Source organism: Clostridioides sp. ZZV14-6153, assembly GCF_020657855.1.
Taxonomy (GTDB): Bacteria; Bacillota; Clostridia; order Peptostreptococcales; family Peptostreptococcaceae; genus Clostridioides.
This window is the reverse complement of the sequence record NZ_JAGWCZ010000018.1, coordinates 1-57,671: the sequence shown is the minus strand read 5'-3', so window position 1 is coordinate 57,671 and position 57,671 is coordinate 1. Positions and strand designations below refer to the sequence as shown.

Here is a 57,671-nt window from a genome sequence, read left to right as displayed (position 1 = left end):
TGGCTAATCTTGATTATATAGAGAAAAGTGAAGAAGAATATATTTTAATAGCTCCAAGTTATATGTTATGCAATTTAGATTATTCTCAGGCTTTGGAATACCATAAAAAATCTCATAATGATATAACTATGATATATAAAAATGTAAACAATGCAAATAAAGATTTTGAAGGTAATCTAACTTTAAACTTAGATAGTAATAACAGAGTAATAAATGTCGGAAATAATTTAGGAAAATTCCCTAGAGCAAATATATGTATGGAAATATATATTATGAAGCGTGAAGATTTTGTAGAATGTATATATAATATTGTAAATAAAGGAAACTATTGTTATCTAGAAGAATTTATTGTTGAAGAAGCAGAAAATATGAAAATAGGAGCTTATGAGTATACAGGATATTTGAAATGTGTAAATTCTGTTGAATCATATTTTCAAATGAGTAAAGATTTATTAGAAATAGAAGTGGCTGATGAATTATTGTACTCTGAAAGAAAAATATTTACTAAAGAAAAGAATGAGTCACCTACAATTTACACAGATAGTGCAAAGGTAGAAAATAGTTTTATAGCATCAGGTTGCTTAATAGAAGGTACTGTAAAAGATAGTATTATATTTAGAAAAGTTAATGTTGAAAAAGGAACAGTTATAGAAAACTCAATAGTAATGCAAAATTGTGTAATAAAGTCAAATGCAAAACTATATAATGCAATACTAGATAAAAATACAAGTGTATCAAAAGGAAAAGAGTTAAAAGGAGATGAAAAATATCCTATTGTAGTAGAAAAAAATACGAATATATAAAAATATTTTTTAGAAGGGGGAATAGCTAGTGAAAGTTTTTTATGTAACAGCAGAGTGTTGGCCCTTTGCTAAAACTGGAGGATTAGGAGATGTATCTTATGCATTGCCTAAAGAATTAAAAAAAGAAGGTGTAGATGTAAGGGTAATAATGCCTAAATATTCAACTATACCAAGTTATTTAAAAGATCAATTAAAAGAAATAGCTGTTTTTAGTGTACGTGTTGGATGGAGAAATCAATATTGTGGTCTTTTAGAAATGGAGCTAGATGGTGTTAAATTTTATTTTATAGACAATGAATTTTATTTTAGAAGAGAAGACGAGAGAAAGAGTATTTATGGATATGGAGATGATGCAGAAAGATATACATTCTTTACAGATGCTGTCTTAGAAGCTATAAGTAGAATTGACTTTTATCCAGATGTAATACATATAAATGATTGGCACACAGGAATGTTACCATTAATTTTAAAAGAGAGATATGCAACCCTTGAGGGGTATAAAAATATAAAAACTATGTATACTATACATAATCTACAATATCAAGGTGTATTTGATAAGTATGTCTTAGATGATATATTAGATTTACCTGAAAAATATTTTGATAATGGAGATATAGAGTATTATGGTTCAATAAATTTTATGAAAGCTGGAATAAACTTTGCAGATAAAGTTATAACTGTTAGTCCTACTTATGCAAATGAGATACAAACATCTTTTTATGGAGAACAATTAGATGGTTTGCTTAGAAAGGAATCAGGAAAATTAAAAGGTATATTAAATGGTATAGATTATGACTTGAATAATCCTGAGAAAGATAAGGATATATTTGTTAATTACGATGTAAATTCTATTGAGAAAAAATTGGAAAATAAATTGAGATTACAAGATATATTAGGATTAAAAAAAGATTCTTCTATTCCATTAATAGGAATAGTTTCAAGACTAGTTTCTCAAAAAGGATTTGATTTAATAGCCTATATGATGCCGGAGCTTATGAGGGAAGATTTACAAATTGTCATTTTAGGAACTGGGGAACATCAATATCAATCAATGTTTAATTATTACGATTCTAATTTTTCAGGTAAAGTATCAGCTAGAATCACATTTAATGCATCGTTGGCTCAACAAATCTATGCTGCAAGTGATATATTCTTGATGCCATCACTATTTGAACCTTGTGGTATAGGTCAAATGCTAGCTATGAGATATGGTTCTTTGCCAGTAGTTAGAGAAACTGGAGGACTTAAAGATACTGTAATACCTTATAATCAATTTACTGGAGAAGGGAATGGATTTAGTTTTAAAAATTACAATGCTCATGAGATGTTTTTCTGTTTGAAAAATGCAATTAAGGTTTTTAGAGATAAAGAAAAATGGATGAAACTAGTTGAAAATGCAATGAATACCGATAATAGTTGGAAAAAATCAGCTAAGGAGTATATAGAAACATATAGAGACATATGTGATTAAAGGAGTGGTTTTTTTGGTAACAATAAGCAAAAAGAAATTCAAGCAAAAATTTGAAGTGAAAATGTATAGCTTATATGCACAGTCTATCAAGGAAGCTACTGATGAACAATTGTTAAATGTACTATGTAGTCTACTGAAAGATGAAATAGCAAAAAAATGGGTTGCTACGAAGTTAGATAAGAAAAAAGAAGTTTATTATTTTAGTCTAGAGTTTTTAATAGGAAGACAATTAAAATCTAATTTATTAAATTTAAATATTGAAGAAGAAGTTAGAGAAGGATTACTAGAATTAGGAATTAACTTAGATGATTTAATCAAAGCTGAGGTAGACCCAGCCATAGGGAATGGTGGTCTTGGAAGATTAGCAGCATGTTTTTTAGATTCTATGGCATCTTTGAATATAAGTGGTCAAGGATATGGAATTAGATATAAATACGGTTTGTTTGAACAAAAATTTGTAAATGGTTATCAGGTCGAAGTACCTGATAACTGGCTTACAGAAGGACGTTATGCATGGGAAACTGTAAGACCAAATGAAGCAACAATGGTGAAGTTTGGTGGAGAAGTAGAGTTGATTAAGGAAGGAATTCATTTAAAAGTAGTCCATAAAAACTATCTTCCTGTAATGGCAATGCCTTATGATATACCAATAATTGGATACCAAAATCAATGTATCAATACTTTAAGATTATTTAAAAGTGAGATACCAAAAAGAGACTTTGGAGAACTTACCTCAAATGCTCTAAATTATTCAGGAAGTTATGAAGAAGCTTTAAAACACAAGTATTATACTGAAGAAATTTCACAAGTGTTGTATCCTGATGATTCAAATTATGCAGGAAAATTATTGAGACTTAAGCAAGAGTATTTCTTTGTAAGTGCAGGTGTACAAGATATCATAAGGAAGTGTAAAAAGAATAAGCTAAATATCAGGAATTTATTTGATAAGGTGGCAATTCATATAAATGATACACATCCTACCTTATGTATACCAGAACTTATGAGAATTCTACTTGATGAAGAGGGATTATCTTGGGATGAAGCATGGCAGATAACTAAAAAAACAGTATCTTATACTAATCATACTATAATGTCAGAAGCAATGGAAAAGTGGCCTGTAAGCATGATAAAAGAGCTATTACCAAGAATTTATATGATAATAGAAGAAATAAATAGAAGATATGTAGAAGAGTTAAATAATAAAGGATATGACCAAGATAAAATAAGAAGAATGAGTATAATAGATTGGGACAACATAAATATGGCAAATTTATGTATTGTAACAAGTCACAGTGTAAATGGAGTTGCTAAGCTTCATACTCAAATTCTTGAAACAGAAGTTTTAAAAGATTTTTATCAAGACGAACCAAATAAATTTAACAATAAAACTAATGGAATTGCACATAGACGATGGCTTATAAGTTCAAATCCTCAACTTAGCAATTTAATAACAGATTTAATTGGTGACTCATGGAAAACAGATACTTTACAGCTAAAGAATATTGAAAAATTTAAAAATGATTCTTCTGTTTTAAAAAGACTTGATGATATAAAATACAATAATAAAGTAAATTTAGCAAATTTTATAAATGATAAATACGATTTAAATATCGACCCTAATTCTATATTTGATGTTCAGGTTAAGAGGTTGCATGCTTACAAAAGGCAACTATTGAATATTTTTAATGTACTCCATATGTATCATGAATTACTTGACAATCCTAATTTAAATATTGACCCAAGAACTTTTATATTTGGGGCAAAAGCCGCACCAGGATATTATTTAGCCAAGTGTATAATTAAATTTATAAATTCAGTTGCAAGTACTATAAATAATGATGTTAGAGTAAAGGACAAGTTAAAAGTAGTATTTATAGAGAATTATGGTGTATCATTAGCAGAGATAATAATACCAGCAGCAAATGTGAGTGAACAAATTTCAACGACAACAAAAGAAGCATCAGGAACAAGTAATATGAAATTTATGATGAATGGTGCTATAACTTTAGCCACATTAGATGGTGCAAATGTAGAAATATGTGAACAAGTAGGAAAAGAAAATATGTTTTTATTTGGACTTAGTGCAGAGCAAGTACTGAATTATAATAAGTTTGGTGGATATTCTTCACTTGATTTGTATCATTCTAACATGAATATAAAAAGGGTAGTAGATGATTTAATAAATGGATTTATTCCTAACCTAGGTGAAGAAGGTAGAAGTATTTATAATTCACTTACCACTTACAATGATGAGTACTTTGTATTGAGGGATTTTGAAAATTATGGTCAAGCTCAGGCAAATATAAACAAACTATATCGTGATAAAGAAAAATGGAATACAATGTCTTTGGTTAATATAGCTAATTCAGGATTTTTTTCTTCTGATAGAACAATTTCTGAATATGCAAAAGACATTTGGTTTAAAAGGGTGTGATTATAAATGCAAAACATAATAGAATATAATTCTTGGGATAAAAATTTTAAGGCTCCGTTTGGAGCTTTAAAATTTAATGAAGAATTGATAATTAAAGTTAAAGTAAATGAAGGATATAATGTTGAGTCTATTTCCCTAGAAATAAACAAAGAAGATGAAACAAAGACAATAATTTTAAATGAAGAATTAAACAATAATACACTTGGAAAGTATTTTTATTGTAAGGTTGAAAAATTTGATATAACAGGTGTTTATTTCTATTATTTTAAAGTAATTGTTGAAATAGATGGTGAGAAAAAGACTGTATTCTATGGAAAGAATAGAGAAAATGGATACGCTTGTGAATATAATTATAATGATATCAATAAATATCAAATTACTGTTTATAAAGACTTTAAAGTGCCAACCTGGTATAAAGAAGGAGTACTTTATCATATATTTGTAGATAGATTTAACAATGGAAATCGTAATGGGAAGGTTGATAATCCTAAAAAAAACAGCTTTATATATGGTAATTGGGAAGATATACCTATGTACATAAAGGACAGTAGAGGGGATATTATAAGGTGGGATTTTCATGGTGGAAATTTAAGAGGAATAATTAATAAACTTGGGTATCTAAAAAAATTAGGAGTGAGTATATTATATCTAAGTCCTATATTTGAAGCCTCTAGTAATCATAAGTATGATACAGGAAATTATAAAAATATTGACCCTATGTTTGGAGATGAAGATACATTTAAAGAATTAATTGATAAAGCAAAAGAAAAAGATATATCAATAGTACTTGATGGTGTTTTTAGTCATACTGGAGCTGATAGTAAGTATTTTAATATGTATGGAAATTATGATAGTTTAGGTGCATATCAATCAGAGGAATCACCATATTATTCATGGTATATGTTTGAAGAATTTCCTCATAAATATAAAAGTTGGTGGGATATAAAGACCTTGCCAAATACAAATGAATTAGAAAAAAGCTATATGGATTATATAATATATGACAAGGATAGTGTCGTAAACAAATGGATGAATATGGGGATTAAAGGGTGGCGATTGGATGTTGCAGATGAACTTCCAACTGAGTTTATAAGAGAGCTGAAAAAGGAATTAAAAGAAGCTGATAATGACTCGATACTTATAGGGGAAGTATGGGAAGACGCCTCAAATAAGATTAGTTATGGTCAAAGAAGAAGCTATTTATTAGGTGAAGAATTAGATTCTGTTATGGGGTATCCATTTAGAAATAATATGTTTTCTTTTTTAAAAGGAGAAATTAATTCATATGAACTTAGCAATAGATATATACAAATTAAAGAAAATTATCCAAAAGAATCATTTAAGTCTAATTTAAATTTAATTGGAACACATGATGTTACAAGAGCTAAAACTGAATTAAATAATGATATAGATTTGATGAAACTTGCTGTAGCTATACAAATGACATTTGAAGGAGTACCATATATATACTATGGAGATGAGGCAGGTCTTTGCGGAGATGTAGACCCAGACAATAGAAGAACATATCCATGGAAAAATGAAGATGAAGATATGTTAAATTTTTATAAAAATATTATAAAAATCAGAAATAAAAATAAAATTTTAAGTTCAGGAGAAACAGAATTTATATATACTAGAAATGATAATGTGTTTGCATTTATAAGATTTAATGAAGATAATGATAGGATACTAATTTTAATAAACAGAAGTAACAATCCTGAAAATATGTCATTAAATATAGAGGGTAGCTTTATAGAGGAAATACCTATAAAGTATAATTCTAAAAATGTAAATAAAAATATACCGATAGAAAATAACGAATTAAAAATCCATATGGATTCTAAATCATTTATTATTTTTAGTGTATTTTAAGTACAATAATTTAAATTAAAAGTAAAAATGTAGCAAAAGTTTTGATTTATCAAAGGTTTTGCTACATTTTTGTTTTAAATTATCATAAAAATTTTAGTATTTCAAAATATTACAAAGAAGTGTAAAAAATATAGAAGTTATGATATTATATAGATAAGTAAGATAAAACAAAACCTCTCTACTGAAGTTGTAGGGAGATTTAACTTTTATAATCTTAATATGGAGGAGTGTCTTATGAAAGTAGATCCACTTACAACTCAAGTCTATGACTATATATCAAAAAAAATCCAAAATGGAGAGTATGAAGCTAATCAGAGAATTACTGAATCTGAAATTTGCAACTCTATTGGAGTTAGTAGAACACCAGCAAGGGAAGCACTAACGAGGTTGGCAGGTGAAAATTTACTAGAAAAGATACCTAATAAAGGATTTGTGGTAAAAGAGTTTCAGGAAAAGGAAAAACTAGACACATATTCTGTAATTGGTGTGTTAGATGCGTTAGCAGGTTCTTCATCTTTAGAAAATTTAACTGAATCAGATTTAATAAAAATGGACGAGCTAACAGAAATGATGGCTATCTCTATAAAGTATAAAAATTACAATAACTACTTAAAACTAAGCAATGAATTTCACGATATATACATAGCAAAATCAGATAATCAAGTATTAATAAATATGTTGAATTCTCTTAGATATAATTTTATGTCAAAGTCATATACTAGCGACAATGAAGAAGAATTGTATAAAATGTTAACTTACAGCAATAATCAACATATTGAGGCAGTGAAGTTTATGAGAGCGAAAGATTCAGAAAATGTTGAAGCAATTTTAAGAAAACATTGGAAAACGATACCTATAGCAGAGATGGAATAAGAGAAGCTTTTAAAAGCTTCTCTTATTTTTTATATAATTCTATCATTATTTTATTATTTCTAATCTATAAATATCAATATAAAATTAATTAAAAATACAACTAATTTTATATTGATATTTATAGATTAATGTAGTACCATTTTAATGCAAAATATAAAGGAGGGGATAATATAAAAACATATTTTTCGATAGGAGAAGTATCTAGACTTTTTGATTTGTCAATAAAAACTCTAAGATACTACGATAAAGTAGGGATATTAAAACCAGCATATGTAAACCAAGAAAATAAATATAGGTATTATTCAAGAGAGCAGTTTATGAGTATAGATGTAATTAAGTACTGTAAGATTATGGGTATGGCTCTTGAAGATATAAAAAAATTAATTGATTCAGATAGCTCAATTGAGTCTATGATGAATACAATTGATAGGCAAAATAAAATGATAGAAAGTAAAATAAAAGAACTATCAGATGTGAAAAATTATCTAAATGATATAGAATTTAAAGTAAATGAATTGTTAAAATATGATTTAAATAATGTATTTATAAAATACAATAAAGAAAGAAAAGTAAATGTCTATAAATGTAATTCAAAGGATGAAGTTGAACTTGAGATGTATCTGAGACATATTATTTTACACATTCAAGATAAGTATAATGATGTATATCCTATAATTTCAGGTAGTATTTCATATGAGAAAGTAATTAAAGAAGGTAAAGCACTATTATATGATTATATAGTAGATTTTACAGAAAGAGAAGAATATGAAAATCAGCACATTTTACCAGCAGGTGAATATTTAACAATTATATATGATGATAATTGGAATAATGCCTATGATTATTATAAAAAAATAATCGATTATGCAAATGATAATAATATAGAACTTGTTGGAAACTTTAATGAAATATGGATGCTTTCTAGAGTGGATTCAGACACAAAAGAAAAGACATTGGTTCAATTAGAAATAAGAAAAAAATAGTATACAAAAAAACTTGACTCTACCCTCAGAGGATAGATTAGTATTTTATATAGTGAAATAATATTTATTATAATAATCTATGGGAGGGAGATTTTTAATGTCAAAAAAATTTTTAGAGTATGCTATACCATCAGCTCTTGCTATGTTTGTATCATCCTTTAATACAATATTAGATGGAATATTTTTGGGAAAAGGACTAGGCGATTCAGCACTTACAGCTGTTAGTATAGTGATGCCTCTTGTAATGGTATTTTTAGGATTATCCAGTTTAATGGCAGTTGGAGGAGGAGCACTAGTTTCGAAAAAATTTGGTTCTAGAGATGATGAAAGGGCTGTAAATATATTTAGGCAAGTAATAAAAGTTTTAATAATAGGTAGTTTATCTCTTACAATAATTTGTATACTTTTTTCAGAGCATATAGTTAGAATTATGGGAGCAACAGAAAGTTTAGTCGGATTATCTTCTGAATACTTAACATTTTATGCTGCTTTCTGTTTTCCAAATTTGCTAGGTCTTGTTTTTTGTAGTTTTTTAAGAAATGATGGAAGACCAAAACTTGCCATGATAGCTACTGTGTCAGGAACAATATTTCATATAACTTTAAATTATATATTTATATTTAAGCTTGGATTTGGTGTAAAAAGTGCAGCAATTGCAAGTGGCCTAGGTCAACTATCTACACTTATAATAATGTTACCTCATTTTATGTTTAAAAAAGGTAAGTTATCCTTTGGGCCAGCAAAGATAGAAAAGGATGTTTTAAAAGAATTATTTAATATAGGATTTCCTTCATTTTTTGCAGAGAGTGCTTTTTCAATAATTATACTTGCACATAATATAGTTTTGACAAGAGTTGTTGGAGATGTAGGTCTTTCTGCTTATGCTGTAGTAAACTATGTAACTACTAATATTTATAATCTCTTAATGGGGATAACTTTAGGTGTTCAACCACTTATAAGTTATAATTTTGGCTCTAAAGAAATTAAAAAAATGTTAGGCTATTATAATATGGCAACAAAAATGAGTTTTTGTGTATCTATAATATTCACAGTAATATGTTTTTTATTTGGAAAAGAAATTATAAAAATATTTACGAGTGATAAAGAAATTATTTTAATGGCTTATGTTGCACTTAACATGGCTAATTTAGCCTATCTTATGATTGGAAAAAATTTAACAACTATGATGTATTATCAAGCGATAGAAATGCCAGTACATTCTAATATTATAGGAGTTTTACGTTCAATCTTACTATTGCCGATTATACTATTTGTTTTTTCTAAGTTATTTGGAATAAATGGAATATGGGTAAGTATGGCTGTTTCAGAACTCTTGACAGTTCTAATTATGAGTAAAGTAGTAAATGTAAAGGAATGTACAAAAAATGCTATAAGTTTATAATGTTATGATACCATAAATTATTTATATAGAGTAGTGAATTTATTCACTACTCTATTTTTGTTTGTACAAATAGAATTTATTCTATAGTACTAGATTAAATTTTAATAATTTTTATAAAAAATTTAAATGTGTAAATATGAAAATTATTTAGTTACACTAAACTATAGATTTTAATATATAAAATAAAAATAGTATGAAAGTTTAGTAATAGAATACATACAAATTAAAAATATTAAACTTAAAGCGTTAGTAAAACTTGAAAAAAATAAAAATATGAAATTGACTAAAAGTGATAAAGTTTACAAATACTAATTTATAAAAAAATTAATATAAACAATAAAAAATATGAAAGTTTATAAATATTGATAATACTAAGGTATAGGTTTTTGGTGTGGAATAAAAAAATACTTGTAAAAAGACTTGTTTGTTAATATAATAAATATCATGAGTTTAATAAAAGTAAAAATAAAAAATAGAAATAATAAATAAAAACAATAAAAATATTAAAATAGAGAGGAGATGAATTTAAAGTCATGGACAGTGAATTCGCAAATGCAGTTGAATTGAGCTATGAATGTGCTCCCTTATTGGAATCATTAAAAGAATATTCAAAAAGAGATATAGCTTGTTTTGATGTACCTGGACATGTGAAAAATAGAGGTGTAGATATATTAAATAAATATCTAGGTGAAAATCTCATGAAAATGGATATAAACTCATCACCCACTATGGATAATGTATCTAATCCAACTGGAGTCATAAAAAATGCACAAGATTTATTAGCGCAGGCATATATGGCTGATGAAGCATTCTTTATAACTAATGGTACTACACAAGCAATACATGCAATGATTCTAAGTGTAATAAATCCAGGAGAAAAAGTATTGCTCCCAAGAAATATTCATAAGTCAGTAATAAATGCTTTAATACTTTGTGGAGGAATACCAGTATTTATACAACCAGAATTTGATGAGCAACTAGGTATAAGTTTAAATATTACTATTGAGAAAGTTAAAGAGGAAATAGAAAAAAGTTGCGATATAAAAGCTTTATTTTTACTTAATCCAACTTATTATGGTGCTTGTGCAGACCTTGAGAACATCATAGAATTATGCCATAAAAATAATCTTTTAGTGTTAGTAGATGAAGCTCATGGTGCTCATTTTCCATTTCATTTAGATTTACCTCCTTCTGCAATAAGTTTAGGAGCAGATATGGTGGCTGTAAGTATACATAAAACTGGAGGAGCATTGACACAATCTTCAGCACTTTTATTGAATAGAGAAAATGTAAGAGTTGAAAAAGTACTTCAGTCAATCAATATGTTACAGTCTACATCTGCATCTTATTTGCTTATGGCAAGTATAGATGGAGCGAGAGTTAACCTAGTTGAAAATGGAGAAGAACAATTATCAAAAGCATTAAATTTATCGAGATACGCAAAAGCTAGATTAAATAAAATAGATGGAATAGATGTTTTGTCTACCGAAATATTAAAAAGAAAAGGTGTTAAATTTATAGATGAAACTAAATTATGTATAAATATAAAAGGGTTAAATTTAACTGGCTTTGAAGTGTATGATTTGTTGTATAAAAAGTTTTCAATTCAAGTAGAACTAGGAGATTTGTACAATATCTTAGCACTTGTGTCTATTGGAACTAATAAATCAGATATTGATAGATTGGTTAAGGCTCTTTCTATAATTGAAAAAACTTATAGAAAAGAAGCCAAGTTAAATGAGTTTAATATGATTCAAATAAATCCAACTATTGAGCTTAATCCTCGAGAAGCTTTTTATGCATCTAAAGAAAGTGTAGAAATCAAGTCATGTATAGGTAGAATTTGTGGAGAATCAATAATGGCATACCCACCAGGTATACCAATTGTTACTCCAGGAGAGTTAATAACAAAAGAAATTATGGAGTACCTTGTTTTTTTAAAAGAGAGTAATGCGTATTTGACTGATATGCAAGATAAAAACTTAGATACAATACTCGTTATAAAATAAATTGTGTTATTGGATAAATAGAATAGTATATATAAATATGTAAAAGGAGTTGAGATTGAAATGAAATTTGAAACACTAGGAAGACATATACTAGTAGAATACTATAACTGTGATGAGAGCATACTTAAAGACCCACATCTTATAGAAAATTTTATGAATGATTCAGCATTAAATGCAAAGGCTACAATTGTTGATTCTGTATTTCACCATTTTAATCCTTGGGGGGTTTCGGGTGCTGTCATAATTGCTGAATCTCATTTGACAATACATACTTGGCCTGAATATGGTTATGCAGCGGCGGATTTTTTTACTTGTGGTGATATAGACCCATGGAAAAGTTTCGAATTATTGGAACAACTTCTAAAATCAGAAAGAAGTGAGTCCACAGAAATTCCAAGAGGATTGACAACAAAAATAAAAAAATATTCAAAGAAAGATTTAGGTAAAATCACTCATAAACCTGAAGCAGTATAAACATAAAATAGATAAATGAAAGTGAGGATTATTATATGGAACTTTGGTATACAGAGGAATGGACAGAAAATGTAAGGTTTTCTATAAAAGTAGATAGACATTTATTTGAAGGGAAGTCTGAGTTTCAAAGAATAGATGTGTTTGATAGTGAGGAGTTTGGAAAGTTTCTGACAATAGATGGTTTAATGATGGTGACATATAAAGATGAGTTTATATATCATGACATGATAACTCATGTTCCTATGGCTACAAATTTAAATATCAAAAAAGTCTTAGTTATAGGTGGTGGAGATGGTGGTACAGTAAGAGAGTTAAGTCGTTATCCTAAAATAGAAAAAATTGATATGGTTGAAATAGATAAAATGGTTGTGGATGTGTCTAAAGAGTATATAGATATATGTTCATGTAAATTAGACGATAAAAGAGTAAATTTATATTTTGAAGATGGAGTTAAGTTTGTTAAAGAGGCTTATGACAAATCTTATGACTTAATAATAGTAGATTCAACTGACCCAATAGGACCAGGAGAAGGACTTTTTTCAAATGATTTTTATAGAGATTGTTATAGAATACTAACTGATGATGGAATTTTAGTAAATCAAAGTGAAAGTCCTTATTTTGAGTTTAATGCTAAAGAAATGAAAAGAGCCAACGATAAGTTAAAAGGTATATTTCCAATATCTAAAGTTTATCAAGCACATATACCAACATATCCATCTGGACACTGGCTATTTGGTTTTGCTTCAAAAAAACTAGACCCAATAAAAAATCAAGATAGAGATGGTTGGGAAAAATTAAATTTAAAAACGAAGTATTATAATAGTGATATCCATTTAGGTTCATTTATGCTACCTCAATATGTAAAGGAGATGTTAAATGAAGAGTAATTTCTATCATATAAATACATTTATGGGTATGGATAAAAGTTATGAAGAATCAAATTTGATAGTGTTTGGAGTAGGGTTTGATGGAACTACTTCAAATAGACCTGGAGCTAGATTTGCAAGTAGCTCGATGAGAAAAGAATTTTATGGTCTTGAGACATATAGTCCTTTTTTAGACTTGGATTTAGAAGATTATAATATATGTGATTATGGAGATTTGGAAATTAGTGTTGGAGATACAGAACAAGTTTTGAAAGAAATATATGATGAAACTGCTAGTATAGTTGAAGATTTAAAGGTTCCATTTATGATTGGTGGAGAACATCTAGTTACTTTACCAGCTTTTAAAGCAGTCTATGAGAAGTATAATGATGTGTATGTAATTCATTTTGATGCACACACAGATTTAAGAGAAGAATATAATAATAATAAAAATTCTCATGCAACAGTAATTAAAAGAGTATGGGATATTGTTGGAGATGATAAAATATTTCAATTTGGAATAAGGTCTGGAACAAGAGAAGAATTTAAATTTGCAATAGAACAAAAACATACTTATATGGAAGTTGGTGGAATAAATACATTTGAAAAGATAATTAATAAATTGAATGGGAAAAATGTTTATTTAACTGTAGATTTAGATGTGTTGGATGCATCTGTATTTCCAGGAACAGGTACACCAGAACCTGGTGGTATAAATTATAGAGAATTTCAAGATATTTTTAAGATTATAAAAAAATCTAATATAAATATAGTTGGTTGTGATATTGTAGAGCTAAGCCCTGATTATGATACGACAGGAGTATCAACAGTTATAGCATGTAAAGTATTGAGAGAATTGTGCTTAATAATATCAAGTAAATTTAGGTAGTGTAGTCTATATGAATAATATACTATAATAGAAAGAAGTTACTTTAAATAAGTTGTTTTAAGTTTAGCACTTTTTTAAGGTAACTTATTTATTTTTTTTAGACAACAAAAAAGAGCCTTATGTAGCTCCTTTTCTAAAATATATATATTTAAATTAAATAATTATATTCTATTTACGTTTTCAGCTTGAGGTCCTCTATTACCTTGAGTTATATCAAAGCTAACCTTTTCGCCTTCTTCTAAAGTTTTGTATCCATCAGTTTGTATAGCTGAGAAATGTACGAAAACATCGTCTTCTCCTTCTACTGATATGAATCCAAATCCTTTTTCACTATTAAACCATTTTACTATTCCGTTTTTCATTATAAAAAAACCTCCGCTTTATTAAAAAATACAAACTAAATAAATTAAGTCTGTTCTATTAATATAGCATAAATTTTAAAAAAAAGCAATTAAAATTTTAAAAAAAGTTAATCAATTTTAGAATTTAAAAAATTTTGCTAAAAAATATATTAACAATGAAAGAAAATAAAATAGAAATCTGATGAGGTTTAGCAAATTTAATATCAAAAAATGTAATATATAAATTGAAAAATAAAGAGTAAAATATAAAAAAATAATAAAAAATATTATAAAATAGACTGAAAATAAAATTTAAAAATAGTGAAATTTCAGAAATATCACTATTATTATATAATAAAACAAAAAAACAGTATATAAATTCGATAAAATAAAAATTAAATATATAATGTTTTACATATATATTAATAAAAGGAAATATTATGCTATAATAGTACCGTATAAAATTATTTACGGGGGTGGTATTAACATGTTTCAATTTGAAACACAAATACACAAATTAAGACATGATGTTTTAACTGCAATAGCTAGGCTTGGAAAAGAAGATAACCTTACAAGAGAAGCAATGGATAATATTCAATATGAAATAATAAAAGGCGAGAAACCTACATACAGATGTTGTGTTTATAAAGAAAGAGCTATAATATCTGAAAGAGTAAATGTAAGTATGGGACTATTGCCAGGTCAAGATAAAATAGATTTAGATACAATGGATGTAGGAGAAGATGAACAAATAATATATATTTTAGAAGCAGCATGTGATAGTTGCCCAATAAACGAATTTACAGTAACTGATATATGTAGAGGTTGTTTAGCACATAGATGTAAAGAAGCTTGTAAATTTGGTGCTATTACACATGTTGGGGGAATGGCTTATATAAATCATGAATTATGTAAGGCTTGTGGAATGTGTAAAAAAGCTTGCCAATATGATGCCATCTCAGAGGTTGTAAGACCATGTAAGAGCGTATGCCCAACTAATGCTTTAGGGTTTGATAGAGAAAATATGAAAGCTATGATACATGAAGATAAATGTTTAAACTGTGGTGCGTGTATGTCAGCATGCCCATTTGGAGCGATATCTGATAAGAGTTTGATAGCTCCAGTAGCTAGAAAATTAGTACAAAAAGAAAAAATGTACGCAGTAGTAGCTCCAGCTATAACAGGTCAAGTTGAAGCAAATGTTACATATGGTCAAATAAAAAATGCTATAAAATCATTAGGTTTTGTCGATGTACTAGAGGCTGCTTGTGGAGCAGATGCAGTTACAGTTCATGAAAGTTTAGAGTTTGCTGAAAGAATGGAAGAAGGAGACTCTTTTATGACAAACTCTTGTTGTCCAGGATTTGTTGGTTACATAGAAAAGACATTCCCAGACCTTGTAGGAAAAATATCTTCTACTGTATCTCCTATGATAGCTAGTGGAAGATTTATAAAAAATTATGAACCTGATGCAAAAGTAGTATTTATAGGTCCTTGTACAGCTAAAAAGAATGAAGCGGCTAAAAAGGAATTAAAAGGAGCTGTTGATTATGTACTAACTTTTGAAGAAATAATGGCACTATTTGAAGCATTTGATATAGACTTAGCTAAGTGTTCAAATGAAGATATAGATGATGCATCAATATTTGGAAGAGGCTTTGGTGCTGCTGGTGGACTTACAAAAGCTATAGAAAATTATCTTGCTGAAAAAGGTATTGGAGTTAATTTCGAACCTGTAAAAATTTCTGGTTCAAGAGAGATTAAGAAGACAATGACTATGGCTAATTTAGGAAAATTAGAAGGAAACTTTATAGAAGGTATGATGTGCGAAGGTGGATGTATAAATGGTTCTGGTAAGTTCTTATCAGGTGCAAAGGTTAAAACCACTTTTGATAGAAAAAATTCTCAATCAACTAAGAAAAGTATTTTAGCAAATACAAAAATAAAAGATTTTAGTGATATAAATCTAGAAAAATAGATTTATAGATAATCATAAAAAATATAGATGAAGAATAGAGTTGTTCTAAGTTGTAATTTAACATTAGGATAACTCTATTTTTATTTAGACTTATATTAATATATTTAAGTACTTAAAATAAAAATTAGATATATAATATTTTGTATATAACTTAACAAAGACCATGCCTATGTTATAATAATTTATGGAAATAAATAAAAAATACAATATACATAAGAGTATAAATATAGGTGAAATAGGTGGTTTATAGGGAGGAGTACTTATGTTTGAGTTTGAAACACAGCTAAAAAGATTGAAACATGAGATTTTAACAGTTGTAGCAAAACTATCAATTGAGGAAAATTTAACAAAAGAGAACATAGAAAAAATTCCATATGAAATAATTAAAGGAGAGAAAGCAAGATATAGATGCTGCGTTTATAAAGAGAGAGAGGTAGTTCTTGAACGAGCACAACTTGCACTGAGTTTGACACCAAATACTAAATATGAAAATATAAATCCAGATTCAGTAAATTTAGGCTCCAATGAGCAAATTATGTATATAGTGGAAGCTGCATGTGATAGATGTCCAATAAATGAATTTACAGTAACAGAACTTTGTAGAGGGTGTTTGGCACATAGATGTAAAGAAGCTTGTAAGTTTGGAGCAATTTCTTATATAAATGGAAGAGCTTATATAAACCATGATTTATGCAAAGCTTGTGGAATGTGTAAAAGTTCATGTCAATATGATGCTATCTCAGAGGTTATAAGACCATGTAAAAGTGTATGCCCAACTGGTGCGTTAGATTTTAATAGAGATACTATGAAAGCTATGATACATGAAGATAATTGTATAAATTGTGGCGCATGCATGTCAGCTTGTCCATTTGGAGCAATATCTGACAAGAGTTTGATAGTACCAGTTGCAAAAAAACTTGCAAGAAAAGAAAATATGTATGCGATAGTAGCTCCAGCAATAACAGGTCAAATTGATAGTAACATTACATATGGACAATTAAAAAATGCTGTAAAATCACTAGGATTTATAGATATGATAGAAGCTTCTTGTGGAGCAGATGCAGTTACAGTTCGTGAAAGTAATGAATTCATTGAAAGAATAAAATCTGGAGATAAGTATATGACAAATTCATGCTGTCCTGGGTTCTTTAAATATATAGAGAAAATGTTCCCAGATGAAGTTGATAAAATATCTTCTACAGTATCACCTATGGTAGCCACAGGAAGATTCGTAAAAAAATTTGATTCTGATGCTAAGGTAGTATTTATAGGTCCATGTACTGCAAAAAAGAGTGAGGCAACTGAGGAATGTTTAAAAGATGCAGTGGATTATGTACTAACTTTTGAAGAACTAATGGCATTATTTGAAGCTTTTAATGTAGATTTGTCAAAATGCTCAAATGATGATATAAATGATGGTTCAATTTTTGGAAGGGGATTTGGAGCGTCTGGTGGGCTCACAAAATCAATACAGAATTATATTGCTGAAAAAGGTATCAGTTTTGATTTTGAGCCTATAAAAGTTTCTGGACCAAGACAAATTAAGAAAACAATGACAATGGCTAAATTAGGTAGATTAGAAGGTAATTTTATAGAAGGAATGATGTGCGAAGAAGGCTGTATTAATGGAGCTGGTAAATTCTTATCAGGTGTAAAAGCTAAAAATACTTTTGATAGAAAAAATGGACAATCAACTAAGAAGAGTGTTTTATCTAATGATAAAATAAAAGAGTTTGAAGATTTAAATTTAGAAAGATAGTATTAATTGATATTTTAAAAAATACTTAGTTACAATTATAAAACTAAACTATTTGTTATATTTAATGCCACAAATATGCCTAGAATTTGCCCTTTTTCTAGGTGTATTTTATTATGTCAGCATTGCTATACTATAAATATGTAATAAATAAAATTTATAGGAGCTTTTGGATGAAGAAAATAATATTAAAAGATATCATGTTTTTAATTACAACGGTATATTTGATTGCAGTGCTATTGATTGTAGTAAATGTAACTGCTAATGGTAAGACAGAATCAACAAGTAAATCTTATTTAGATAGTGAGAAAAATAGTATGAGTCAAAATAATATTCAAAATGATATAGAAAATACTGCATTTAAAACTACTATACTAAATACTGGAAAGTCAGATTGCATATTAATTGAGATAGGCAAGAAAGCTATAATGATTGATACAGGAGAAGATAAAGATGGTGAACAAATAGTTAATAATTTAAAAGAAAAAGGTATAAATACGCTTGATTATCTAATTTTAACTCATTTAGATAAAGACCACATAGGTGGAGTTGATAGTGTGTTGTCCAGTGTTAAAGTGAATAATTTAATACAAGCAAATTATAAAAAAGATAGTAAACAATATGATGAATATATTAACTCGCTTAAAAAAACTGGTATAGAGCCTACAGTATTGAAAGAAAAAATGAATATTGTAATCAATAAAGCAAAAATAAGCATACAGCCAGCTTTAAAAAGTAATTATGAGAGTTCAAACGATTACTCGATAATCACTAGTATAAATTATGGAACACATAACTTTTTGTTTGCAGGAGATGCAGAAGAAGAACGTTTAGCTGAATTTATAAGTAAAAATACTTTAAAATACGATTTTGTGAAAATTCCTCATCATGGAAGGTATGATAAATTAAGTGAAGCATTTTTAAAATCTATTTCACCAAAATATGCTGCTATTACTTGCTCACAGAAAAAAGAACCTGATGAAGAAGTATTAGAAATATTAAAAAAATTAGATATAAAAACTTTTCTTGCTTCTAATGGAGACATAGTTATAGATAGTGACGGAAATAAGTTAAGTGTAAGTCAATAGTGTTTTCTGAAAAATTGTATAAAAAAATTTAAAAAAATCATTAGCAAATATGAGACCTTAAACATAGTATATTTTAGGAGCTGAAACTCCACATACAAAATAACTAGGAGGTAACATATTATGTTGGATAGATTTTTTGGTGAAGGCGGATTTGGCGGATGTGCTTGGTGGATAATAATATTATTTTTCTTATTCTTAGCATTCCAAGACTGTTGGGCTGAAATGGACTTATGTGCATGGATACCTTTCTTAATATTATTATTAATACTTTGCGAATGTGGTGACGTTTTTGATGGAGGATGTGGATGCTAAAAAAATCAATTTAAATGATTTAAAGAAGCTTATGGTGGGTATAAACAAAATACCAAACCAATCACAATCTAGTGTTTGAAGGTAGTCGGATATCCCCCGCTACCTTCTTTTTTTATTATTCAAAAATTATTTATTCATTATTTTATTTACATACAATAATTTTCTCTAGAAAGTTTGGTATAATTAAAAAGAAAATAAATTTTATTTATAGGAGATGTAAATATGGCTATAGTGGATAAGATTTTCAATGAGATAAAACTTATGGTTGCAAGATTCTTATTGGGGAAAAAATACAGTGAATATGAAGAAAAAGATTTAGTATATAATACTGAAGAAGAAGTTATATTAATAACTTTAAAAAGATTAGTTTTCCAGGGAAATGTCAATGAAGCAGAAGAAATTTTATTTGATAAAGCTAAAACTGTAAATAGTGAAAATATGCAGTATATAGCAATAGAATTTTATACTATGCTTATGGAAAAAACTGATGAAGAATTAGAGTCTATGAATTTTTCTAAACAAGAAGTTTATCAAGGTATAGAAGATATTAGGAAGGTTTTAAATTTAGAATAAAGTATGTATAAAAATATTAAAATAAATTAATGTTAAGATGAGAATATTATATTTAAATATATAAAATATAATATTCTTATTTTATTAATAATATAATTATATCTTATTTACCATAAAACTATCTTGAAAAAAATTAATCTTAAATGTATAATATTACTTTGAGTGAAAAAGTATTAACATTTTTTTATAAGATGTTTTACTAAAAAAATATATATAAACATACTGTTATCAAAAAGAAATTTAATTTAGTGAGGTGTTAAGATGAAAATAGGATTTGACCACAAAAAATATTTAGAAGAGCAGTCTAAATATATCTTAGAGAGAGTAAATAATTTTGACAAGCTTTATTTGGAGTTTGGAGGAAAATTAATGGGAGACCTTCATGCAAAAAGAGTACTTCCAGGTTTTGATGAAAATGCAAAGATAAAAGTATTACAACATATGAAAGAAAAAGTTGAAGTTGTAATTTGCGTGTATGCAGGAGATATAGAAAGAAATAAAATAAGAGGTGACTTTGGTATCACTTATGATATGGAAGTTTTAAGATTAATAGATGATTTAAGAGGTTATGAACTAGATGTAAATAGTGTAGTAATCACTAGATTTGAGGGACAACCTGCAACGACTGTATTTATAAATAAGTTAGAGCGTAGAGGAATCAAAGTTTATAAACATTATCCAACAAAGGGATATCCTTCAGATGTTGAAACTATAGTTAGTGATGAAGGATATGGAGCAAATGATTATATAGAAACTACAAAGCCAATTGTAGTAGTAACAGCACCAGGACCTAATAGTGGAAAACTTGGTACTTGCTTAAGTCAGTTATACCATGAAAATAAAAGAGGAAATGTAGTTGGATATTCTAAATTTGAAACATTCCCAGTTTGGAATATACCTGTGAAACATCCTTTAAATATAGCTTATGAGGCAGCTACAGTAGATTTAAAAGACGTAAATATGATAGATTCATTCCATCTTGAAACTTATGGTGAAATGTCAGTAAACTATAATAGAGATTTAGAGTTATTCCCAGTGCTTAAAAAAATAATAGAAAAAATAACTGGAAAAGAATCAATTTTCCAATCTCCAACTGACATGGGTGTTAATAGAGTTGGTTTTGGAATAATAGATGATGAAGTAATAAGAAAAGCTTCTATAGAAGAAATTATAAGAAGATACTTTAAAACTGCCTGTGAGTATAAAAAGGGACAAGTTGATAAAGGTGCTTATGATAGAATGAAAATGATTATGGAAGAACTTAACTTAAAGCCAGAAGATAGAAACGTTGTTTTACCTGCTAGAAATTACAGTAATAAGTTAAAAGAAAATGCTGATAAAAATGATACTTGTCCTGTAGTGTCACTAGAATTAGAAGATGGGACAATATTAACTGGTAAAGGTTCTGACTTAATGAATGGAACAGCAGCAGCAGTACTAAATGCAATTAAACATTTAGCCAATATATCTGATGATATGCATTTAATATCACCTGTAATATTAGAGCCTATTATAAATTTAAAAACAAAAACTTTAGCAAGTAGAAATGTTTCACTTAGCTGTCAAGAGGTTTTAACTGCTCTTAGTATTTGCGCTGTAACTAATCCAACTGCACAATTTGCTATGGAAAAGTTAGCTTTATTAAAAGGGTGTCAAGCTCATTCTACTACTATATTAAATAGAGATGATGAACAAACATTTAGAAAGCTTGGTATAGATGTAACTTGTGACCCAGAGTATCCTTCACAAAATCTTTACTATAGCTAAAAATATAATTATACAAAAAAATATGGGCTGTTTTAAAGTAATAGTTTGAGCAGTCCATTACAATTATAATAAAATCAGTAGACTGTCTTGTATAAGGCAGTCTTTTATTTTTAAAACATCCCATTTAAATTAATATATATACTGTTATCCATAAGGAATTTTAATTTAGTTCCTTGGAATACCTATTGTAAAGCTTTTACCTAGTTTTTGCAAGTGTTTTTTATGATTTTTTATAAATTATATTGAATTAGTTGATTATAAACTATTTTAGTAAGAGAAAATATTGATATATAAATAAAATAAATGAAAAAATAGCATAAAGAAACATAAGTTTGGTATAATTAAAACAGTGATGTAAATAAATTTAATCTACTTATACTTTAAAAGGTGATAATAATGGAGCTTCATAGAAAAATAATTCATATAGATATGGATGCTTTTTATGCGTCTATAGAACAAAGAGACAATAAAAAATTAAAAGGTAGACCTGTGGTTGTTGGTGGAAATCCACAAAGCAGAGGAGTAGTTGCAACGTGTTCTTACGAGGCTAGAAAATTTGGCATACATTCAGCTATGCCATCCGCTGTAGCTTATAATAGGTGCCCATATGCAGTTTTTGTAAGACCTAGATTTGAGGTCTATAAAAGTGTATCAAATCAAATAAGAAATATATTTTATAGATACACAGATTTAGTAGAGCCACTATCTTTAGATGAAGCATATTTAGATGTAACGAAAAATAAAAAGAATATTGATTCATCAATTGAAATAGCAAAGCAAATTAAAAGAGATATATTTAAGGAAGTTGGACTTACCTCTTCAGCAGGTATCTCATATAATAAATTTCTTGCTAAGATAGCATCAGATTTAAAAAAGCCTAATGGACTGACTGTAATAAATGAAGAAAATGTTCAGGATTTTTTAGATAAATTGCCTGTAAGTAAATTTTTTGGTGTTGGAAAAGTCACTTCAAATACTCTTAAAAATTTAGGTATAAAAACAGGATATGATTTAAGATGTTTAGATTTATTTGAACTTGAGAGTATATTTAAGAAGAGAGGATATGACTTATATAAATTTGCGAGGGGTATAGATGACAGACCAGTAGAGCCAAATAGAGTTAGAAAATCTGTTGGAGCAGAGACCACACTAAGTCATAACTTAGATATTGACGAAGAGGAAACACGTAATATCCTTGATGAACTTTGTGAGGAAGTATGCCATAGATTAAGAAACTCTGAGAAATTTGGAAAGACGTTGACATTAAAAATTAAGTATGAGGATTTTACACAGATAACTAGAAGTCTTAGTTTAGAACATTATATTGATGAATATAATGATATAAGAAGTGGTGTTGACAATTTATTGAGAAATGTTGAAATGAATGGAAAACAAATTAGACTATTAGGAGTCACAATATCAAACTTAAGTGATAAAAAAGAAACTTATAAAGACATTACTTTATTTGAGTATATGGATAGTATTCAACTATAACTATTTGTTTAAATGAATGAATTAACACTAGTTTTAATTATATATAATTAAGGCTAGTGTTGTATTATTTTATCGAGATTTTTTTATTATTTTTTATATTTTTTGATTTTGAATATTGTATACAAATGCTTGGTATTTACAGTAATGTTTACTAATATGTATTAACCCAAAAGTCGTACTTTGTTTACATAAAGGGGATATTGTGATATAATTATAAAAACAACTTATTGCGATGACAAAGGTTGCTTGTCGAAAGAGGGGATGATAAATTATGATAGAGATAAGAAACGTAACCAAGAAAATGGGAAATAATGTAGTATTAGATGATATTTCTCTAGCCGTTGAAACAGGCACATTGGTGGTTTTAATTGGCTCAAGTGGTTGTGGGAAAACTACTACTTTGAAGCTTATAAACAAATTAATAAAACCTACATCTGGTGAAATATATATTAATGGTAAACCAATTTCTCAAGAAAATGAAATAGAACTTAGAAGGAAAATAGGATATGTTATACAGAACACAGGTCTATTTCCTCATCTTACAATAAAAGAGAATATAGAGTTAATTCCACGTCTAAAAAAGGAAAAGTCAGTTGAAGAAATTGAGGCAAGAACTTTACAACTACTTGAAATGGTAGGTCTTGATAGTGATGATTTTCTAAATAAGTATCCTTCAGAGCTTAGTGGGGGTCAACAGCAAAGAATTGGTGTTGCAAGAGCCATTGCAACTGATGCTGAAATAATATTAATGGATGAGCCTTTTAGTGCTTTAGACCCAATAACAAGAACATCTTTACAAGAACAATTATTTTCTCTTCAAGATGAACTGAAAAAAACTATAATATTTGTAACTCATGATATGGATGAAGCTTTAAAGATAGCTGATAAGATTTGTATTATGAAAGATGGAAGAATAGCACAGTATGATACTCCAGAGAACATACTTAGAAATCCAGCAAATGATTTTGTAAAAGATTTTATTGGAGAAGATAGAGTTTGGGATAATCCAGAATATATAAAAGCAAAAGATATTATGATAAAAAATCCTATTGCTGTTAATTCAACAAGAACTGTAACTCAAGGTATAGAAATTATGAGAAGCAGTAAGGTTGATAGCTTACTAATCATAGATAGAGCTAGAACACTAAAAGGTATTGTTACTGTAAAAGATATGAAAGATATTCATGATAAATCGACATTGCTTAGTGATATTATGTCAAGAGAGCCTTTGCATGTAAATGAAGGTGATAATTTAGTGGAAATACTAAATATAATGAACTGTAATTCAGTTGGATATATTCCAGTTGTTTCAAGTGAAAATAAACTAGTAGGACTGATTACTAGAAGTAGTTTACTTTCTGTTTTAAGTGAGCAATTCCTAGAAATGGAGGTGAGTGTCCTTGGGTAATTTTTTCAATTTTATACTATTGCAAAAAGATAAGATTATAGAGCTTTTGATACAACATATGAGCTTAACTGTTACATCCATTTTGATAGCTATACTAGTGGGTGTCCCTCTAGGAATAATTATTTCAAGAATCTCATCTCTTAGAAAAATTGTGCTTGGATTTGTAAACTTAGTTCAAGCAGTTCCATCAATGGCACTTTTGGGTCTTCTTGTACCAGTACTTGGTATAGGAAGCAAACCAGCAATATTTATGGTAGTAGTATATTCATTATTACCAATTGTAAAGAACACATATATAGGTATAACAAGTATTGACCCAGTAGTATTAGAATCTGCTAAAGGTATTGGTCTTACAAGAAACCAAACTTTATTTAAAATACAGTTTCCTTTAGCTTTGCCTATAATAATGGGTGGGGTTAGAATATCTGCTGTTACAGCGGTTGGTCTTATGACTCTTGCAGCATTTATAGGTGCTGGTGGTCTGGGATATTTAGTATTTTCAGGTGTACAAACTGTAAATAACAATATGATTTTAGCAGGAGCAATTCCATCATGTATAATTGCATTATTAGTTGATTATTTATTTAGTAAGATTGAAGTTGCAGTTACTCCAAAAGGGTTAAACCCAAAGGTTCCAAAGAAAAATTATATAGGACTTAAAGTAGTGTCTGCTATAATAATTATTGCAATGTTATTTGTTACTTTTGGTTCAAGTTTTTCAAGCAAAAAAGAGACAATAACTATAGGCTCTAAAGATTATACAGAACAACTTATTCTTGGTAATGTTTATGCTGAATTGATAGAGAAAAATACAGACCTTAACGTTAAAAAGAATTTAAATCTAGGTGGTTCTTCTGTTGCATTTAATGCTATTAAGTCTGGTGAACTTGATATGTATGTAGATTATACAGGTACACTTTTAGTAAATGTAATGAAGCATGCACCAATTAAAGATGCTGATGAAGCATATAAAGTTGTTAAAGATACTATGGAAAAAGAGAATCAATTAACTTTACTTGACCCTATTGGATTTAACAATACTTATACATTGGCCATGATGCCTAAAACTGCAGAGAAGTATGGAATAAACACTATTTCTGATTTAACTAAATATAGTAGTGACTTTACTTTCTCACCAACTTTAGAGTTTGAAAATAGAGAAGATGGTTTTGTAGGTATTTCTAGAGATTATGGTCTAAAATTCAAAGATGTAAAAGCTATGAATGGAAGTTTAAGATATACAGCTTTAGACAATGATGAATCTCAGGTTGTAGATGCATTTTTAACTGATGGTCTTATTAAAAAGTTTAATCTTAAGATATTAGAAGATGACAAAAACTTCTTTGTTCCATATTATGCAGCTCCATTAGTGAGACAAGATACTCTAAAGAAATATCCTGAGTTAGAGAAAGTGATGAATATGCTTTCAGGAAAAATAGATGAAGAAACTATGAGAGAACTTAACTATCAAGTTGATGAGCTTGGAAAATCACCAGAAGAAGTTGCTCATTCATTCTTAGTTAAAGAAGGTTTAGTATAGAAAATTAATAGTTTATATTATGAACTTAAGTTATAGATAGTATTTTAAATACTATCTATAACTTATTTTTTTTGTATACAAAACCTATATTATAGTTTTTAATTCATAATTAATTTTTAAATTGAATGAACAAGTACAACCAACTTTGAATATAAATATAGTAAGTGTGCTTATATACAATTTGCTTATCTAGTCAATTGATATTGATACATAGTCTTTTTTCGATTAAGTCGAAGGGAGGAGGTATACAGTTATGGATAATTATAAAAAAGTGAAGCAAGTGTTATGGATAATTTTATTTGCCAATTTTGCTGTAGCATTATTAAAAATAATTATTGGTAATAAAATTAAAAGCTATAGTATGACAGCAGATGGGTTTCATTCTCTGTCAGATGGAGCATCTAATATAGTAGGATTAATAGGTATTTTTTTTGCATCTAAACCAAAAGATAAAGATCATCCTTATGGGCATAAAAAATTTGAAATTATAACCAGTTTATTTATTAGTGGTATGTTATTTGTTATAGCAGTTAAGATAATTCTTAGTTCTATATCAAGACTAGCAAACCCAGTTACACCTTCTATAACTATAGAAAGTTTAATCGCTTTAGTCATTACTCTTTTTATAAATATTTTTGTCTGTATATATGAATATAGAGTTGGAACTAAACTGAATAGTTATGTCTTGATTTCAGATTCATTGCATACAAGAAGTGATATATTTGTGTCTTTAGGAGTATTGGTTACTTTAGTTGGTGTTAAGTTAGGATTTCCAGTAATAATAGAATCTGTAGTTCCTATTATTATTTCTGGGTTTATAATTTATTCAGCTTATGGAATATTTAAACCATCTATTGGAATTTTAGTTGATAGAGTAGCTGTAGATGAAGAGTATGTAAGGGAAATTGTATTTGAATTTAATGAAGTGAGAGATGTGCATAATATTAGAAGTAGAGGTAGTAAGAGTGTTATTTATATTGATATGCATGTAATGGTAGACCCATTTATAAGTGTAGAGCAATCTCATGACTTAACGCATAAAATTGAGAAACAAATACAAGAAGAAATTAATGAAAATGCTCAAGTAATAGTGCATATTGAACCTTTTTATAGTTTTTAATTTGACTATGAAGACCTAAGTATAAAAATTTATAATTCATAAAAAAAATATTATACCATAAATATTTTCTGAAAATATTTATGGTATAATATTTTTTATAGAGAAATTAAGTCTTAATATACCTAAGGAGGAATTTATTATGAGATACGTTGAATATGGAAAGACTGGGAAAATGGTTTCAGTAGTTGGATATGGAGGATTAAGATTTGATTTAGAGAAAAGCGACCAAGAAAATGCTGACTTAATTAAATATGCATATGAAAAAGGCATTAATTATTTTGATACAGCACCAGGGTATTGTGATGATAGAAGCGAGGATATATTTGGACTAGCATTTAGACAAATGATAAAAGGTGGTAAAACAGATTTTTACGTATCTACAAAAGGGAAGCCAAAAGAATACGACACAGCAGAAAAAGCAATTGATGCTGTAAAAAAGTCAATAGAGCGATTGGGCGTATCTAAAATAAATTTCTATCATATATGGAATATTAGAAAAATGGAACATTATGAATTTGCAATGAGACCTGGAGGTCAGTATGAGGGTCTATTAAAATGTAAAGAAGAAGGATTGATAGACCACATAGTATTTTCATCTCATCAGCCAGGAGATGAAGTCATAAAAGTTCTTGATGAAAATAAGTTTGAAGGTGTTACTATGGGAATTAATATATTAAACTTTCCATATAGATTAAAGGGTGCTAAACATGCTGTTGAAAATGGATATGGTGTTGTCGCTATGAATCCATTAAGTGGTGGAACTATTCCAAAGTACAATGAAGAGCTTTCTTTTCTAGCAAGAGAAGGTGAAAGTACTGTAGAATCAGCTTTAAGATTTAACATAGGAATTCCACAAATAAATATATCGTTAATAGGAGTTAATAAAAAGCAGGATATAGATGATGCTTGTAAAATTGCAGATGAGAACAAAATATATTCAGATAAAGATATACATGATATTGAAACTAGATTAAGTAAAAACATGAATGAAATATGTACAGGTTGTGGATACTGTAAAGTATGTCCAAAAGATATAAACACTCCAGCATATATGCTTTTCTATAATGAAAAACAGATGTTTAAAAAGAGTGATGAAGAAATGATAAAATCGGTTTATGGGCTAGCACATTGGAATTATACAATGAATAGTAAAGCAAAAGCTAAAGAATGTATAGCTTGTGGAAAATGTGAAATTGAGTGTACTCAGCATTTGCCGATAATTGCTAGGTTAAAAGAAATTAAACAATGGGAAGAAAATGGAGTTAATAATGTTACAGTATAATCAATTTATAATGTACTTAAAATTTGTATAGTATTTAATAATAGCTTAATTTATAAGGGTGTGTCTCAAAATGAACTTTTTAGTTCATGAGGCACTCTTTTTTGTATGAAATCAAATATATTTTCAGCATTTCAACAATGAAAAAGAGGCTTATCTCTATTTTGATACAGCACCTTATATTATGCTTTGATTTATTGTAGTGAAATTTTATCTACACTAACTGACAGCATCTATTTTTATATTGAATCATTCCAATATTTTACATTGAAATCACTTGCAAACTCTAATTTTATAGGCTTCCAATATATATTACACAAATAATTTTTATTTAATTATAGCTTTTAATAAAGTAAATATTGTGGTTGTAAATAAGGAATTATTCAATTACAATAAAACAAGTAAGGATATTATAAAAATGATTATTATAGTTAAAAGAATAAATTGTAGGTAGTAACAAATCCTATATAATGAATGGAGGGTGATATATATTGAAAAATAATATATTTAAATATAAAAATGAGATGTTTTTATTTATATTAGTCACAATAACTTATTTAATAATAACGATAGCATTCTTTTCTAAAACTACAATATTTTATGATTTGAACAACACTTATGATGTATTATTAGATACAGATACAGGTGTACTATTCAATTTAAATGTATTTGCTATAAATCAAGATAATAGCAAGCATGTATTATTTTCAGCTATTATATCAATTTTTGCATATCCAATATATTTACTATGTACCTCGATAGCAAATCCAGGGACAACCGATTTTAATAGTGCTTATGGATTTGGATTGATTTGTCTACAAATAGTAACTAGTGCTACATCTATAACTTTAGTTTTTAATCATATTAAAAAAATAAAAATGCAAAGATTAACTTTAATTTTACTTACTATGATAATGATATTTTCTTTTCCACAACTATTTATGACCTTGAATGTAGAAAGATTTATATATAGTCAGTTTACATTAATATTTTTTATATTTATTGCAAATAAAATGAATGGAAAAAACTCTTATTTAGTAGAATTAGCAGCTATACCATTATTTGGAATAACTATTAGTAATATATATTTGTATTTGCTTAACATAATATTTGAATTTAAGTTGAAAATAGGTAAAATATTAAAGCATTTAATTACATTTATTTTAATGGCATATATTTGTGTAGTTTCAACAAAATCTTATGAAAGTTTTATGAATCTTGGAAATGTAATACAATATGATACAAAGTTTATAAGTGGAGAGCCTATTTTAGAAAAAGTTGCAATGATTATAGAAAGATTATTGTATTCAGTTTTTTATTTTCCTGGAGCGGAGATTAAAAAAGGACTATTTTTGCAAAATGGAGAAGTTGCAACAATACCAGTTATTCTTACTTTATTAGCATTTTGTTTTTGTGTTTTAGCAGTTATTGAGAACTCAGAAAAAAGAGTTCCTAAGTTGTGTATGGGAATAATTTTATTTAATTTAGTTTTACATGGTATAATAGGGTACAATCTGACTAATTCAAGTATAATGACTATAAATTTTAGTTTTGCAGTTATAGTTTTATTAGCTTACTTTACTAAAGCACTTAGAAAAAATGAAAAAAGCATGTACAATATATTTTTATCATTGTTGCTAGTCACTATAATAATTAGTAATATCAATGGATTTATAGAAATTTTAAATATTGGGATAAAATCATATCCTGTTTAAAAAATAATGTTGAAAGGGTAGTAAGTTTATGAAACAGACAAATACAATAATTAATCTTCTTACTAAAATTTCAGATTATATAAGATTAATGAGAATAAAGCAGTATATAAAGAATTTATTTATATTTGCTTCTATAATATTTTCAAACAATATACTAAATATAAGTCTATTGTTAAATACATTTATAGCTTTTGTGTGTTTTTGTTTGATATCATCATCAGCATATGCATTAAATGATGCTATAGATATGGATAAAGATAAAAAACATCCTAAAAAACGTAATAGACCAGTAGCAAGTGGAAGAATAAGTAAAAGAAGTGCGAATATATTATTTGTTGTTTTAGCTCTAATTTCAATTTGCTTGTCAACGATTATTAATTTCAAACTGACTATAATTCTCATTTTATATTTGATAAATAATATATTATATTCTCTTAAGTTAAAGAATATAATTCTATTAGATGTGTTTTCTATATCTCTTGGTTTTATACTTAGAGTTTATGCAGGATGTGTAGCTATAGATGTTAGATTATCAAACTGGATAATATTATGTACATTTTTTTTATCTCTGTATTTAGCTCTTGGAAAACGTAAAAAAGAAATAATAATTTTAAAAGATGATGCAGTTGAGCATAGAAAAATACTAGAAGATTATGATATAGAAAATTTAAATCAAATGATGATAGTTATATTAAGTTCTACAATTGTATGTTATGCATTATATTCTACAAGTAATCCAGAAAAGCCAGATATGATATTTACAACAATATTTGTAGTTTATGGTGTACTTAGATATAATTATATAATTAATAAAACAAATGAAGGAAATCCTACTGACATTGTACTAAAAGATAATGCTTTAAAAATAAACGTAATTTTATGGGTAATTGCATGTTTAATAATATTAATTTTTTAGTGATAGGGTGGGGAAATACTTATGAAAAAAGGTGTATTATTGCTCGATATAGATTATACTGTTATAAATACTGATAGTATGGTAGACTTTTTTATTTATTCTTTAAAAAATAAAACACTTAAGACTATTATAAAATTGCCATACATAATTTTTACTCTAATCATGTATTTGGTTAAAATAGTCCCTTTGAAAAAAGCCAAAGAGGCAATCTTTTATCCAATAGTAGATTTTAGCGAAGATGAGTTAAAAGATTTTTTTGATAGTTGTATAATGAAAAAAATTAATGAGTCTATGAAAAAAGTAATATATAAAAACAAAGAAGAACATAATGTTGTAATTATGATAACTGCATCTCCATATGCATATATGAAGTACTTTAAGTACTATGATTTTGCAGATGAGGTTATAGGTACGGAACTATTTTGTGAAAATTCAAGATACAAAAACCAATTTATTGGCGAAAACTGCAAGGGAATTGAAAAAATACAGAGAATAAATGCTGTATTAGATAAACTTGGAATTGAGATTGATTATGAAAATTCATATGCATACTCAGACTCCAAAAGTGATTTACCTATGCTTTCCTTAGCTAAAAATGCATTTTTGGTTAACAAGAAAAATGGTGAGGTTATAGAACAAATAAATTCGTAGCTTTATATCACTTAGAATAGGAGGGGATAGTTTGGGATATTTGCACATATTAATTTTGTCTATGGTTCCTGTAACAGAATTAAGAGGAGCCATTCCTATAGGCATTGCAATGGGCTTAAATCCTATATGGGTTTATGTATTTAGTGTGATTGGTTCTACCTTGGTATCAATTCCCTTGATATTGACGTTTAGACACATCTTGCAGTTTTTGAGAGGGAAAAAGTTATTTAAGGGACTTGCTAACACAATTGATAAAAAAATAAATTCAAGAATGAAGAAATTAAAAAGCGTTTCAATAATAGGTATAATACTATTTGTAGGTATACCACTTCCAACAACAGGAACATGGACTGCATCTGCGATAGCCTCAATCCTAAAAATGAGAATAAAAGATGCTTTTATAGGGGTATTTTTGGGCAATTTATTGTCTGGAGTTATAGTATCAGCCCTTTCTCTACATATAATATAAAACTATCCAATAGTATATTTGGATAGTTTTTTTATGAAAGTATGTGAAAAATATTTTTTATTTAGGCAAAATATTTAAATTCATTTGGTATTAAAATATTTACTATGATAAAAGAAATATAGTATAGTATTATTTATGAGGAAATTAATTTAAACTTGTCTATCAATAAAATAAAGTTTTTATATAAAATGTATTTTTAATAGTAATAGATTTAAATATTAAATTATTAAGGAGGTTTTAAGATGGAAAATTCAAATACTGATTTAGGTCGTGAGAATGTGGGTAAATTGCTTTTTAAATTGGCTACACCAGCTATTATTGCACAAATTGTAAATGTTTTGTACAACATAGTAGATAGAATCTTTATTGGTAGAATGGAAAGTGGAGAAGTTGCTATGGCAGGTGTCGGAGTAGCATTTCCTATAATAATTATAATAACTTCATGTAGTTATTTAATTGGTATGGGGGGAGGTCCTCTAGCTGCTATAAAAATGGGCGAACAGGATAATGATGGAGCAGAGAAAATAATGAGTAATAGTTTTTCTGTGTTAGTTATTTTGGCGATACTTTTGACTATAGGCTTTCAGATTGGAAAAGAACCCTTACTTTGGCTATTTGGAGCAAGCGAATCTACAATTGGATACTCAATGGATTATTTGAATATTTATTTAATAGGTACAGTATTTGTTCAAATTTCATTAGGTATGAATACTTTTATAAATACTCAAGGATTTGCGACAACGGGTATGATTACGGTTGCTATAGGAGCTTTGATAAACATAATACTAGACCCAATTTTTATATTTGGATTTGGTATGGGAGTAAAAGGAGCTGCATTAGCCACTATAATTGCACAAGGAGTTTCTGCTATTTGGGTATTGGTATTTCTATTTGGAAAGAAAAGTATACTTAAGATAAAAAAGAAATACATGATGCCTAAAGCAAGTATTATTTTACCGGTATTGGGGCTAGGAATTTCTCCTTTTATAATGCAATCTACAGAGAGTTTAGTGCTTATAGCATTAAATAGCAAATTACAGATGTATGGAGGCGATTTAGCAGTAGGTTCAATGGCAATAATGAGTAGTATAATGCAAATTCTTATGCTTCCTAACATGGGATTTACACAAGGGGCACAGCCGATAATAAGTTACAATTATGGTTCAGGACAGATTGATAGAGTAAAAAAGACCTTTAAGTTATGTTTATTGTCATGTTTTACATATTCTGCAATTTTGTGGATTCTACTTATGATATTCCCTACGGTTTTTGTCAGTATATTTAACAAAAATCCACAATTACTTAGTATGACTAGTTGGAGTATAAAAATATATTTTGCTGGTTCTTTTATGTTTGGAATACAATTAGCTTGCCAGCAAACATTTTTAGCGCTTGGAAAAGCAAAAATATCTTTAATTTTAGCTCTTCTTAGAAAAGTTGTGCTTTTAATACCTTTAATATTTATACTTCCAATGTTTTTTGATGAAAAACTTTTTGCTGTACTTTTAGCAGAGCCAGTTGCCGATATAACAGCAGCTACTATTACAGCAATTTGTTTCTTTATATTTTATAAAGGTTCTCTATCAAAACCTAAAGCAATACAGGAGTAAAATCTAAATAGTATAAGGTTTTTAGGAGCATATCTTATTAGATAAAAATTAAAATTTGTATTTTAATTTAAGAAGATATTTTTTATAATTTACAAAGATATAAACTAGAATTAAAATTTAAAATTATAGTAAGAAAAATGTAAGTATTTGCAATATTAATGGTATAATATTTACAGATATGATAATCAATAAGAGGAAAGGATGTTTATATAATGGAAAATGATTTAACAATGCAAGAGCTACTTGAGCAACAAGAGCAAGTGTTCAGCAAAGTGAAAGTTGGGGAATTGATAACTGGAAAAATAACTGCAGTGAGAAATGACGAAGTACAACTAGAATTAGGTTATGGGTTTGATGGAATAATACCTATAAGTGAATTAAATATAGAAAAAAATCAACCTATAGAAGATTTGTATCATATAGATGATGAAATAACTGCTATAATAACAAAAGTATCTCAAAAAGATGGAACAATAACTTTATCTAAGTTACAGTTAGATAGAAAAAAAGATTTTGCTGATTTACACAAAGCTTATGATGAACATAGAATAATAACTGTAAATGTTGAAAAAAATATAGAAAAAGGTGTATTTGCTAATTACAATACATATACATTTTTTATACCAATTTCTCAGCTTGACACAAAATTTATTACAGATACGTCTAAATTTGTTGGTCTTAACTTAGAAGTATATATAAAAGAAATGGATGCTAGAAAAAATAGATTTGTAGCATCTCATAGAGATGTATTACAAGAACGTATAAATAAAGAGAGAGAAGAAAGAAGAGTTCAAATTAAGGCAGAAAAAGAAGCCGAAAGAGCTAGAATTAAACATGAAAGAGAAGAAGAAAAAGCTCGTATTAAATTAGCTAAAGAAGAATTATTTAATTCTCTTGAAGTTGGTCAAAAAAGAGATGGTAAAGTAACGAAGATAATGCCTTATGGTGCCTTTATAGATATTGGTGGAATTGAAGGATTAGCACATATAAATAACCTAGCTTGGGCAAGAGTTGAAAGTGTTGAAGATGTTGTCTCTGAAGGCCAAGAAGTGGAAGTTTATGTATTAGATGTAAATCAAGAAACTAAAAAAATTGCACTAGCATTAAAAGATATAAACAATGACCCATGGGATTTAATAGCAAAAGAATTACAAGTTGATGATGTTGTTAATGCTAAAGTTCTTAGAATTATAGAAAAGGGAGCCTTTGTTCAAATCAAAGAAGGTGTAGATGCTTATTTACCAATTTCTGAATTGAGTGATACTAGAGTAGCTAAAGTTACTAATGTTGTTAATATTGGAGACGAAATTAAAGTTAAAATTCTTGATTTTAAACCAAAAACTAAGAGAATGTTAGTTTCAATAAAAGAGGCAACTAGAGAACCAGAAGAAGATATAACAGAGTTTTTAGAAGTAGAAGAATCTCTAGGAAGTATTGGAGAATTATTTAAAGATAAATTTAAAGACTTAGAAATATAAAATAATCAAAAAGGGGGGCTGTTTTAAAACATTACTCTGTCTATTTTGACAGCTTTAGTTTTAAAATAGCCCTTTAACTATCTACAAAATTTATATAAGATATTAGGAGGAAATTTAATGAAAAAAGCTATTATAGATGTACATTGTCATACTTTAATAAGTGGACATGCACATAGTACTTTTAAAGAAAACGTTGAAGAAGCAATTCAAAAAAATATAAAATATTTAGGTATATCAGATCATGGTCCTAATATGCCAGGAGGACCACATCCATTTTACTTCTATAATTTACATCTACTTCCACGTCAAATACAAGATTTAAAGATTCTTAGAGGTATAGAAGGAAATATCATGGATTATGATGGAAACTTAGATGTTCCAGAAGATATGCTACAACATTTAGATTATATAATTGCAAGTTTGCATAGACCTTGTATAGCTTCAGGTACAAAAGAAGAAAATACAAATGCTATTTTAAAAGTGATGGATAAACCTAGAGTAAAGATAATTGGGCATCCAGATGATAGTAGATACCCTTTAGATTATGAGTCTATAGTAAAAAAAGCAAAGGATAAAAATATTCTTCTAGAGATAAATAACTCTTCATTAAGTTTGAATTCTCATAGAACTGGAACTTGGGAAAATGCAAGTGAAATGTTGCTGTTATGTAAACAATATGGTGTAAGAGTTATTCTTGGTACAGATTCTCATATATGTTATTCTATAGGTGAATTTGAAAGTGCAGAGAAAGTTTTAAAATCAGTAAATTTTCCAGAAGAACTAGTAATAAATTATCATGAAGATGAAATTGTAGAGTTTTTTAATATAAATTTTTAGAGTTTTAGGAGTGAGAAAATTTGAGTAAAAATAAGTTTATCTATATGAATTATTATGACAATGGTTATTTCAAAAAGGGAATGGTTATAAATATGGTTTTAGCCCTTATAATCTTGGCCACAATTTTTATATATTCAACAACATTTTTGTATCTTTTATGTATAATAACAGCAGTTTTTCTTTTTAAACAAGGTCGTGATTTTTCAAATAGATATAAGGGAAAAGTATATCTTACTCTTGATAATCATTCAATATCAATAAATAATCAATGTATCTTCAGTATAAAAGCTAGAAAAAATCAAAAATTTAATTATAAAGTAGTAGAAAAAATAGAAGTGACAAAAAATATATTAAATGTATATGCTGATAATTTTAATTACAAAGTTAGATTAAATGCGTTGAGTTTGGAAGATGAAAAAAAATTATTGAGTATAATAGATGAAAAGATAAAAAAATTTAAGGAGTAATACCATACTATTTTTAATCGTTAGCATGATTTAGAAGATTGCTTGACAAAAATAAATAATAAAAAAATACAGATAATTATTTTTTTGTGTTGACAATACATTTTAATGTGTATATAATAACTATTAAATCAAAATATTTAGAAAATTTAAATGATTTAAAAAGCGATGAATAGAAGTAGTAAGAATCATGAAACTTCCAGAGAGCTAAAGTATGGTGTGATTTAGCAGTTGATAATTCTGAACTTGTCTAGGAGCTGTTTCCTAAGTTTTAAAATTTAGGTTAACCGTATTTCCACGTTACAGGAAAAATAGTTATTATAATAATTAGTAGTAACTATTACTAAGGGAGCTTTTTAAAAAGCTAAATAGAGTGGTACCGCGAGCAAAACCTCGTCTCTAGTTTTACTAGAGATGAGGTTATTTTTATTCTAATGATAAATTTAACATTTGTACTTATGAATTAAAAAGGGGAAGAATTGCGTCGATACAAGGTATACTGAATACAAAAAACAAAGAAGAGGGGGAATAACATGAAATATGGAAAGTATAAAAAATATAATAGAATGAAAATGACAAATCGTAAATGGCCAGATAATGAAATAACAAAAGCTCCAGTTTGGTGTAGTGTCGATTTAAGAGATGGAAATCAATCACTACCAACACCTATGAATGTAGAAGAAAAAGTCAGAATGTTCAAAATGATTTTGGATACAGGATTTAAAGAAATAGAAGTAGGTTTTCCATCAGCATCAAATACAGAGTATACATTTTTAAGAAAGTTAATAGATGAAAATATGATTCCAGATGATGTAACTATACAAGTACTTACACAATCCAGAGCTCATCTTATAGAAAAAACATTTGAATCAGTAAAAGGATGTAAGAAAGCAATAATACATTTATATAACTCTACATCTGTTCTTCAAAGAGAAGTGGTTTTTAATATGAGTAAACAAGAAATCATAGATATAGCAGTTGGGGGAGCAAAATTATTCAATGAAGAAGCAAAAAAATATCCTGAAACAGATTTTATTTTTGAATATTCACCTGAAAGTTTCACAGGTACAGAAATGGACTATGCACTTGAAATATGTGAGGCAGTTATAGATGTGTGGAAACCAACACCACAAAAGAAAGTTATAATAAATCTTCCATCAACAGTAGAAATGGCAACACCAAATGTATATGCAGACCAAATAGAATGGTTTTGTGAAAATATAAGCTGTAGAGATTCTATTATAATGAGCTTACACACTCACAATGATAGGGGGACTTGTACAGCGGCAAGTGAGCTTGGGTTATTAGCTGGAGCAGATAGACTTGAAGGTACATTATTTGGAAATGGTGAAAGAACTGGAAATATGGATATAGTAAATGTGGGTCTTAATCTTTATACACAGGGAATAAATCCAGAGTTAGACTTTAGTAATATCGATAAAATGATAGAAATATATGAAGATTGTACAAAACTTACAGTACATGACAGACATCCATATGCAGGAAATCTTGTACATTGTGCTTTTTCAGGTTCTCATCAAGATGCTATTAGAAAAGGTATGATAGCAATTAACACTAGAAATGATGGTTGTTGGGAAGTTCCATATCTACCAATAGACCCTCATGATATAGGTAGAGAATACAAAGAAATTATTAGAATAAACAGTCAATCAGGAAAAGGCGGAGCTGTTTATATAATGGAAACAGATTATGGTTTCATGATACCTAAAAATATGCATTCTCATTTTGGAAATGTAGTTAAAATGGAATCTGATAGAATAGGAGAGGAACTTAGTAGTGAATCAATATTTAACTTATTTAAGAAGGAATATATTGATGTTGAGAGTCCTTATAAAGTTAAGAAGTATAAGATAAAATCGATGGATGAAATAAATTATGAGAATGATGATTCTGATGATACTAATATGATTGAGATGACTGCAAGAGTAACCTATATGGGTAATGAACAAAGAATTGTTGGAATAGGAAATGGTCCTGTAGATTCATTTAACAACGCATTAAAACAATGTGGCATGAAAGATTATAAATTTAGATATTATTGGGAACATGCATTAGAGGAAGGTTCACATTCAAGAGGTGTAGCCTATGTTGGAATAGAACATAATGATAAAGTTTATTTTGGGGTAAGCATATCAGAAAATATAAACACAGCAGCTATTAATGCTCTTATGAATGCAATAAATAAAAGTTATATTGAGGAGGAAGCAGAAAATGGGGATGACTATGACGCAGAAAATCTTAGCGAAACATGCTAATTTAAATGAGGTTAAGAAAGGACAATTGATTGAAGCAAACCTAGATATAGTTTTAGGAAATGATATAACATCACCAGTAGCTATTAGAGAGTTTGAAAAGTTAGGAATTGAAGAGGTTTATGATAAGTCTAAAGTGGCAATAGTTTTGGACCATTTTACACCTAATAAAGATATAAAGAGTGCAGAGCAGTGTAAGTTTACAAGAAGTTTTGCAAAATCCAAAGGAGTGGTCAATTTCTTTGATGTAGGAGATATGGGAATAGAACATGTTCTTCTTCCTGAAAAAGGTATAGTAACAGCAGGAGATGTAATCATAGGTGCCGATTCTCATACTTGCACATATGGAGCATTAGGCGCTTTTTCCACTGGCGTAGGTTCAACTGACATGGGAGCTGGGATGGCTACAGGAAAATGTTGGTTTAAGGTACCTAGTGCAATAAAATTTGTCCTAAAGAATAAGCCAAATAAATGGATAACTGGAAAAGATGTGATACTTCATATAATAGGGAAGATAGGTGTTGATGGAGCACTTTACAAATCTATGGAATTTTGTGGAGATGGAGTAAGTAATCTATCTATGGATGATAGATTTACTATTTGTAATATGGCAATAGAAGCAGGAGCTAAAAATGGAATTTTTCCAGTAGATGATAAAACTATAGAATATATAAATTCACATAAGTGTACAACAACAGAAAAAGTTGTAAATGTATACGAAGCAGATGAAGATGCAATTTATGATGAAATATATGAAATTGACTTAGCTGAATTAAAAGAAACAGTAGCTTTTCCACATCTTCCTGAAAATACTAAAACAGTAGATGAGATTGAGAAAGATATAAAGATAGACCAAGTTGTAATAGGCTCTTGTACAAATGGAAGAATATCAGACCTTGAAATTGCAGCTGAAATCATGAAAGGTAAAAAAGTTGCAGATGGAGTTAGAGTAATGATATTTCCTGGAACTCAAAAGGTATATCTTGAAGCAATAGAAAAAGGCTATATTACTACCTTTATAGAAGCAGGAGCAGCTGTTTCTACACCAACATGTGGACCATGTCTTGGAGGTCATATGGGTATACTTGCAGCAGGAGAAAGGTCAGTTTCAACAACAAATAGGAACTTTGTAGGAAGAATGGGTCATGTTGATTCAGAAGTGTATCTTGCTAGTCCAGCTGTAGCAGCAGCATCAGCTATAACTGGAAAAATATCAAAACCATCAGAAATAATTTAAGGGAGGTAAAGTTTATGATTGCTAATGGAAGGGTTTTTAAATTTGGTGATAATATAGATACAGATGTAATAATACCAGCTAGATATTTAAATATAGCTGATTATAAGGAATTAGCAACGCACTGTATGGAGGATATTGATGATAAATTTGTATCTAAAGTAAAGGTTGGAGACATTATAGTTGCAACTAAAAATTTTGGGTGTGGTTCATCAAGAGAACATGCTCCAATCGTAATAAAAGAAAGTGGAGTATCATGTGTAATTGCATCAACTTTTGCTAGAATATTTTTTAGAAATTCTATAAATATAGGGCTTCCAATACTTGAATGTGAGGAAGCTGCTAATAGTATAGAAGAAGGCGATACTATAGAAGTGGATTTTTCAACAGGTGTAATAAAAAACATAACAAAAGGAGCAGAATATAAGGCAGAACCATTTCCTGAGTTTATGCAAAATATCATAACAAATGAAGGTCTAATTAACTCAATAAAGGTAAACAGGGGGTAATGGTGTATGAATTGTAAAATAGCAGTCATAAAAGGTGATGGTGTTGGGCCAGAAATTATAGAAGAAGGTATAAAGGTCTTAAATAAAATCTGTTATAAATTTAATCATAAATTTGATTGTGAATATGTATTGGCTGGAGGATGTGCAATTGATGAAACTGGAGAACCTCTACCTGATAAAACTGTTGAAATATGTCGAAAAAACGATGCGGTATTACTTGGAGCTGTTGGAGGTCCAAAGTGGGATAAATGTAAGGGAGATACAAGACCAGAAGCAGGTCTTTTAAAATTGAGAGAATCCTTAGGTTTATTTGCAAATTTGAGACCAGCAACTATATATGAAAGTATAAAGGAATCTTCACCACTTAGAGCAGATATAGTAGAAAAAGGCATTGATTTTGTTGTTGTGAGGGAGTTAACAGGGGGCATTTATTTTGGAAAACGTGGAAGAAAGATTATTGATGGTGTTGAAGAGGCTTATGATGTAGAGGTATACAATGAAAATGAAATAAGAAGAATTGGAAGAAGGGCTTTTGAAATCGCTAGAAATAGAAAGTATAAACTTGTCAGTATAGATAAAGCAAATGTGCTTGAAAGTTCAAGACTTTGGAGAGGTATTATGGAGAGCTTAGCTAAAGAATTTGATGATGTAGAGCTATCACATATGTATGTTGATAACGCTGCTATGCAAGTTGTAAGAGACCCTAGCCAATTTGATGTAATAGTGACTAATAACATATTTGGAGATATAATATCTGACGAAGCATCCATGGTTACAGGTTCTATAGGTATGTTACCATCTGCATCACTTCGAGAAGATAGCTTTGGAATGTATGAGCCAATACATGGGAGTGCTCCTGATATAGCTGGAAAAGATATTGTAAATCCAATTGCAACTATTTTATCTGTGGCAATGATGTTAAGACATAGCTTTAATCTAGAAGATGAAGCTAAATGCATTGAAGATGCAGTACAAAATGTACTTAGAAAAGGATACAGAACTAGTGATATATATAATAGTATAGGAACTGTTGTTGGGACAAAGAAAATGGGAGAATTAATAGTAAATGAAATTTAGAATTATAGTTTAATTTATATAATACAATTGGGTCATATAATTGGGGGAATTAGTAAAAAATTTATTGTGGCATAGTTTTATATTTAGGGTATAAGATATATTTTATTTTTAAAGCATGATGTGATTTTAGGTAATTTTAATTACATAAAATCATATTGTGCTTTTTTTAGAAAATAATACTTTGGATTAAGATTTTAATGCTGAAATAGCCTATTTTTGCTTATTAGAAATTTGCAGGGATTTAATTAATATTATATAATATATTTTAGTATTATGAATATTAAGTGGCTATCAATATTAGTTAGGAGATGGAGTTTTTGGGAAAGTATAAGGTTTTAAAAAAGCAAAATAGTAGTAAATCTTGTTTAGTTTGTGGAACACAAAATGAATTAGGATTAAAAGCAGATTTTTATGAACTTGAAAATGGAGAACTTGTATCAATTTGTAATACAAAAGATTGGCATCAGAGTTATCCAGGGAGAGTTCATGGAGGTATGTCTGCTGCAATATTAGATGAGACTATTGGAAGAGCTGTAAGTATAAATGATGACCAAATATGGGGTGTGACAGTATCTTTAGAATTGAAATATAAAAAACCAGTACCAACAGATGCTACTATAAGAGTAGTTGGAAGGATAACTAAAGAAAATAGAAAATTATTTGAAGGTACAGGGGAAATAATTTTGCCAAATGGAGAGATAGCAGTAACAGCAACTGGAAAATATATGAAGATGCCTATTGGTCAAATAGCAGAAGGTGATTTTTCTGATGAAGAATGGTTTTTTGCTGAATCAGAAGAAAAAGTTGAATATATTGAACTTTAAGTAATTACATATTTACTATGTCAAATGATATATCAAAAAATATAAAATTAAAAAATATAAGATAAAAATAACTTAGCTATACTTAAAAAAAATCTTATAATAGCGTTAAATTTATATGCTAAAAAAAATAATTTATATATTTAAAAAGTGTATTTTTTTTAGTACATAAATTCAGAAAATTCGAACTAATGATAAGGTGCAAAATGGATGGTTTCACAAAATATAGAAAATAAATTATATATAAAAAATAATTTTTATGTTGACATACTTAATTTAGCTTGATATTATAGATATTAAAAATAAGGACAGTAAACACACTATCCATATTACAAACTAAAAAAGGAGGGAATTATAATGAGTAAGAAATTATTTATTCCTGGTCCTATTGATGTTAGAGCAGAAGTCTTGGAAAAGATGGCTACACCAATGATAGGGCATAGAGGGAAAGATGCATCTATACTTCAAAAAAGTATAAGTGAAAAAATGCAAAAATTATTCTATACCAACAACACGATACTTTTATCCACGTCGTCCGGAACTGGTTTAATGGAAGGCTCCATTCGTTCCTGTACATCCAAAAAGGCAGCAGTATTTTCCTGTGGATCCTTTGGTGATAGATGGTACAAAATGGCAGTGGCTAATAATGTCCCAGCGGATATATTTAAAGTTGAATTAGGAGAGGCAACAACACCAGAAATGGTTGATAAGGTGCTTTCTACTGGAGAATATGATTTAATAACCGTAACTCACAATGAAACTTCAACTGGAATAAGAAATCCAATAGAAGAAATTGGAGAAGTTGTTAAAAAATATAAAGATGTGGTCTACTGTGTAGACACTGTAAGTTCAGCCGGTGGAATAAAAGTCGAGGTTGATAAGATTGGAATAGATATTTGTATAACATCATTACAAAAAGCACTGGGATTACCACCAGGAATGTCTATTTGCACATTTTCTCAAAAAGCAATCGATAGAGCTAAGCAAGTACCTTTTAGAGGAGTTTATTTTGATTTGTTAGAAATGTATGAATACTTAATCAAGAAAAACTACCAATACCCTTCAACACCATCTCTTTCTCACATGTTCGCTTTAGATTTCCAATTAGATAATATATTAGATGAAGGCCTAGATAACAGATTCAAACGACATGAAGACATGGCAAACTTAGTTAGAATCTGGGCTAAAAAACACTTCCAAATTTTTACCAATGAAAATCACTTATCCAATACACTTACTGTTATAGAAAATACTCAAGGTATTAGTGTATCAAATTTAAATTCAAAATTACAAGAACGAGGATTCCAAATAGCAAATGGTTATGGCAATTTAAAAGAAAAAACTTTTAGAATTTCACATATGGGTGACTATACTGTCGAAGATGTACAAGAATTATTAAATAATATTGATGATATATTAGGTTTTAATAAGTAATATTACAAAATTATGTGTATTTTAAGTTAAATTTAAAATATATAAAATAAAATGTGTTTTATGAAAATTACATATTAAATTTTTAACAAATATTAATAAAATTTGATATGACTTTAATAAAAAATATTTTGAAAATTATATAAATAGAAAGTGTAATTAAATAAAGTTTTTTAGTGATGAAAATACTTTAAAAAATAAAAATTGGAAAAATTAAGTGAATATAATTGGAGGCGTTTGTTATGTATAATATATTAATTACTGATGGAATAGAGAAAGATGCAGCGAGAAAATTGAGAGAGTTAGATTTTAATGTGATAGAGGAGTTTTATGAAAAGGATGTTTTAGGAGATAAACTTAAAGATGTTGATGTACTTGTAGTACGTTCAGCCACTAAGGTTACTAAGGATGTAATAGACAAAGCATTAGAAGGTAAAAAGTTAAAATTGATAGTAAGAGGTGGAGTAGGATTAGACAATATAGATGTTAAATATGCAGAAGCTAATGGCATAAAAGTTATGAATACTCCAAATGCAAGTAGTATATCTGTTGCAGAACTTACAATAGGTCAATTATTTGTACTTGCAAGATTCATAAATACTGCAAATGTAACTATGAGAGATGGAAAATGGGAGAAGAAAAAATACAAAGGTACAGAAATTAATGGAAAAACATTAGGACTTGTAGGTTTTGGAAGAATTGCAAAAGAAGTTGCAAAGAGGGCAGAACTATTAGGTATGAATGTTATATATACTGATATAATGGGTGAAGCGCAAGGCTTTAACAAATATAGATTCTGTGATATGGAAGAAGTTTTACAAAAAGCAGATTTCTTATCTTTACACATACCTTTTGATAAGAATAAGGGGGCAGTAATAACTGAAAAAGAAATAAATAAGATGAAAGATGGAGCTTATTTAATAAACTGTGCAAGAGGAGGTTTGGTTGACGAAAAAGATTTACTAAAAGCATTAGATGAGGGGAAATTATCAGCAGCAGCTATAGATGTTTATGAGCAAGAACCTACATTAAATCTAGATTTAGTAAATCACCCAAGAGTTTCTCCTACACCTCATATTGGTGCATCTACAGTAGAAGCTCAAGAAAGAATTGGAGAAGAAATTGTAAATGTGATTCAAGACTACTTTCTTGACTTCAACAATCTAATAGGGGTAGCATTATAAAATATTTTATACAATTAGGAGGAATTTAGTAATGGCAACGATTAAACCATTTAAGGCGATTAGACCAAATAAATATATAGTAGATAAAGTAGCAGCACTTCCTTATGATGTTATGAATAGTGAAGAAGCTAGAGAAATTGCAAAAGGGAATCCATATTCATTTTTGCATATAGATAAATCAGAAATTGATTTAGATGAAAATATAAATTTATATGATGAAAAAGTTTATTTAAAAGCACGAGAAAATTTGGATGAATTTCGAAAACAAGAAATTCTAGTAAAAGATGAAAAAGATTGTATATATATATACAAACAAGTTATGGATGGCAGAGCTCAAGTTGGTATAGTTGCATGTATATCAGTTGATGAAAGTTTAGATGGAACAATAAAAAAACATGAGTACACTAGACCAGAAAAGGAAGTTGATAGAACTAATCATATAAAATACTGTGATGCTAATACGGGAACTATACTTGTAACTTACAAACATCAAAGATTAATAGATGATATGATAAATGATTTTATGGATAATCATGAACCTTTATATGATTTTGTAACAGATGACAAGATAGAGCATACAGTGTGGAAGATTGATAGTGATGATATAATATGCAATTTAGTAAATGAATTTGGAAAATTAGATTATTTATATATTGCAGATGGTCATCATAGAACAGCTTCAGCAGAAAATGTAGCTAAAGAAATGAGAGCTAAAAATCCAAACTATACTGGAAGAGAAGAATTTAATTATTTTATAGCAATGATTGCACCAGATGAAAATCTAATGGTTTTAGATTATAATAGAGTTATTAAAGACTTAAATGGTTTAAATGAAGAAGAATTTATAAATAAAATAAAAGAAAATTTTGATATAGAACAAATGGAAGGTAAAGAAAAATATAAACCTGACAAAAAAGGAACTTTCGGGATGTATCTAGGTGATAAATGGTACAAAATGAAGGCAAATAAGAATTTGTTAGACATAGAAGACCCAGTTGACTCATTAGATATTTCTATACTACAAAATTATGTGATTGATGCTATTTTAGGAATTGAAAACCCTAGAGTAGATAAGAGAATCGATTTTATTGGTGGAATTAGAGGTATTGAGGAATTAGAAAGAAGAGTTAATGAAGATATGAAGGTAGCGTTTGCAATGTATCCTACTAGTATTGAGGATTTAATAAGCGTAGCAGATGCAGGCAAGATAATGCCAGCTAAGTCAACATGGTTTGAACCTAAGGTAAGATGTGGACTATTCTTACACGAAATAAATGAATAATTAATAAAGTTAAAGGCTAAAAAGTAAACTTTACTACTTTTTGGCCTTTAATTTTTTATTAAAAATAATAGTATATTAATTGTAAATTATAAGAGATAATTTTTCTAAAAAAGTTATCTTTTTTTTAGATTTCTATATGGAAAAAATTTACATTTGACAGGAATACAGCAATATTGTGTGTTATAATTTAGAATGGAAATTTGTATAGATAGTATTTATGACAAACCTTGAAAGCTATTTTTTATTATTATAGACTATATTGTTATATGAGCAAAAGTGGAAAAATAAAAGGATATTAAAGTGACAGGCTAGAATTATTATTCGGAAACTAAGTTTCAAGTATGAGTATGAAACTTATACTTAGTTAAATTGTTTGAGGTGTTTATAAGCATGAAAAGAATTATAAGGAATTTATTAATATAAGTATTATAAAAGAGAATAATTTTTATATATTAATTAATATATAATTATAAGGAATGTAAAATAAAAATTTTATAGATAAATTTAAATATATGTTGTTTGATTCTAATATAGGAAGAAATAAAATATGTATTAAAATAGGAAGAGATAATATAAATAAGTGCAAGGGTTTACAAAATAGCTTAACAATAATTTGATTTATGGTTGAGAGGTTTATTTTTTCTTTAAATCACTTCCTATTGAAGAATTAAATAATATAAACATATAATATATTATATATAATGAGGATGTGAGTATGGGTGAACAGACTAAAGCCAAAACTTTTAGGTATTAGTGTCTTGTTTATTATTATAATTATTTTAACCTGTGGGGCTATTTTTAAGTTTAAGTTTAAATTGGATAATACATTGAAAGAGACTACACATACATATTTGTCAGAATTTACAGAGCATAATATAATTAATCTTAAGACAAAACTTAGTGGTCAATTTGACATGCTTGAATCTATTGCTAGTTTTATGGGAAATTTAGATAATATAAATAATGAGATGATGATTAATTTAATGGAGTCTGGAGTAAAGCGAAGTTCTTTAATTAGAATGTCTATTTCTGCACTAGATGGAAAAAGTTATTCTAATGATGGAATCATTAGTAATGTAAAAGATAGAGATTATTTTAAAAAAGCTAAAAATGGTGAAAGAAATATATCAGAATCTTTAAAATCTATTATTGATAAAAAAGAAATAATAGTTTTAGCTACCCCTATTTATAAAGATGGAAAAGTAGCAGGTGTTTTAAGTGGAGCTTATGATTCAACAAAATTAAATGAATTGTTGGGGTTATATGCATTTGATAAAAAAGCACACGTTTATATTGCCAAAAAAAATGGAGATGTAATTGCTCAAAATTCAAATGAAAATAGTAAAATATTATCATGTATATTTAAACTTTTTAATAATGATAATTGTGATGAAGTAAATTGTTTAAAAGTTATAAAAGAAAATATGAAAAATAATAAATCTGGATATTCTAACTATAATTTAGATAATAAGAAATTTATGTTAAATTATCAACCACTTGGAATTAATGATTGGTATATTTTTTCTGTTGTACCAAATGAAGTAGTATCTATTCAGTCAGATAATATTTCATTTGATGTATATATATTTGCGCTAGAAATATTATTAGTTATATTAATTTTTGTGGTATATATAGCTTATATTATAAATAACAATACTAAGACTATTATAAATGAAAAAGAAAAATTCAAGGCACTTACTGATAATATATTAGGTGGTGTTAAAAACTGCTTGAAAGATAAATATATGACTATGACCTATGTAAGTCAGGGGTTTTTGGAACTTACAGGTTATTCTGAAGAGGATTTAGATATAGTTTTTAAAAATAAATTTAAAAATATGATTTATAAAGAAGATGTAGACAAGGTTAATAGTATTGTTTTGAATCAATTAAAAAGACAGGATAAAATTGAAGTTGAATATAGAATTGTAAAAAAAGATGGAAGTATAATTTGGGTTTTAGATAGAAGCAAATCTATAAAAGATAGTAAAGGGAATGAATATATACAGGGAGTTTTAACTGATATAACAGAACTCAAGAAAATACAAGAAGAATTAGACTCAAAAATGTTTGAAATAGAGACTATCAATGATAGCATTGTTGGTGGAATAGTGATAACTGAGATAAATGATGATTTTGATAGTATATATTTAAATGAAGGTTATTTAAATATGATTGGATACACACGTAAACAGTTAGAAGATGAACTAGATAATAAATTAATCAAGCTGATTTTCAAAGATGATAGAGCTGGAATGATTGATGATATAAATAAGCAACTTAAAGTAAATGATACATTTGCATGTGAACGAAGAGTTGAAAAACGAGATGGTAGCATTATATGGATTTTATTAAAAGGAAGAAAAATAGTTGATGAAAGTGGAAACTCAGTACTATGTAGTGTAATTGTCGATATTACTTCTGCTAAATTATTAGAACAAGAGCTTAAAAAGAGTGAAGAACGTCATGAGATTATTATAAAGCAGACACAAAATATTATAGTTGAATGGAATATAGAAAAAGACCAAATGAGTATTTCTCCTAATTGGTATAATAAATTTGGCTATGACCCTATAACTAAAAATGCAACTAAAAATATAATCAAATCAGTTGACATATATCCTGATGATATAGATAAGTTTATTTCATTAACCAAGCTTACTTCATCAGGCAGTGAATATGAGGAGTGTGAGATTAGACTTAGAGTTAGAGATACTACTTATGCATGGTTTAGTATAAAAGCAACGACACTGTTTGATGATAATGGAATACCTTATAAAGTTGTAGGTAGTTTAACTGATATTGATGAATCAAAGCGAGAAGCTGAAAAATTAAAAGAGAGAGCGGAAAAAGACCCACTAACAGGCTTATATAATAAAAAAGCATCACAAGCACTTATAGAAGAATATATAACATTGGATAAAAACAGACAAGGGACTTTAATGATTATTGATATTGATGACTTTAAAGGTATAAATGATAATTTAGGTCATTTATATGGTGATGCTGTATTAAGTGAAATTGCAAATGATTTAATAAATTTATTTAGAGCATCTGATATAGTAGGAAGAATTGGTGGAGATGAGTTCATTGTTTTTATGAAAGATATTTCTGAAACAGGAGACATTATGAACAAAGCAGAGGAATTGGTCAAAACGTTTGAGAGGTCTTTTGTAGGTAAAGGATATAATTATAAAATATCTTTGAGTGTAGGAATTGCTAGATTTCCAAAAGATGGCACAGAGTACATGCAGTTGTTTAGAAATGCAGACATAGCTCTTTATTCAGCTAAGGGTAAAGGAAAGAATCGTTATGCCTTGTATGATAAAAAAATTGATAAAGTACAATACATAGCAAATACAAGAAATACAGATGAAAATACCAATATAGAAAGGTCTTTTAAGGAGCATATTACAAATTATATATTTGATATACTGTATGAATCAAATAATATAGAAATGGCTGTAAATTTGATTCTTGATATTGTGGGTAAACATTTTAATGTGAGTCGTGTCTATATATTTGAAAACTCGGATGATAACCTCTACTGTAAAAATACATTTGAATGGTGTAATGAAGGAATAACAGCAGAAATTGAGAATCTTAAGAATATTTACTATGGTCATTTAGGTAATTATCTTTTAAATTTCAATGCAGATGGATTGTTTTATTGTAATGATGTTGATAATCTCAATAGCGATTTAAAAAATTTGCTTAAAGCACAAGGGATATGTTCAATATTACAATGTAAAATTTTAGAAGGTAATGAATTTAGAGGTTTTGTAGGATTTGATGAATGTTCCTATAATCGTATGTGGACTAGTGATGAAGTGGATACATTGACATTTATTTCTAAGATGCTCAGTATGTTTTTATTAAAAATGCGTATCCAAAGTAAACTAGAGGACTCTTTAGAAGTTCAAAAGTCTGTAATGGATAACATGGACATATGGGCTTATGTTGTTGACAGAAACACATATGAACTGTTATTTATCAATAAAAAGATGCTTGAGTCAGCCCCAGATACACATGTAGGTGATTTATGTTATAAAGCACTATGGAACAATCAGAATAAACAATGTAGGAAATGCCCTATGAGCTGTTTAAAAGATGGAACTGATACTTATAAATCATTTATGCGTAACAGAAAGTTTGGTGTAAATGTAAACATAACGACAACTGCTTTAAAATGGTTTGATGGTAAAGATGCATGCTTAATATTTGGTAGTGAAGTAAATAGTGTTGAGTTTGAAGCAAATATTTAAATGAGCTTCTTGTAAAGATTTCCTAACTAATTGAATAAAACGTTTAAATTACTGTATTATAGATTTACTTAAAATCACAATTTTGATTTATTGAACCTAAAACGTTCATATAAATTATTTAAGTTGTGGTTTTAAGTATTTTTTGTGTTATAATTAAGCGTTAAGAACAAAATTAAAAGATACTTTTAATTTTAAGAAAGTATTTGTTAAATATATATTGAGCAGGTGATGATATGGAAAATAGGTTTTTACCAATAAGTAAACAAGATATGATAGATAGAGGATGGGAAGAGCTAGACTTTGTGTTGGTTACAGGTGATGCATATGTAGACCATCATAGTTTTGGTACAGCAATAATATCTAGAGTTTTAGAAAATGCTGGATATAAGGTAGGTATAATAGCACAACCAAATTGGAAGACGACAGATGATTTTATGAAATTAGGAAAGCCTAGACTTGGATTTTTGGTTAATGCAGGGAATATGGATTCAATGGTGAATCACTATTCAGTGAGTAAAAAGCATAGAGATAAGGATATGTATTCTCCTGGTGGAAAAATGGGTTATAGACCAGATAGAGCCACAATAGTCTATTGTAATAAAATAAGAGAAGCATATAGCGATGTTGCAATAGTAATAGGAGGAATTGAAGCTAGTCTAAGAAGATTTGCCCATTATGATTATTGGAGTGATAAGGTTAGAAAGTCAATGTTGATAGATAGTGGAGCAGACTTATTAGTTTATGGAATGAGTGAAAAGCAGATTGTGGATGTAGCTAATGCACTTAATGATGGATATGACCCAAAGTATATTAGACATATTGATGGGACATGTTATGTTTCAGATACATTAGAAGAAATATATGATAACTATATATTGATTCCCTCATATAAAGAAATATGTGAAGATAAAATGAAATATGTAGAGGCTTTTAAAATTCAATATGATGAACAAGACCCATTTAGAGGAAATATAATTGTTCAACCTCATGGAAGTAAGTATTTAGTTCAAAATAAGCCAGAGAAGCCTCTAAATAGAGAAGAATTGGATGAAGTTTATGGATTACCATATCAAAAAACATATCATCCTGTATATGAGAAATCTGGTGGTATACCAGCTATAGAAGAAGTAAAATTTAGCATAGTAAGTTCAAGAGGGTGTTTTGGTAGTTGTTCATTTTGTGCAATAACATTTCATCAAGGAAGAGCTGTTCAAAGTAGAAGTGAGAAATCAATTATTGATGAAGCAGTAGGAATAACAAAATTAAATGATTTTAAAGGATATATACATGATGTTGGAGGGCCAACAGCTAATTTTAGAAGACCAGCATGTAACAAACAAATTACTAAGGGTGCATGTAAAAATAGACAATGTTTATCTCCATCACCATGTAAAAACTTAGATGCAGACCATAGTGAGTATCTACATTTACTTAGAGCTGTAAGAAAATTACCTAACATAAAAAAAGTGTTTGTACGCTCTGGTATTAGGTATGATTATGTAATGGCAGATAAAAATAATAAGTTTCTTAGAGAGCTAATAGAACATCATGTAAGTGGTCAATTGAAGGTGGCTCCAGAACACATATCAGAAGAAGTTTTAGAATATATGCAAAAGCCAGCAGGAAAAACTTATGATAAGTTTAGACAGAAATTTTTTGCTATAAATGAAGAATTAGGTAAAAAACAATATTTGATACCATATTTAATGTCTAGTCATCCAGGGTCTACATTAAATAGTGCTATAGAGTTAGCTGAATATTTGAGAGATACTCATTATCAACCAGAGCAAGTTCAAGATTTTTATCCAACTCCTGGAACACTATCAACTACAATGTTTTATACAGGAATAGACCCACTTACAATGAAGCCAGTTTATGTTCCAAAATCAAAACGTGACAAAGCAATGCAAAGAGCTTTATTACAGTATAGAGCACCTAGAAACTATGATTTGGTATATTCTGCATTAGTTGAAGCTGGAAGAGAGGATTTGATAGGTTTTGGACATCGATGTCTAATAAAACCTAAGGATGAGAAGCCTTATTTTAATAGAAATAATTCTAATAAAAATAAGTCTAAGACTTCTACTGAAAATAAAAAACATAATGCAAATAATAGAAACAATAAAAAACAACAAAAAAGTCCAAGTAAGAGAAAGAAAAAATATTAAAATAAAGCATAGGTAAATAAAAAGATTTAAATAAGAAGGATTATTCGATAAATTAACAGAAATTAATATAAATAAATATAATTATTTTATAAAAAGTTAGTTTTGGGAGGACGAGATGAAAAAGTATATTTATATAATATTATCAGTAGCATTAAGTGTAATTTTTTTAGTGGGGTGTTCACAAGGACAAAATGAAAAGCCAAAAGAAGAACCAGCAGTTGTTAAAGAAGTAAAGGTGGCTGTTCCAGATGGATTGCCAGCGGTAGCAGTAGCTAAATTAGCAAATGAAAATCCAGCAATTAAAGATGGATATGAAACAATGTATAGCATTGAGAAAACACCAGAAGCAATTTCTACTAGAGTAATGAAAAAAGATGTAGATATAGCTATAGTTCCTTCAAATATGGCTGCAATAGCGTATAATAAAACTTCAAGTTATAATATAGTTGGTACTGTAGGTATGGGGTCGCTTTATTTAGTATCAACAGATGATATAAAGGATTATTCTGATTTAATTGGGAAAGAAGTTGGATGTACAGGGAAAGGTCTTACTCCAGATATAACGATAAGAAGTCTTTTATCACAAAAGGATATAAGTCCAGCAGATATAAATTTTAATTATGTAAATTCTGCAAGTGAACTAGTACCGTTATTGGCTGCAGGAAAAATTACAACAGGGATTGTTCCAGAACCTGCACTTAGTACTTTAATGTCCAAGAATCCAGATATAAAAATTATAAAAAGTTTAAATGATTCATGGAAAGAAGTAAGTGGTTCAAAAGATGGATATCCTCAATCTACATTAATTATAAAATCTGATTTTTTAAGAGACAATAAAGAATTTGTAGATTCTTTTTTAGGACAATTATCAAATAGTGTAGATTGGGCAAATAAAAATCCTGAGGAATTAGGTAAATATTCTGAGAATATAAAGATATCTACTGAACCTAAAATAATAGGAAAAGCTCTTGAAAGGGCTAATTTAAAGTACATTCCAGTTAAAGATATGATTAATGATTACAAAAACTACTATGAAAAATTAGCTAATTTTGATGATAAGACGGTAGGAGGCAAAGTACCAGATGAAGCAATATACTTTGTTGAAAAATAAGAAAATTAAAGAACAATTTATAGACAAATTAGAGGTAACACTTTCTTGTGTTATCCTCTTATTTTTGTGGCAAATTATTGCTTTAAAAATTAACAATGATATATTCTTACCAACAATAAATCAAGTCTTTGATAGTATTAAAGAAATCGTATTAAATTCTAATTTCTATATAGACATACTTTATTCAATAGGTAGATGTTTTTTTAGTTTTTTATTTGCTTTGATTTTTGCTATCATATTGTCAATAATAGCATATTTAAGCAGGATTTTTAGAAATTTATTAAAGCCAATTAATGCTCTAGCACGTTCAATACCAACGATGATATTAGTAGTACTAGCACTAATTTGGTTTGAAAAAGATAGTACACCTTTTATAGTTGGGTTTGCTATAGTTTTTCCAATCTTATACGATAGTGTTTTAGGAGCAATATTGAATATTGATAAGAATTTATTAGAAATGGCAAGTGTGTATAAGATAAGGTTTATAGATAAGGTATTGAAAATTTATTTATTAGCTATAAAATTTCAAATTATATCTATATTAGTATCGACATTTTCACTAAGCTTAAAAGTTGCTATAGCAGGAGAGGTATATAGTCAACCTACATATGGTATTGGGACTATGATACAAACTGAAAAAATTAATTTTAATACATCTGGGATATTTGCATGGATAATTATAATAGTTTTAATTTCAGCCATTTTACAAGTAGCTCAAAAATTTTTGTCAAGAAGAGCTTTTTTATGGAAAAGATAAGGTTAAGTATTGAGAATATAAATAAAAAATATGATAATCATATTATATTTAAAAATTTTAATATTGATTTTTACATAGATAATGTTAACTGTATACTTGGGAAGTCTGGATGTGGGAAAACTACTCTCTTAAATATAATAAGTGGTATTATAGAAAATGATACTCGTAATTTAAATATTAAAGAAAGTTCAAATAAAATTGGGAGTAAGTTAGAGGTAAGTTACATATTTCAAGAAGACAGGCTAATAGATTGGCTAACTGTAGAAGAAAACATAAAGATAGTTGTAAATAAATATTACAGTAAAACTCAACTAGATAAAATTTGTGATGAATATTTAGATTTGGTTGGAATTATTAAATATAAAAAATTTTATCCTCAGATGCTTAGTGGGGGCATTAGACAAAGAGTAAACATTGCTAGAGCTTTTATTTATCCATCAAAGACTATTATAATGGATGAACCTTTTAAATCAATTGATGCAAAGAATAAACAAATAATAATGGATAATTTTAAAAATATACTTAAAAAAGAAAAAAGAACTGTGTTATTTGTAACTCATGATATTGAAGAAGCATTATTTTTAGCAGATAATATATTTATTTTAGGAGATTCTCCTATGATAATAAAAAAAGAACTAAAAAATTCTAGAGAATTGGAAAAAAATGAAGTTTTGAAGTTAATATAGAGTTATAATAATATTGTTGTTTTAAAATATAATTATTTTAACTATAATACTCTATTAAAATAGTACAGAATATTCGAAAATATAGATAATGTTCGTATTTTATAAAAAGGAAGTGAATGTATGATTAAAGTAAAAACTAATGCTATGAGAATTTTAGATTCAAACAAAATTGATTATAAGGTACTATCTTATGAAGTCAAAAGTGAACATGTAGATGGTGTTGAGGTAGCACATGATATAGGAAGAGATGTAAATGAAGTATATAAGACTCTAGTAACTCAAGGAGTTAGTAAGAATATTTATGTATATGTAATACCAGTACATGAAAGTTTAGACTTAAAAAAAGCTGCAAAAGTAGCTAAAGAAAAAAGTGTGGATATGATTCATGTAAAAGATATAAATAAGCTTACAGGATATATTAGAGGTGGTTGTTCTCCTGTAGGGATGAAGAAGCTTTATAAGACTTTTTTAAATGAAAGTGCAAAACAATTAGATACAATTATAGTAAGTGCTGGTAAAATAGGATACCAAATAGAATTATCACCACTTGACTTACAGAAACTTATAAAAGTAGAGTTTGCAGATTTAATAAAAAAATAGGTATTGTAGATAGAAAATTAATGACAAAAAAATTATATAATTAATAAAATAAATAATGACTTAAAAATAAACATTTAACTACTATTATGTAATTGACATAAAAATATTGAGAAATTTTAAAAATGATGGTAAAGTGTAAATATGATTACGAATATTTTTTATAAAGTAATGGAGGGATGTTCGCTTGAGAAAGATAAAATCTGAACAAATTGTTGAACAAGTAAAAAAACTTTGCATAGAAGCTAGTTTATACTTAGGAGATGATGTCTTAAGCTGTATAAAAGAGAAAGCTAAAACTGAAAAAAGTGAAGTTGGAAAAAACATATTAAATATATTAGTTGAAAATGCTGAAATAGCAAAGAAAAAAAATATACCAATATGCCAAGATACTGGTATGGCTGTATTTTTTGTTGAGATAGGACAAGAGGTTTTAGTTGAAGGAGATACAATTACTGACGCTATAAATGAGGGAGTAAGACAAGGATACGAGGAAGGATACTTGAGAAAATCTGTTGTAAGTCCAATTAGTAGAATAAATACAAAGGATAATACTCCTGCCATTATTCATTATGAAATGGTAAAAGGTGATAAAATTAAAATAGAGTTTGCTGCTAAGGGATTTGGAAGCGAAAATATGAGTAAAATGAAGATGTTAAAGCCATCAGATGGATTAGAAGGAATTAAAAAATTTATTATTGATACAGTTTCAGAAGCTGGACCTAATCCATGTCCTCCTATGGTAATTGGAGTTGGTATAGGTGGAACGGTAGATAAATGTGCTCAAATAGCTAAAAAAGCACTTTTTAGAGAACTAGGTGAATTTAATGAAGATGAAAATATTGCAAAATTAGAAAGTGAATTATTAGCCTCTATTAATAAATTGGGTATAGGACCTCAGGGGTTAGGAGGAACTACAACAGCTTTAGGTTTAAATATAGAGACTTTTCCTACACATATAGCAGGTCTTCCTGTTGTTGTAAATATAAACTGCCATGCATCGAGACATAAAAAGGTAGTAATTTAGGAGGAAAAATAAAATGATAAAGATAACTACACCTGTAAGTGAGATTGATATAGCTAAATTAAATTGTGGAGATACAATTAGTCTAAGCGGTATACTTTATACAGCAAGAGATGCGGCTCATAAAAGATTGATAGATTGTATAAATAAAGGTGAAGAGTTACCATTCGATGTAAATGGTCAAGGTATATACTATGTAGGTCCTACTCCAACAAAACCAGGAGAAGTTATAGGAGCAGCAGGTCCAACGACGAGTTATAGAATGGATGATTTAACTATACCTCTTTTAGAGAGAGGTCTTAGATTGATTAAAAAATAGCTACGCACACTCGTGACTTTAGTCATGAGTTAGTAGCTAAAATAGTCAGCATATAGGGAAA

At 28.1% G+C, this 57,671-nt stretch carries 46 protein-coding genes, 1 pseudogene and 1 other annotated feature (1 of these 48 running past the window's edge); of the genes and pseudogenes, 46 read left to right on the top strand and 1 reads right to left on the bottom strand.

Going from position 1 to position 57,671, the window contains the following annotated elements; genetic code table 11:
• The 11 genes from glgD to speB form a co-directional block, all read left to right on the top strand.
• A protein-coding gene (gene glgD, locus KGF46_RS17185) for a glucose-1-phosphate adenylyltransferase subunit GlgD (protein ID WP_227829863.1) crosses the window boundary here: on the top strand, positions 1 to 803 show its 3' portion. The gene continues 328 nt to the left of window position 1, outside the view; only the last 803 of its 1,131 coding nucleotides appear in the window; its start codon lies off the left edge, out of view; the stop codon is at positions 801 to 803.
• Positions 804 to 831: 28 nt separating this feature from the next.
• Positions 832 to 2,274 (top strand): glycogen synthase GlgA, encoded by a 1,443-nt coding sequence (gene glgA, locus KGF46_RS17180; protein WP_227829862.1) that lies wholly within the window; start codon positions 832 to 834, stop codon positions 2,272 to 2,274.
• A 13-nt stretch (positions 2,275 to 2,287) separates the two neighbouring features.
• A complete protein-coding gene (locus KGF46_RS17175) occupies positions 2,288 to 4,708 on the top strand; it encodes a glycogen/starch/alpha-glucan phosphorylase (RefSeq protein WP_227842983.1) in 2,421 nt (806 codons plus the stop codon).
• Positions 4,709 to 4,714: 6 nt separating this feature from the next.
• Positions 4,715 to 6,580: a glycoside hydrolase family 13 protein gene (locus KGF46_RS17170; protein WP_227842982.1), complete on the top strand. Its 1,866-nt coding sequence runs from the start codon at positions 4,715 to 4,717 to the stop codon at positions 6,578 to 6,580.
• A gap of 234 nt (positions 6,581 to 6,814) precedes the next feature.
• Positions 6,815 to 7,453 (top strand): GntR family transcriptional regulator, encoded by a 639-nt coding sequence (locus KGF46_RS17165; RefSeq protein ID WP_227829859.1) that lies wholly within the window; start codon positions 6,815 to 6,817, stop codon positions 7,451 to 7,453.
• 170 nt (positions 7,454 to 7,623) lie between these two features.
• Positions 7,624 to 8,436 (top strand): MerR family transcriptional regulator, encoded by an 813-nt coding sequence (locus KGF46_RS17160; RefSeq protein WP_227829867.1) that lies wholly within the window; start codon positions 7,624 to 7,626, stop codon positions 8,434 to 8,436.
• 97 nt (positions 8,437 to 8,533) lie between these two features.
• Positions 8,534 to 9,838 (top strand): MATE family efflux transporter, encoded by a 1,305-nt coding sequence (locus tag KGF46_RS17155; protein WP_227840878.1) that lies wholly within the window; start codon positions 8,534 to 8,536, stop codon positions 9,836 to 9,838.
• A gap of 533 nt (positions 9,839 to 10,371) precedes the next feature.
• The gene (locus KGF46_RS17150; protein ID WP_227862196.1) at positions 10,372 to 11,847 is read left to right on the top strand and encodes an aminotransferase class I/II-fold pyridoxal phosphate-dependent enzyme; all 1,476 of its coding nucleotides are present in this window, start codon (positions 10,372 to 10,374) and stop codon (positions 11,845 to 11,847) included.
• 60 nt (positions 11,848 to 11,907) lie between these two features.
• Positions 11,908 to 12,321, top strand: a complete 414-nt coding sequence (speD, locus tag KGF46_RS17145; protein WP_227436754.1) for an adenosylmethionine decarboxylase — start codon at positions 11,908 to 11,910, stop codon at positions 12,319 to 12,321.
• Positions 12,322 to 12,356: 35 nt separating this feature from the next.
• On the top strand, positions 12,357 to 13,208 hold the full coding sequence (speE, locus tag KGF46_RS17140; RefSeq protein ID WP_227829856.1) for a polyamine aminopropyltransferase: 852 nt from the start codon (positions 12,357 to 12,359) through the stop codon (positions 13,206 to 13,208).
• Positions 13,198 to 14,076 (top strand): agmatinase, encoded by an 879-nt coding sequence (gene speB / locus KGF46_RS17135; RefSeq protein ID WP_227829855.1) that lies wholly within the window; start codon positions 13,198 to 13,200, stop codon positions 14,074 to 14,076. The genes speE and speB overlap by 11 nt, the downstream gene beginning before the upstream one ends.
• A 161-nt stretch (positions 14,077 to 14,237) precedes the next feature.
• On the opposite strand, the gene KGF46_RS17130 is transcribed toward speB, so the two are convergent.
• Complete coding sequence (locus KGF46_RS17130) at positions 14,238 to 14,438, bottom strand: cold-shock protein (RefSeq protein ID WP_227436749.1); 201 nt, start codon at positions 14,436 to 14,438, stop codon at positions 14,238 to 14,240.
• Between the two features lie 466 nt (positions 14,439 to 14,904).
• Here KGF46_RS17130 and KGF46_RS17125 point away from each other — a divergent pair, with 466 nt between their 5' ends.
• From KGF46_RS17125 to KGF46_RS16955, 35 genes and pseudogenes are all read left to right on the top strand, one after another.
• Entirely contained in the window at positions 14,905 to 16,395 is a 1,491-nt protein-coding gene (locus KGF46_RS17125; RefSeq protein WP_227829854.1) for a 4Fe-4S dicluster domain-containing protein, read from the top strand.
• Positions 16,396 to 16,657: 262 nt separating this feature from the next.
• Positions 16,658 to 18,154, top strand: a complete 1,497-nt coding sequence (locus KGF46_RS17120) for a 4Fe-4S dicluster domain-containing protein (RefSeq protein ID WP_227841404.1) — start codon at positions 16,658 to 16,660, stop codon at positions 18,152 to 18,154.
• A gap of 170 nt (positions 18,155 to 18,324) precedes the next feature.
• Entirely contained in the window at positions 18,325 to 19,239 is a 915-nt protein-coding gene (locus KGF46_RS17115) for an MBL fold metallo-hydrolase (protein ID WP_227862195.1), read from the top strand.
• Between the two features lie 120 nt (positions 19,240 to 19,359).
• Positions 19,360 to 19,551 (top strand): hypothetical protein, encoded by a 192-nt coding sequence (locus tag KGF46_RS17110; RefSeq protein WP_003418667.1) that lies wholly within the window; start codon positions 19,360 to 19,362, stop codon positions 19,549 to 19,551.
• A gap of 222 nt (positions 19,552 to 19,773) precedes the next feature.
• Positions 19,774 to 20,124: a DUF6483 family protein gene (locus tag KGF46_RS17105; RefSeq protein ID WP_227842975.1), complete on the top strand. Its 351-nt coding sequence runs from the start codon at positions 19,774 to 19,776 to the stop codon at positions 20,122 to 20,124.
• Between the two features lie 261 nt (positions 20,125 to 20,385).
• Positions 20,386 to 21,891: a DUF1846 domain-containing protein gene (locus KGF46_RS17100; protein WP_227840885.1), complete on the top strand. Its 1,506-nt coding sequence runs from the start codon at positions 20,386 to 20,388 to the stop codon at positions 21,889 to 21,891.
• A 396-nt stretch (positions 21,892 to 22,287) separates the two neighbouring features.
• A complete protein-coding gene (gene dinB, locus KGF46_RS17095; RefSeq protein WP_227829849.1) occupies positions 22,288 to 23,385 on the top strand; it encodes a DNA polymerase IV in 1,098 nt (365 codons plus the stop codon).
• 271 nt (positions 23,386 to 23,656) lie between these two features.
• The gene (locus KGF46_RS17090; RefSeq protein WP_227829848.1) at positions 23,657 to 24,793 is read left to right on the top strand and encodes an ABC transporter ATP-binding protein; all 1,137 of its coding nucleotides are present in this window, start codon (positions 23,657 to 23,659) and stop codon (positions 24,791 to 24,793) included.
• Positions 24,786 to 26,333 carry a glycine betaine ABC transporter substrate-binding protein gene (locus KGF46_RS17085; protein WP_227829847.1) on the top strand — a complete coding sequence of 516 codons (1,548 nt, stop codon included), beginning with the start codon at positions 24,786 to 24,788 and terminating at the stop codon, positions 26,331 to 26,333. The genes KGF46_RS17090 and KGF46_RS17085 overlap by 8 nt, the downstream gene beginning before the upstream one ends.
• 253 nt (positions 26,334 to 26,586) lie before the next feature.
• A complete protein-coding gene (locus KGF46_RS17080; protein WP_227829846.1) occupies positions 26,587 to 27,453 on the top strand; it encodes a cation diffusion facilitator family transporter in 867 nt (288 codons plus the stop codon).
• Positions 27,454 to 27,592: 139 nt separating this feature from the next.
• Positions 27,593 to 28,735, top strand: coding sequence for an aldo/keto reductase (locus KGF46_RS17075; RefSeq protein WP_227829845.1), 1,143 nt, complete (start codon positions 27,593 to 27,595; stop codon positions 28,733 to 28,735).
• Between the two features lie 488 nt (positions 28,736 to 29,223).
• Positions 29,224 to 30,447 (top strand): DUF6080 domain-containing protein, encoded by a 1,224-nt coding sequence (locus KGF46_RS17070; protein WP_227842973.1) that lies wholly within the window; start codon positions 29,224 to 29,226, stop codon positions 30,445 to 30,447.
• A gap of 28 nt (positions 30,448 to 30,475) precedes the next feature.
• Complete coding sequence (locus KGF46_RS17065; protein ID WP_227829843.1) at positions 30,476 to 31,363, top strand: decaprenyl-phosphate phosphoribosyltransferase; 888 nt, start codon at positions 30,476 to 30,478, stop codon at positions 31,361 to 31,363.
• 21 nt (positions 31,364 to 31,384) lie between these two features.
• On the top strand, positions 31,385 to 32,014 hold the full coding sequence (locus KGF46_RS17060) for an HAD family hydrolase (protein WP_227829842.1): 630 nt from the start codon (positions 31,385 to 31,387) through the stop codon (positions 32,012 to 32,014).
• A 31-nt stretch (positions 32,015 to 32,045) separates the two neighbouring features.
• On the top strand, positions 32,046 to 32,483 hold the full coding sequence (locus tag KGF46_RS17055; protein ID WP_227829841.1) for a COG2426 family protein: 438 nt from the start codon (positions 32,046 to 32,048) through the stop codon (positions 32,481 to 32,483).
• Positions 32,484 to 32,725: 242 nt separating this feature from the next.
• A complete protein-coding gene (locus tag KGF46_RS17050) occupies positions 32,726 to 34,093 on the top strand; it encodes an MATE family efflux transporter (protein WP_227829840.1) in 1,368 nt (455 codons plus the stop codon).
• Between the two features lie 212 nt (positions 34,094 to 34,305).
• Positions 34,306 to 35,571: a 30S ribosomal protein S1 gene (locus tag KGF46_RS17045; protein WP_227829839.1), complete on the top strand. Its 1,266-nt coding sequence runs from the start codon at positions 34,306 to 34,308 to the stop codon at positions 35,569 to 35,571.
• Between the two features lie 117 nt (positions 35,572 to 35,688).
• Positions 35,689 to 36,408 (top strand): phosphatase, encoded by a 720-nt coding sequence (locus KGF46_RS17040; RefSeq protein WP_227842972.1) that lies wholly within the window; start codon positions 35,689 to 35,691, stop codon positions 36,406 to 36,408.
• A gap of 20 nt (positions 36,409 to 36,428) precedes the next feature.
• Positions 36,429 to 36,875: a hypothetical protein gene (locus tag KGF46_RS17035; protein ID WP_227842971.1), complete on the top strand. Its 447-nt coding sequence runs from the start codon at positions 36,429 to 36,431 to the stop codon at positions 36,873 to 36,875.
• A 156-nt stretch (positions 36,876 to 37,031) separates the two neighbouring features.
• Positions 37,032 to 37,276, top strand: a binding site (T-box leader).
• Positions 37,277 to 37,405: 129 nt separating this feature from the next.
• A complete protein-coding gene (gene leuA / locus KGF46_RS17030; protein WP_227829836.1) occupies positions 37,406 to 39,148 on the top strand; it encodes a 2-isopropylmalate synthase in 1,743 nt (580 codons plus the stop codon).
• Positions 39,105 to 40,382 carry a 3-isopropylmalate dehydratase large subunit gene (leuC, locus tag KGF46_RS17025; protein WP_227829835.1) on the top strand — a complete coding sequence of 426 codons (1,278 nt, stop codon included), beginning with the start codon at positions 39,105 to 39,107 and terminating at the stop codon, positions 40,380 to 40,382. Before leuA ends, leuC begins: the two co-directional genes overlap by 44 nt.
• A 14-nt stretch (positions 40,383 to 40,396) precedes the next feature.
• Positions 40,397 to 40,888, top strand: coding sequence for a 3-isopropylmalate dehydratase small subunit (leuD, locus tag KGF46_RS17020; protein WP_227829834.1), 492 nt, complete (start codon positions 40,397 to 40,399; stop codon positions 40,886 to 40,888).
• A gap of 6 nt (positions 40,889 to 40,894) precedes the next feature.
• Positions 40,895 to 41,965 (top strand): 3-isopropylmalate dehydrogenase, encoded by a 1,071-nt coding sequence (leuB, locus tag KGF46_RS17015; protein WP_227829833.1) that lies wholly within the window; start codon positions 40,895 to 40,897, stop codon positions 41,963 to 41,965.
• Between the two features lie 308 nt (positions 41,966 to 42,273).
• On the top strand, positions 42,274 to 42,789 hold the full coding sequence (locus KGF46_RS17010) for a PaaI family thioesterase (RefSeq protein WP_227829832.1): 516 nt from the start codon (positions 42,274 to 42,276) through the stop codon (positions 42,787 to 42,789).
• A gap of 354 nt (positions 42,790 to 43,143) precedes the next feature.
• Entirely contained in the window at positions 43,144 to 44,220 is a 1,077-nt protein-coding gene (locus KGF46_RS17005) for a pyridoxal-phosphate-dependent aminotransferase family protein (protein ID WP_227829831.1), read from the top strand.
• A 239-nt stretch (positions 44,221 to 44,459) separates the two neighbouring features.
• Positions 44,460 to 45,401, top strand: coding sequence for a D-2-hydroxyacid dehydrogenase (locus KGF46_RS17000; protein WP_227829830.1), 942 nt, complete (start codon positions 44,460 to 44,462; stop codon positions 45,399 to 45,401).
• Positions 45,402 to 45,432: 31 nt separating this feature from the next.
• Entirely contained in the window at positions 45,433 to 46,683 is a 1,251-nt protein-coding gene (locus tag KGF46_RS16995; protein WP_227829829.1) for a DUF1015 domain-containing protein, read from the top strand.
• A gap of 719 nt (positions 46,684 to 47,402) precedes the next feature.
• Positions 47,403 to 50,948 (top strand): diguanylate cyclase domain-containing protein, encoded by a 3,546-nt coding sequence (locus tag KGF46_RS16990; protein WP_227829828.1) that lies wholly within the window; start codon positions 47,403 to 47,405, stop codon positions 50,946 to 50,948.
• 233 nt (positions 50,949 to 51,181) lie between these two features.
• Positions 51,182 to 53,116 (top strand): YgiQ family radical SAM protein, encoded by a 1,935-nt coding sequence (locus tag KGF46_RS16985; RefSeq protein WP_227829827.1) that lies wholly within the window; start codon positions 51,182 to 51,184, stop codon positions 53,114 to 53,116.
• Positions 53,117 to 53,231: 115 nt separating this feature from the next.
• Positions 53,232 to 54,227, top strand: coding sequence for an MqnA/MqnD/SBP family protein (locus KGF46_RS16980; protein ID WP_227829826.1), 996 nt, complete (start codon positions 53,232 to 53,234; stop codon positions 54,225 to 54,227).
• Positions 54,199 to 54,984 carry an ABC transporter permease subunit gene (locus tag KGF46_RS16975; protein WP_227829825.1) on the top strand — a complete coding sequence of 262 codons (786 nt, stop codon included), beginning with the start codon at positions 54,199 to 54,201 and terminating at the stop codon, positions 54,982 to 54,984. The genes KGF46_RS16980 and KGF46_RS16975 overlap by 29 nt, the downstream gene beginning before the upstream one ends.
• The gene (locus KGF46_RS16970; protein WP_227829824.1) at positions 54,972 to 55,670 is read left to right on the top strand and encodes an ABC transporter ATP-binding protein; all 699 of its coding nucleotides are present in this window, start codon (positions 54,972 to 54,974) and stop codon (positions 55,668 to 55,670) included. The genes KGF46_RS16975 and KGF46_RS16970 overlap by 13 nt, the downstream gene beginning before the upstream one ends.
• A 120-nt stretch (positions 55,671 to 55,790) precedes the next feature.
• A complete protein-coding gene (gene ybaK / locus KGF46_RS16965) occupies positions 55,791 to 56,270 on the top strand; it encodes a Cys-tRNA(Pro) deacylase (protein ID WP_227829823.1) in 480 nt (159 codons plus the stop codon).
• Positions 56,271 to 56,454: 184 nt separating this feature from the next.
• Complete coding sequence (locus tag KGF46_RS16960; protein WP_227829822.1) at positions 56,455 to 57,294, top strand: fumarate hydratase; 840 nt, start codon at positions 56,455 to 56,457, stop codon at positions 57,292 to 57,294.
• 13 nt (positions 57,295 to 57,307) lie between these two features.
• Positions 57,308 to 57,601 (top strand): annotated as a pseudogene (locus tag KGF46_RS16955) (fumarate hydratase C-terminal domain-containing protein); the annotation flags it as partial.
• Positions 57,602 to 57,671: the final 70 nt, after the last annotated feature.

Excerpts from the sequence above, each read along its gene's own strand:
- speB (WP_227829855.1), top strand. The coding sequence starts at position 13,198 with ATGAAGAGTAATTTCTATCATATAAATACATTTATGGGTATGGATAAA.
- leuC (WP_227829835.1), top strand. The coding sequence starts at position 39,105 with ATGGGGATGACTATGACGCAGAAAATCTTAGCGAAACATGCTAATTTA.
- KGF46_RS17170 (WP_227842982.1), top strand. The coding sequence starts at position 4,715 with ATGCAAAACATAATAGAATATAATTCTTGGGATAAAAATTTTAAGGCT.
- KGF46_RS17155 (WP_227840878.1), top strand. The coding sequence starts at position 8,534 with ATGTCAAAAAAATTTTTAGAGTATGCTATACCATCAGCTCTTGCTATG.
- KGF46_RS17105 (WP_227842975.1), top strand. The coding sequence starts at position 19,774 with ATGGCTATAGTGGATAAGATTTTCAATGAGATAAAACTTATGGTTGCA.
- KGF46_RS17010 (WP_227829832.1), top strand. The coding sequence starts at position 42,274 with ATGGAGTTTTTGGGAAAGTATAAGGTTTTAAAAAAGCAAAATAGTAGT.
- dinB (WP_227829849.1), top strand. The coding sequence starts at position 22,288 with ATGGAGCTTCATAGAAAAATAATTCATATAGATATGGATGCTTTTTAT.
- leuD (WP_227829834.1), top strand. The coding sequence starts at position 40,397 with ATGATTGCTAATGGAAGGGTTTTTAAATTTGGTGATAATATAGATACA.
- KGF46_RS17065 (WP_227829843.1), top strand. The coding sequence starts at position 30,476 with ATGAAACAGACAAATACAATAATTAATCTTCTTACTAAAATTTCAGAT.
- leuA (WP_227829836.1), top strand. The coding sequence starts at position 37,406 with ATGAAATATGGAAAGTATAAAAAATATAATAGAATGAAAATGACAAAT.
- KGF46_RS16975 (WP_227829825.1), top strand. The coding sequence starts at position 54,199 with ATGAAGCAATATACTTTGTTGAAAAATAAGAAAATTAAAGAACAATTT.
- KGF46_RS17045 (WP_227829839.1), top strand. The coding sequence starts at position 34,306 with ATGGAAAATGATTTAACAATGCAAGAGCTACTTGAGCAACAAGAGCAA.
- KGF46_RS17125 (WP_227829854.1), top strand. The coding sequence starts at position 14,905 with ATGTTTCAATTTGAAACACAAATACACAAATTAAGACATGATGTTTTA.
- KGF46_RS17000 (WP_227829830.1), top strand. The coding sequence starts at position 44,460 with ATGTATAATATATTAATTACTGATGGAATAGAGAAAGATGCAGCGAGA.
- KGF46_RS17115 (WP_227862195.1), top strand. The coding sequence starts at position 18,325 with ATGAAGAAAATAATATTAAAAGATATCATGTTTTTAATTACAACGGTA.
- KGF46_RS17120 (WP_227841404.1), top strand. The coding sequence starts at position 16,658 with ATGTTTGAGTTTGAAACACAGCTAAAAAGATTGAAACATGAGATTTTA.
- KGF46_RS17165 (WP_227829859.1), top strand. The coding sequence starts at position 6,815 with ATGAAAGTAGATCCACTTACAACTCAAGTCTATGACTATATATCAAAA.
- KGF46_RS16985 (WP_227829827.1), top strand. The coding sequence starts at position 51,182 with ATGGAAAATAGGTTTTTACCAATAAGTAAACAAGATATGATAGATAGA.
- KGF46_RS17040 (WP_227842972.1), top strand. The coding sequence starts at position 35,689 with ATGAAAAAAGCTATTATAGATGTACATTGTCATACTTTAATAAGTGGA.
- ybaK (WP_227829823.1), top strand. The coding sequence starts at position 55,791 with ATGATTAAAGTAAAAACTAATGCTATGAGAATTTTAGATTCAAACAAA.
- KGF46_RS16995 (WP_227829829.1), top strand. The coding sequence starts at position 45,433 with ATGGCAACGATTAAACCATTTAAGGCGATTAGACCAAATAAATATATA.
- KGF46_RS17005 (WP_227829831.1), top strand. The coding sequence starts at position 43,144 with ATGAGTAAGAAATTATTTATTCCTGGTCCTATTGATGTTAGAGCAGAA.
- leuB (WP_227829833.1), top strand. The coding sequence starts at position 40,895 with ATGAATTGTAAAATAGCAGTCATAAAAGGTGATGGTGTTGGGCCAGAA.
- KGF46_RS17150 (WP_227862196.1), top strand. The coding sequence starts at position 10,372 with ATGGACAGTGAATTCGCAAATGCAGTTGAATTGAGCTATGAATGTGCT.
- KGF46_RS16980 (WP_227829826.1), top strand. The coding sequence starts at position 53,232 with ATGAAAAAGTATATTTATATAATATTATCAGTAGCATTAAGTGTAATT.
- speE (WP_227829856.1), top strand. The coding sequence starts at position 12,357 with ATGGAACTTTGGTATACAGAGGAATGGACAGAAAATGTAAGGTTTTCT.
- KGF46_RS17050 (WP_227829840.1), top strand. The coding sequence starts at position 32,726 with ATGGAAAATTCAAATACTGATTTAGGTCGTGAGAATGTGGGTAAATTG.
- KGF46_RS17130 (WP_227436749.1), bottom strand. The coding sequence starts at position 14,438 with ATGAAAAACGGAATAGTAAAATGGTTTAATAGTGAAAAAGGATTTGGA.
- KGF46_RS17080 (WP_227829846.1), top strand. The coding sequence starts at position 26,587 with ATGGATAATTATAAAAAAGTGAAGCAAGTGTTATGGATAATTTTATTT.
- KGF46_RS16970 (WP_227829824.1), top strand. The coding sequence starts at position 54,972 with ATGGAAAAGATAAGGTTAAGTATTGAGAATATAAATAAAAAATATGAT.
- KGF46_RS17090 (WP_227829848.1), top strand. The coding sequence starts at position 23,657 with ATGATAGAGATAAGAAACGTAACCAAGAAAATGGGAAATAATGTAGTA.
- KGF46_RS17075 (WP_227829845.1), top strand. The coding sequence starts at position 27,593 with ATGAGATACGTTGAATATGGAAAGACTGGGAAAATGGTTTCAGTAGTT.
- KGF46_RS17100 (WP_227840885.1), top strand. The coding sequence starts at position 20,386 with ATGAAAATAGGATTTGACCACAAAAAATATTTAGAAGAGCAGTCTAAA.
- speD (WP_227436754.1), top strand. The coding sequence starts at position 11,908 with ATGAAATTTGAAACACTAGGAAGACATATACTAGTAGAATACTATAAC.
- KGF46_RS17060 (WP_227829842.1), top strand. The coding sequence starts at position 31,385 with ATGAAAAAAGGTGTATTATTGCTCGATATAGATTATACTGTTATAAAT.
- KGF46_RS17110 (WP_003418667.1), top strand. The coding sequence starts at position 19,360 with ATGTTGGATAGATTTTTTGGTGAAGGCGGATTTGGCGGATGTGCTTGG.